Source organism: Enterobacter sp. SST3, assembly GCF_000286655.1.
In the GTDB taxonomy this organism is placed as follows: Bacteria; Pseudomonadota; Gammaproteobacteria; order Enterobacterales; family Enterobacteriaceae; genus Enterobacter; species Enterobacter roggenkampii.
Window position 1 is genome coordinate 56,807 of the sequence record NZ_ALNS01000027.1, and the last position, 57,671, is coordinate 114,477.

The window sequence follows — 57,671 nt, forward strand, 5'->3', positions numbered from 1 at the left end:
TCCTCACGTGATGAGAACAGTGGTGCACGTTTACTTCCCGCACTGGCACGCGCCATGAAATTGCTCAACAAAACACTGATCGTCCAGTATGTCGATAACGCCATCGAACATGCTTCTTCGGTGGATGAACTACAGCGACAATGCGCTGCCGTTGTGGTGTTTGGCCCTATTCCGCCGGGAAGTGCCGATAACGTTATCTCGTTTGATCGGCCAGTCGTAGACGCGAAAAGTCAGGGCTACGATTTCGCTTTTGCTGCTGAGAGCGCCTGCCGCTATATGATCGGTAAAGGCCACCGCAATATCGCGCTGGTTATCGATAATGATACGGACGACACCAGCAAGCGGATGGTGGAAGGTTATCGAAACGTACTGCAAAATTACTCATTTCCGTTTAATCGCCAACTGGTGTTAACAGCCAATGAGGACGTTGAACGCGCACTGCTGACGCTGATAAACAGTCTGAGTAAGTTCACCGCAATCGTAGTAAAACGCGATGCTTACGCAGCAGAAGCAATGCGATTGTTCCGTGAATTCAATATATCCGTGCCGCAGGAAGTGTCACTGCTCAGCCTTGAAGACTCTCCGCTGGCCACACAGTTATACCCACAACTGACATGTATTTCCTGGCCGATGGAGCCCCTGCTGAACCAATGTGTACAACGCATTAAGAGTCTGGTTGAAGGCCGTCCACTTCGCGAAACGGAACTACCACCGATCATTGGTAAGCTCACTCCCCGCCAGTCGGTGATGGAAGTGAGTTAACCATATTCTACATGGGAGTAATGTCATGAATGCAGTCCGACCGTTAAGTATCCTTACGCTGTTCTTCATTGTTTCCAACCCCGTTGTGGCCCAAGAGGCGAGCCTGCCTTTGAAAGAACAAGTCCATACAGATGAAGGTACGATTTGTGTTTATGAACTTGCGGAGCATCGCGAAAAGATTGTGCTTCCTAATGGGCAAGACTGTCCTCGAACTATACAAAATACCCACTGATTGCGGACAACAGTTTGTTCATTATGAATCGCCACGGGTTTAACAGACATCTCAGAGCCATTTTAGCTCGCTTAAAGAACAGATGATTAATCCTGTGAGATATATGCGCTCTACAAATATAAATGAAGTTTTAAGCAGTCTATAAAATGGGAAAGGGGCGCAAGGCCCTTTCCCATTAAAATTACAATCTAAAACCTGATAGTTACCGGTTGTTTTTGTCATAAAACAAACTATTTCGATAGCGCCCCCTAATAAACACCCCCTTAAATACCCCCATCCTCAATAATCGTAAAAACAATAATTCATTTAAACCATAAATAGCACTTTTTGCTAAATGTTATTTTTATTATACAAAACATCAAATTAATTTAATTAAATAAAAAGAAAACGCTTGCGTAATTTTTTAACATTAAAAATAAATTTGATTTATATTTATTTAGTAATATATATTCATTTCACCAAAACAATAAAGGAGAATAAAAATGAAAAAACACAATTACCCAACACTGACAAACTATCTTGCCAAAACCAAAAAGAATGTAGATCTCTATAGATTATATAACCCACAATTTTCTGTATTCGGAAAACCAGTAAGTGAAGAGCAGGATTTTTATTTTTGTTACTTCTCCAGACATATGATTACTCAGAGAAATATCTTAACCCTCTTTTCTATTCATACTTTTCTCTCTTACAACATAAGCAAGAAAGAGACAATTAAATCATTTGTTCATTTTCTCAGAAACGCAAACCATGACGCCTTCAACAATGCATTCCAGTTTCGCGGGTGCAATATCATTTATCAAAACAAAAAAAGAGAAGTTAAAGAGATCTCATGGTTTTCATTCTCACGGATCTATGACGATATCGTCAAAATCAAAGAGTATAGTGCTAACAATGAAATTTATAACAAATTCGCAGCTTAATAAAGGAGAATAGCCATGACAATGTATACAATAGATAATTTGTTTTGCAGTTGGACCAGAGAGAACGTCCATGATTGTATCAAAGCAGGAATCGACATTAATTCATTAAATGAAGATGGTCGTAATGCTCTTTTCTTTTGTAATCATGTGGACGCTGTAAAAGCAATGATTAAAGCAGGCATAGAAATAAGCCTCACAGACCGTTATGGTAATAACGCATTGTTCTGTAACACTAACCCAAAAATTCTGGAATTGTTAATCCATTCAGGCATTAATATTCAGCATAAGAATAATAAAGGTCAATCCTGCCTTCACCCGAAGAGCAATGATATAAAGTGCGCGGAGATCCTTTTTAACTCAGGAGTAGATATTCACAGTATCGATAATAAAGGCCAGACCGTTCTGTATAATCTCTACTCCGAGGATACTTTTGATTACTGGATAGAAAAAGGCTGTAATATTAATCACACTGATCATAATGGTAAATCAGTACTCGATTTGTCTGTAGACAATGGAAAGTGGCATTACAAATCAAACGTCAGTGCTCTTATCCGTCATATAGAAAAAATCGATAGCATACCTGTTTTAATCAGACATATCACCTATAACTCTTTAGAGCTTATTAAATCCCTCAAACAAAATGGTGTTAATTTCATGCTTGCAGAGCATAGTACAGTTGAATTATATGTTAAAGACATGAGATCAATCTTTAATGAAATAAAACAACATATCGAAATCAAGCACACACAGTTTTATAATTGTCGCAATGAGCATATTGGTATCTACACCGGCATAGAGAGAGTGAAATGGTTTATTCGAAATGGTATCCGAATGGACGACGATATACTCAGACAGCGTTTTGACTCCGATAAGATTTTTTCTTATATCGCAGGAAGAGAGAAAAAAGATCTGTTAAAAGAAATGAAGCCAGAGATCCCTCGTGCGCCTGTGCGAAAAAGACTTTAAAATTCTGAAGTGAACACCCCTCTTCTAAGTCTGAAAGGTTTTATTTCATGATAACTCAGCTAATAAGTCCTCTTGGGTATACTATTTGTTAAATGGTATACCTTTTTTAACCCAGCTAATTAAAATATTTACCCTACAACAACTTGACTTATTCACCTCATCGGTTATCTGTAGTAATAAACATGCAATAAAAGGATAACTATGAACAGTGACATGAGTAATGATGATGATATAACCAGAGTATCAAAACGCGGTAAATTCCATACTGACAAACTTCCTGATAATGAAATACGAAGTCACTGCATCAGTGTCAGATTAAATGAGGAAGAGTTAATTATTCTCGACAGTAAGAGAGGCCAGTATAAAAAAGGAGAATGGCTTAGAATAGCATCTCTGAATAAACTCCCACCGGTTCTGCCTGAAATTAATCGTGAAGCATGGGTTAAACTCGGCAACCTTTCGCAGGATTTAAACCACCTGCTGAACCATCTCGACAGCAAAAGCCCTGACAGCGAACTGACCCGTACAGAACTCTTTGCCCTGCGCAGACAAATAAAAACTCTTCGCGATCACCTTATTCCTACAACCTTTCTGGAGTCAGAACGATGAAAGGCATGCAGAAAATAAAAAGGGGTAAACAATTCGCTGGTGTGATTCTCTACAGCCTGAAATCAGGTTCTCACCACAAAATCTCGCCTTATGTTATCGGTGGCAACATGACGGGCAGCACTGCTGCAGAGCTTATAAATGAATTTGAAGGTATCCGACTGCTGCGTCCCGATGTCGCCAAACCTGTCTGGCATAATTCGCTTCGCCTGCCAAAAGGTGAGAGTCTGTCAACCAAACAGTGGGCAGCATTCGCTGACGATTATATGGCCCGAATGGGGTTCACTGACACTCATCTTCGCTGCTATATCATGCACGATGATTCGGATGGGCAGCATATCCATATAATAGCTAACAGAATTAATATGGTTGGTGGGAAGCTGTACCTGGGAAAAAATGAAAATCTTGTCAGTACACGGATTATCAGTGAGCTGGAGAGAGTACACGGTCTCACCGAAACTACGGGTGTAACCGGTAGTCGCCGCCAGGATAAAAGAAAGCCTTCCCGTAATGAACTGATGATGGCAGAACGCACAGCAGCTCCCTGCCCTAAGTCACAGTTGCAGGCCCTTATCGACAATGCATTAACCCCCCGTCCCGATTTACTAACCTTTGTTCGCTTACTGGAACAGGAAGGAGTGAGCTGCAAACCCAATATCGCCACAACGGGTAAAATGAATGGATTTTCATTTCAGTACCAGGGTATTGCCTTTAAAGCCTCTCAATTGGGTAAAAAATATGGCTGGTCTTCCCTGCAAGCACTGATTGATTTTACGCCGGAGCATCTGACTTTACTAAAAGATGCGCAGAAGCCCACAGAACCTACAACTGCGCCAGTGCCAGTGCCAGTGCCAGTGCCAGTGCCAGTGCCAGTGCCAGTGCCAGTGCCAGTGCCAGTGCCATCATGCGAGCCTGAAGAACAGGTTGCAAACCGGGAAACGATTCTGGAGAAAATCCTTCAGCTTGAAGAAAAAATTCGCCTGGAAAGACAACAGGAAATAGTGAGAGTCATTCAACTCAGGAGCAAACTGCACAATACAGCTCGTCAGACACCCCACCAGCGTCGGCTGTATTCGTGGCTTGCATTGCTTGGCCATATTGCGGCACTTCTCAGGCGCAGGGGTATGTCTCTGTTACATGCCACTGCACATCCTTTCCACCAAATCCTGCACCTGCATCTTCTGACACCGTGTCATTCCATGACAACAAATCCCATTAAAGAACAATTAGTTAAAAATAACTCCCATCCTGCACTATAAGTTACTTAGTCCATACTTTAGTGATAGTCAACAAAATATTGATCGTTTATACAGATCGATAATTTGGTTATGATAGTCATAACCTATTAACAGAGATCCATCGATCGGTACAAGCAATTTTACTAAAGCGGAGCATTCATCGAAAATGTTCAAAAATACATCACCTTAAATCAGGCCACGGAGTCATGATGGAAAATAAAACGATTAGCTGCCCCTTCTGCTTTACACAAAGCCCGCACGGCGTGCGGATTTGCAAAGGCTGCCATGCAAAAGTGGCCTATGGTGAAAGTCCTCTCAGTGTTGCATTCCTTTTTCAATTCGTGGCATTAGCTCTCGCCTGGTTAGTATTTTCATTGACCGGCAGCACTCCTGTCTCAGTCATCACGTTTTTTGCCAGTGTTATTATTCTTATCTGCATAATTAAAAAGACCTATGCAGACAGAGTTATCTTTATACGGTGATATTAATTTCACACCATAGCAAACATAAATAATTAATATGAGTGACCTATGAACAAATCCATTACTTCTGCGTTTTTTATTTCCGCTTTATTTATTTCTGGCTGTTCGACATCAGGCAATCAACATCTCAAAAACGAAACATCACAAAGTCTGCAGTCAAAAATCATCAAAAATAAAACAACGAAATCAGAAATAATTACCGCATTAGGTGAGCCCGAAACCAGAACCACACTTGATAGTGGCAATGAGGAATGGATTTATTCGATGGATAACAATCAGTTTGATGCCACCACATTTATTCCCCTTGTTGGGCTGCTGACGGGGGGCTCACAGACGCAGGCCAAAACGCTTGAAATCGAATTTAAAGGAGAAACTGTCAACAAATGGTCGTTCTCTGAAAATAAAAGCAGAATGAATACCGGTCTGATTCAATAACTCATCTTACAGCCAAGGAATTATTTATGAAAACTTATGCCGTTATCACACTCGTTACCGCTGTCTTTTTGCTGAGCGGCTGTAACAGCGAACCCTCCGAACAGGATATTTACACGGCCATGAATAAGGTCGTGGAACAGACGAATGCTTTCGTGAAATCTATAGCAGGCAAGGATGTCCCTAAAGACGCACTGCGCGAATTAAAATCAGTCAAAAAGCATGACTGCGTAGAAGTATCTGATAAAAGCTATAAATGCAATGTGACGGCTATTGTCGATAACGAAAAGCGTACTGCTGCTGTAACCCTTGTCAATACGGAAGATGGCTGGCAGGTCGTTGATAAGTAGAGCCACTATAAAGCCATCGCGACAGGTGGGACACCGAATGGGTGGCCCTCCTTTTCTATTGCATCTGGTGTCCTGCCGGATACGCCTGCTCCATTTATCTCCAGTACCCTCTGCGACAGGGTCGCCCGCTTTCACGGCACCGCCTTTCGTGCCTGGCTGGCCTTCCTCACCCACGACATGGACGCCAGCACCACACTGGCAAGAGAGTTACTTCGCTGCTAGACGAAGCTAAAATGCACATGCTCAATGTCTTTACCTTCAGCTGCTACATAGCTTTGGACATGACGATTTACGGAAAGGCTCATAAAGGTTCAAATCATTACATAATAACTATTATTGTTTTTTATCAATAAATTATGAAAAAACATACCTTGACCGAGGCATCCATAGTGCTATGTTTACGGTAATCGACACAGCGCTTGGGCTGCACTCCTGAGGGACCATGACATTCGAGGATGATGCCTGTCTGCTATGTCAGGTTGATCAAACTCTTCGCCCCGCAAGCGAGACAATCAGCACGGAAGATTAATATTATTGGCAATCTGTAGCGAAGAGTTGCAGTACTGCCCCTTCCATCATCCACAATGATAGCTATCAGTAAGTTAACGAAAATGAGAGGGCATCGGAAATGCTCGAAGTTGAATTTCAGGAATGGTTGAAGAGCAAAGGCGCCAAAACGCAAGCAGGCCTCAATTCCCGTATTTATGCTGTCAAAACTATAGAAAAAAATCTCGCAGCACTTGGTTCTCCTCATGCAGATCTGGATGCAGCCTACAAGGCGGATGGATTTGCGCAATTGCGACAGCGGATCAAAGAGATTCGCCGTGATGCCAAAGATAACGGCGATGACTATCGGTTGCTAATGCCTGAATCAGAGCAACCGCTTAACCGATTGTCCAACTGGAATAGCTGGCTCGGACAATATGGACGCTTCCTGAGCGGTGATGACTCTCAGGCCGACGAAATTCGGGATTATGTCCTTGAAAACTACATCACCCCAGCCAGAGAGCGAGGTGACGCAAGTGTCACCCTGGTAGTTGGTCCTCTGAATACTGAAATGGGTCTCGACAAGGGATGGCCGAACATCTGTCAGGCTCTTGATGGTCAAAAATTTCAGGAACTAGCGGATGTTCCCCCTCCGGTGACGGAAGGACCTAAAAAGAGCACAACCCGGAAATATACGTTCATCCTTACGGAAGGAAGCGAACTGGTGGCCCAGACTAAACCAACTCCGACTAACCTTATTTTTTACGGTCCTCCAGGTACCGGAAAGACCTATCACACGGCGAGGGAAGCCGTAGCGCTCTGCGATGGCAAAGATGCCTATCCGAACTCAAAAGATGGGCGTGTGGCCCTGATGGCGCGCTATAACGAACTGATGGCAGAAAAGAGAATCTCTTTCGTCACATTCCACCAGAGCTATGACTACGAAACCTTCGTTGAGGGTCTTCGTCCAGAAATCGGTGAAGATGAGTCTTCGTCTGCTGGATTCAGACTCATGCCTACGCCGGGGCTCTTCAGAGAAATTTGTGCCCTTGCCGATCAGGCCAGAACACAACCCCGTGCACAGACAGATGCCTCGGCACTGCAACTATCCCAGAAACGCTTCTGGAAAATGGGGCAAGGGACAATTGGCACCGAAGACGATGTGTATGAAGATGCCCGCGACAATGGGTATATCGCTCTGGGGTGGGGTGGGACCATAGACTGGAGCGCGGATAGATTCTCATCGTTCAACGCGATTCATGATGAATGGATCAAGCAAAATCCAGGGAATCTGACGCCTAGTAACTGGACGCAAACCTATCCCTTCCGTTGCGAAATGAAGCCTGGTGATATCGTGATTGTCCCTTACGGGAACACTGCGTTTCGCGCTATCGCTGAAATAACTGGTGATTACTATTTCGTTCCTGAAGCCGAAGGTTACTATGCCCACCGCCGCCCAGTTCGCTGGCTACTGACCCTTGATGAACCACTGCCACTCGATACAATTATCGATGGTAACTTCACCATGCGGACGCTCTATTCCATTGCCACCAGTCGTGTGAATATCCCGGCGCTAGGCAGACTGCTCTCGAGTACAGAGAACCTGGATAATAGTTCCGATGTTAAAGGACAACCAGAACAATTCGTCCTCATTATTGATGAGATCAACCGGGCAAATATCTCGAAAGTGTTCGGTGAACTGATTACGTTAATTGAGCCGGATAAACGTCTTGGAATGCCTGATGCACTCACCGTAACTCTGCCTTATTCGAAAAAGAAAGATTTTGGCATCCCCGCCAACCTTCATATCATAGGCACCATGAATACCGCCGATCGATCCATCGCATTGCTCGACACAGCATTAAGGCGGCGATTCAACTTCCGGGAAATGGCTCCCGACGCAACCCTGCTAAGTGAAGTAGAGGGGATCGATCTCAAAGCCGTTCTTACCACCATCAACCAGCGTATTGAATATCTTATAGGTCGGGAATATCGCATTGGACACGCCTTCTTTATCAATTGTGAATCCAGGGCACAAGTTGAAGATGCAGTGCGCAATAAGGTCATACCGCTGTTACAAGAGTATTTCTTCGAGGACTGGAGCCGAATCGCGGCAGTGCTGGGCGATGGTTTTATGCAGGAAGCGCAGATTTTACCGCCACCCGGAATAGAGGGGGAACCATTATCAAGCTGGTCGGTACGTGCACCGTTCAGAAATGACGCCTTTGATCGACTGATAGGCAAAACCAGAACGTTAAATGTCACCGATCTTGAGGTGGCTGGTGAATCGAAAGAATGACGCACCTCACGGTTCGCGAATGGGGTGGTGTTTGTGTGAACACTGAAAGCAGCATAAACGCTCCTCATGCTTTTACCCGCCCTCAGGCTAACGCGCTGCTTACGGCGGCGCGCGAGCATCCGCTGGCAAATCAGCACGGTACTAATATCTTAATCGATCGCCATAACAAAATTATTTCCGGGCAAATGGTTGGGGTCATTGCCGCTCCGGGATGTAGCCTTGAGATCCTGCCCAAATTCGACGACGAGACGATAGAACCGGACGCCACAATACGCAATCGCCTGATACGTATGCTTGATGTCGCCCTCGGCCTTAAACTCGGCAATGGACAGGCTGCAACAATGGCGAGACAAGCTGAAAGCTTACTTGAGATACTCATCCGCTTGTTCGCCGAGCGACTCTTATCTGAAGTACATCGGGGATTACCGCGCACCTATTTGGCACAGGAAGACGATTTGCCTTCATTGCGCGGAAGGCTCAATATCAAACGACAATTCACTACGCTTGCCGTCCGCCCCGACCGTCTCGCCTGTCGTTACGACGAACTGTCGGCTGATACCGCCCTGCTTCGAATTATGAAGGCGTGTGTAGTTCTGCTTCACCATTATGCCCGCGCTGCTGATACGCTCCGTCGTCTGAATGAATTGCGCATCCTGTTAGCGGGTGTTAGCGACGTCCCTTTCAGTCATCTGCCGTGGTCACAGGTACGGATCGACCGAACCAATCATCGCTGGGAAGCCCTCTACAATCTGGCACGTCTTCTCCTGCGACGCGACTGGCAAGCTACACACCACGATAAACGAGCGCAGAACGGGATTACACTGCTTTTCCCAATGAACGACCTGTTCGAGGCATATATAGCGGCGCTGGCGAAGCGTGCTGTACGCGGTACGGAATGGACGGTTCGTGCACAGGCAGGCAGATTATACTGTCTGATCGAGGACGTAAAAGAAGGCAAACCACGCTTCCAGACCCGACCGGATCTGCTTATCGAGCGGGACCATCAGATTGTTATGATCATAGACACTAAATGGAAGCGTATTGGGCGTCATCCCGAAGATGCCAGGCATGGCATATCGCAGGCTGATGTTTACCAAATGATGGCCTATGCACGGATTTATCAATGCCCACAAGTTATGCTTCTCTATCCACATCATGCAGGTCTGGGAACGCAACCTCTGAATGCAGGCTATAGGATTCTAGCAGGCAAGGAACAATTACAGGTGGCTAGTGTGAATCTGGCTCTCGATGAGGACAAGATTGTCGAGCAGTTAATTAACCTACTCGGCATCAACACGCAGTGAGGTGAAAAGGCGAGACCGTTACACCTTGAGGCTCGGCTCTCTCAATAACCTCAACCACGATTAAGGCTCAAACTTACATGATCATTTAATGCACTTAATATACTGGGCTTATACTCTTGGTACGTAGAGAATAACAGTAGGACATGTCCACTATGAGCGAGAAGCGGACGTAGTAATTAGCTTGGTTAATTAACATCATAATAACTGCCCCATTTGCATGAATCGGTTATAAATAGGAAAGTCTCTTCTCATTTGCATATGAACTATTGATGTTTGATGTTGCAAATACTCGCATTACACTGGTATTATCTTCTTTCAAAGGATAAATATTGGATAGTGGTTGTTTAAGTTAATTTTCCCGAACCTTAATGAGTATTTAGATAAAGGATTTTTTATGATTGACGAAAACAGCATGATGCGAGCAAGTTTGCTATCCTATCGCAATAGAAAATTGCTTAATGAGAATGCCGATATAATATCGATTGTTGAATTTATCATTTATTCTGATAGTAGATTTACCGGTCAAGTCTCAGATGAAGAAGCATATTCTTTTTTAAATATGCTTCCATTATCCCATGATGATGTGGTTCCTTCTATTACAATACGAGCTAATTGGTCTGTAGATATAAACAAGATGGTATTTTTAGGTGCGGAGCCTTATACTTCTGATTTTCATGGAGGATGGTATACTGATGAAATTGCGGCACTCATCAGTTTAAAACTTGGTGTTAGAGCCCACGCTGGCACAGTCACAAGAGAATATAATTACTACGCCCCAGAGTATGGGCAGCCAAGAGCAGAACAAAACCCACCGCCACCCTTTTTCAGTAAAAATAAAAAATTAATCATTCCATTCTGCAAAAAAAATATAAGTATCGAGGGGTTAAAAGAAGTAAACAACATACATCATCTGAATGAAACGGATTTCAATCATTTGATAAGAGCAGCAAGAAGTTTTCAGGACAGTCTTTGGATTTGTGAATCTTCACCTAATCTTGCATGGCTACTCATGGTTTCAGCCTTGGAGACCGCGGCTCAACAATGGGATCAGAGTAAGGGAAGCAATATTGAAAAATTTAAAGAGTCAAAACCTAATTTATTCAATGAATTAAATAACGAACAACACAGAAATCTTATACCAATTATATCCGATGAGTTTTCCAGTACATTCGGGGCAGGAAAAAAATTCCGAGATTTTTGTGTTGCATTCCTACCTGATGAACCACAGGAACGCCCTAATTTTGGTCGAATAAAATGGAAGAAACAACCACTGAAAGATATCTTTATTAAGATTTATAATTTGCGTTCTATTGCACTACATACTGGCCAACCGTTCCCAGCCCCTATGTGCTCGGCACCAGATAGCCACTTTGGTATTTCCGAAATGGGTGTGACTGCATTGGCCTCATCGACCTTAGGAGGGACATGGACTCCAAAGGAGGCACCAATCAATCTTAACATATTTTTCCATATGACTCATTCTATATTAAATAAATGGTGGGATAGCTTATATCTACCAAATTAAAATAATATGTCTAACTATTAACTCTAAGAACAATTAGCCAAAATTTTTATAGGTGCTCTAGCGTCCGTTATCTGGCACACAGCGGACCAACCAGCTCGTTGTCGGGTCCGCTGTGTGTGAGCAGCGGAGGTCTACTCATTTAGCCCGTATCCACTATTGGTGGGTAAGATCAGATGCAGTATGCATACTTTGCACCTGATCATTTCGCAGAGGCTGTATTACTACCCCCCTAAAATCAAGTAGGATCATTTTATATTCTAATTTTCAATCACTTAGCGTAGAAGGTGGTTTAGCTTCGGTTTTATAAAGCTAAAGCTCTTGACCACTGGCTTCAAACGCATGAAAATGTAATTATTATAAAAATCGATTGATTTTCAAAGGAATAAAACATGTGCTTACCTAATTATGAGTGTAAAAGTGATCACAGAATTCCTGGCTGGAATAAAATTGAAAAGAGTAAATGGGTGATCACTTCTCAAGAAGAGAAACAAGTATTCATGGATGGTTTTAATGCTCATTGGTTTCAGGATAAAATAATCTGGTCTTTAAAAGCTGTAGGTAATACTTTGGAAACCTTAGGTGAAGATCATCGCCCTCGCTATGTGCCTAAAGGTAAACAATATACAGAGCTTGTCATAGCTAAATTCGTTGAACATAGAGAAAACCATTGGCACGGATACCCTGTGAATGTTCTTACTGACTTTCCATGTAGTGAAGTTTTTAAAGTTTGGAGCCAAACACCCGGCATCCCTAAAAGATCAATCATGAAACTGAATAAACCTAGATAGCGGGGAAATATAATGGCTGAAATCAATATAAATATCGCTGGCGATTTTATTGACTCATTTATATACTCTGGAGTTCTATTCACAGTCGATACAAATGGAATTCTTTGTTCTTATAGCTGGAGAAATTTGGTAGATAGTTATTTTAGATTATATTCAAACCATTCTAATTTTCACAAAAAAATTCTTGACTGCAGAAATGATAATAATTTAAAAATTGAAGAGAACATAACAATTTTTTTTGATAAAGAATTTCTAGAAAAGAATCAAAAAGGAACTTGTTGCGATTTAGATGTATGGAATACTGATTTAGATGTAAAGGATAATATACTCTATATTTCCTCAGAACGTGGCCTTGTCTCTTTGCCATTTTTGGAAGAATGGGATAATGGTAAGGTCATGAAATTTAACCAACTTATCCCTCTATGGAAAGAAGCAAAAGTTTTTGGTCTCAGTACAGGTTCTTGGGGAAGAACTATTCTTGCCGCAGGTGATAATGGTGCGCTCGAAATAATGAATGATGGCGTAGAGCAGTTACAAAAGATTGGCTTCCATAAGAATAAAGAAAAAATTATCGATAATAATATTTGCTTAGACTGCGAATGGAGTTCCAACTCCACCTTGGCAATTCTAGACGGGTTAGATAGTAAAGCAATGTATATGTTCGACTCAATAGACAGTGACTCTAGGTTTAAAAGAAATAACAATAGCAATCAGAATAGAATAACAGAAGATGATATAAAAAAAATAGCAAATATTCTAAATAAAGAGACAGCAAAAGATATATCCAAAAAAGAAATACAACACTCATGGTTCGAAGGCAGTAGGCTATATGCTGTAGATTCAAATAATAAAAGATTTTATTTCAAAGCTGGTAGTTGGGTAGAGGTTAAAGGCTGGGAGTTAGACGAAAGTGATGCAGTGTTAAAACTAAAAAATATCACTGCCGGGAAATTTATTGAGACTGATAGCGATGCATTGTTTAGAGTCGTAAATGGAAAGAAAGAACTTTTGTCAGAAGATTTTACATCTTGGCGAGTTTTTCCTAGATCAAAAAGTTATCAAGATAGAATTCATGTAGTAAACGATGAATATCTTCAAATAAAGATATTTAATATTTAAATTATCTTTGACGCGAGGTAGGCAACTATGCCCGCGTCAAATTGTAATCATCCCAGCAAAACTAACCATCAGCGTTTAGGGAGTATCTGGCACTTCAACGTCCGCTTATGGCACGAAGCGGACATTGGCAGCCTCAACAACATGAAAAGCATTAAGGTGTATTAACCAATGGATGGAAAGCAAGTCGGTTTATTGTGCCAGCCCAACTTTTACGAAAGGACTACCGTGACTGCGCGATTTTTTGATTAGCTTGCCTACGTATAATTCTCTGACTTCTGGTGATGCAATTCGCCCAACAAACTCTGAACGGTTGGTTTCGGGGGGGATAATCAGTTCCCGAGTAAAGTACTGTTGAGAGCCTGCCTTTAGCCAGCACTGTATCTCGTAGACTTCCATCACCAAACCGCCATAGGTTGCGTATGCAAACTGCAGGTTTTCATCTTTTGGTACTTTTGCCCAGACGCCACGCGTAGCTTCATATAATGCAAGTGCACTCATGCCAGACTTGTAGGTGCTGTTTAGCAAAAAAGCGAGCCCTGCATGTTCAGGTGCAATTTCCATCTCTTGCTTAAGAAGGAGATGGTTGAGCTCATCCAGCGTGATTCGCCCCATAAGTGAGCTGCTTCCTCGTACTTTGTTGGTCAGTTCTCCAACACCTAAGAGATCAATACATGTTGCTTCAACAAGCTTCGCGGTTGCCTCATCCATGCCATGGCGTAGTATGTCGATTCCCAGATTTCCTGTTTTTAACAGATGATTAATTCGTTCTGATTTCGGAGAGCCATCATTACACTTTATATGATCAAGACAGCGTTCTGACTTGCCTTTGCCTATATAAAACGGTTTTTTTGATACATCTTCAGTGTCATAAAATGCATAAACATAGAACTTAGCCATCCCTAACGCTTTCGAGTATTTTGAAAAATCTTTCACAACCTTGCTTCCTTAGGACAAAAGTACTTAATTTCCCTATCGGCACTATAGTTCAGAACTTAAGAGCAAAACAAATAGCATATAGATTGACTGATCTGCCCCCATTGATAAATAAGGGCCAAAGTTAGCAACGTTCGCGTGTGGCATTCAACGGACGGCTAGCAAGATCATGAAGAGCGTTATAAGCAAGGAGCGAACATAGTTTTCATCTCTACTGTTTATAGCGACGCTGACTGGATGCAGGGTGTCGCAGGAGGGATGCTTCGGGGCGTATTGGACGTCGCACCAGCTCCCCTCCGCAGTTCGGACACCGGCCATTAAGTCGTTGAGACACGCAATCGACGCAGAATGTGCATTCAAATGAACAGATGAATGCCTCTTTTGATTCAGGTGGCAGATCTTTATCACAGCATTCGCAATTAGGACGGAGTTCAAGCATGGTGCTCTCTTATTGTTAAAGGGGCATCATTAGATATATCAAAGGCAAACTACCTGTATCGCCTTCGGTTGTTAGTGTGTATTAGGTGAGCATGGTCTACAGTCTGGAAAATTCAAGAGAGTGAATTATCCGACAGAAACGCTCACTTTCGGAAACGAACGACAAGCCTATAGCGTCCACCAGAGCCTAAACTAGCACGGAAAATCCCGCACCCAACAATCAACTTAAAAATCAAGAAGATACAAAAACCCTTCCATATCAACATCATCGCCGCTCTTTTTGCGCCTTCCCCTTCACGCAAAAAATCAAAATCCCTAACAAACTCAACCACCTCGTCCACCAATTACAAGGACGCCAGCCCATCGGTGATTACCAGAGTCATCCGATGAAGTCCTAAGAGCCCGCACGGTGCAAGCCCTGCTGGCTTTTTATTGCCCTCAACATGTCACGCCATTAAACATAATTTCTCTCATGCTCAATAAGCCATTCTTTGCGTGAAATCCCCCCTCCGTAACCTGTCATCGTCCCATCTTTTCCAATTATCCTGTGACAGGGGATCACAATCGCAATCCGGTTGGCACCGTTAGCGGCAGCGACGGCGCGCACAGCATTGGGCTTATTAAGCCGTAGTGAAATGGCCTGATAGTGTGAGGTCTGTCCATAGGGAACCGCACGCAACGCATGCCAGATGGATTGTTGAAAATCACTGCCCGGAGCATCTAAAGCGAGATCGAACTGTCGGCGCGTTCCGGCAAAATACTCGCCGATCTCTTTTACTGTCTGCCGGGTATGGCTGTTTTCGCCGGTGACGATTCTGGCGTTAAATAAACGCTGGATATCGCGGAATTCTGTTTCTAACATCCGGCGATCGGTAAACTCCAGCAGACAGACTCCTCGGTCTGTTGCGCAGACAAACATCGGTCCAAGCGTCGTGGTAAACCGGTGAATGACAATCACCTGGGTTGCCTGAGTCGGCGCTGCGCCAGTAAGCCGCTTGTAGGTATAACCAAAGCCGCTCAGCGATTCATAGCCATTGTCCAGCGCAACGTCAGTCGCCGCTCGTCCACTTTTCAGCTCCTGCAGGGCAACGTTGACCCGCTGCATTCGCTGGAAAGCCTGAAAAGTGATGCCGTGATGTTGCAGGAACCAGCGCCTTACCCGCTCCGGGCTGATGCCATGCTGACGAAGCTCCGCGTCTGCTACACGGGATTTGATATCGCGCCTGACAAGCGCAAGCGCCTGCTCAACGAATAATGGCGCGCTGTGCGCATTTTCCGCAGGTCTGCAGACCTTACAGGGACGAAAGCCGTTCGCCAGGGCAGATTTGGCATCTTTATAAAATTCGACATTTTCGCGCTTGGGCTTTCGCGCCCGGCATACCGAAATGCAGAAAACGCCCGTGGTTTTGACGCCAACAAAAAACACGCCAGTGTAGTCTGAAGCACGTTCAAGTAATGCCTGATACCAGATATCACACAGATTTTTATCGGTTATTTTCATCACCAAAAAGTCCTTCAAACGTCTGACGAGATCGGATCGCATGCATGACATCAGTCAGCGTTGACTGCATCGCTGAATGAACAAAATTGCCCATTGAAATGCGGCTTACCCCTGCCCGTTTCAGCCTGTCGAATGACGGAAGATCGGGCATACACATGACATTCAAAGGCAATCCCGTTGCCTCTGCAATGAGGCTGATGTCTTTCTCTGACGTGAGGCAGGGAACAAAAAGGCCGTCAGCACCTGCAGCTTTATAGCGTTGACCCCGTAATATTGTCTCCTGCAACGCGTCTTCATGCCCGAGCAGGTACGTATCAGTCCGGATGTTCACGAACAGGCTATAATTTTCGCTTCTCAGCGTATCGCACACTGTTCTCAAGTTACGGGAAAAATCAGAGGCATCGTCAAGCTGACGAACCCCGTTTATGACTCGGCTGTCTTCAAGGTTAACGCCTGCGACGCCTGTCTGAGCAAGGCGCCGCAAATTGTCTGCTATCTGTTTGGCTGAATCACCATACCCTGCTTCCATGTCAACGCTCACTGGCAGGTTGCTCACAGCCTGGATCCGGGTGACCATATAAAATAGCTCATCAAACGGTACTCCCTGCCCGTCGTCATATCCCAGTGTGGACGCGATTGCCGCGCTGGACGTTCCCAGTACCTGATAGCCTGCTTTTTGCGCAGCGACAGCACTGGCGGCATCCCAGACGTTGGCGATAAGAAGAGGCACATGCTGATAGTGGCGTTCTGCAAAGTTCATATTCACACCCTCTCGATAGATTGAAAATGAATCTAAGCACTCAGGAAGAACCTCACAACCGAAATTCAGACGACCATTTTTTAGCAAACGTCGTCTGAACATGGGGGCGGAACAGACCAAAACCTTTCAGACCCGGGCTCCGGCTTTCAGCATGGCTAAGCAGACGAGGCTCTCCCACATGTTCCCCGGTGAAAGCATGGAGCAGGTGACCCAGTGTTCCGGCGAACACAATACGCTGAGCCGTGATTTCGTCATAGTAGAGAGGGTCTACCACAACGACATAATCGAGAACGGAGTATTTATCAAACCCGCCATGAACAAGCGAGCCGCCAGCGAGAAGGGAGTGAATCTGCGATCATTCCACCACAATCACTACGTCCAGCCCTGCAGAGCTCATTCATCTTCTCGCTTGAGAAGCTATCCTCTCCCTTTGACCAACATCAACGACACCGCCCCTCCCCCTATGGAGAATAAAAAAACACCCCCACCCAGCGCTACGGAATAGCCGCTCAACCCGGAAGGAACCCCATCATGTACAGACCCATAACCGTCATAATATTCATTCTCCTGACGCTCGCCGCCCTCGCGGAAATAGGCGTATTATCCTTTGGATAATCCTCAGGCTAAATACCTCTCATCAGGGCATGTTGATCTCATTACAGTTTTTTCCTAAAGCCATCCCGTTTCGCCTGTGCCATGCTGAATCACGCTCATAACCGATAACGTTAAATGAGGATATTATGAAAAAAACAATTATAGCATTATCTGCCGTTCTGCTGGCTTCCCCAGTATTTGCTGCGACCACACATGCAACTGACGATACCGTCGCGGCGGCGAACGCAAACGCCAACGAGGCGAAGCAAAAACTGCACGAAGAGCAGAACAAAGGTGAAGAGCTGAAGCTGAAACAGAAGCATGCTGCGGAAGGTAAAAGCGAAAGCTTTGGCAGCAAGGTTAGCGAAGATTCCCAGAAAGCCTGGCATAAAACCAAAGAAGGCACCGAGAAAGGGTGGGATGCCACCAAAGAAGGCGCGGAGAAAGGCTGGAACAAAACCAAAGAAGGTGCCAGCGAGCTGGAAAAGAAAGTCACTGAGTAATTAGTTATCCTCACGAAAAGGTCGCGCTTGCGGCCTTTTTTATTTCTTCGAATATAATGAGCACCTCAGGCGTTTACGCAGTGCGCACTTATCGGAGAAACCACTATGTATCGCCTTTTGGCCTTTGTGACCGTTCTGCTGTTATGCCCTTCCCTGCATGCTGCCCCAAAAAGCTACCTTATCGACACCGAAAACACCGCCATTCGGCTCTCGTGGCACGCCTTCGGCGGCATCCTCTCCTGGGCGACGTTCAGCGGCGTGACGGGTGCCGTAACGCTCAATCCGGATAACGACGTTGACGACCACATCCACGTCACCATTCCCGTAGCAACCCTGGTGGCCTCAAACACGCTGCTCACCTGGCAATTAAAAAGCAACATGTTTTTTGATGCGGAGCACTACCCGACCATCGAGTTCATCAGCTCTCGCGTGGTCGACCAGGGCGCCGGACGGTTCAGGGTCTTCGGCACGCTGACCGTTCGAAACATTGCCCGGCCGGTGATCCTGGAGGCCGGGGTGAAAGACCCGCATGCGCAGGCCCTCACCCTGGATGCCACCACCGCGATATCACGCGCGTCCTACGGGATGGATAAGTTTGCCCTGGTCGTTGACGATCGTATTGCCATCGCCATTGCGATACAGACTAACAAGGTGCCGTCATCCTGAGATCACGCGCTGCAGCCGCTCAGCGTTTCCCCGCAGGTGAGACGGCGGGTTGCGGCCAATCAGGACAAACTGATAGCCCGCCTCCTGCCACCACGCCAGGTTCATGCTGTGCCGCTGCTCCTGTTGGAGCGAGGCCGTCGTCTTCTTATCAACAGGCGAAATGCAGAGGGCCATCGGGCCGTAGTCGGCGTTGATCCAGGCTATCTGCGCGATAGACGTCGTTTCATAGCGCAGTATGCGCACCATTTTAAGCTCAGCCCCCTGCAGGGTAAGCTGCGACAGGTTTAGCGTCATGCCGATGTCCTGCGCGGCCCGTTCCAGCCCGCGCTGCAGAACCGGCGTTGCGCTGTCCATATCCAGCAGCGTCTCGACGCTGTACAGGGACATATATTGCGCTTCGAGGTCGCGGATATGGGCGTTCTCATCCGCAGGCGCAGCTGAGGGATGCAGCAGATACCCCAGCCCGGAACCCACCAGCAAAAAGCTGGCCGAGGCGGCGATCAGCGCCCGTCGGCTGACGCCAGCCGCCGTCGAGACCTGCGGGTCGGGAAGTGCCGCGAGACGCGCCTGCATCCTCTCAAGAGGCGCATCATCCAGCAGGGAGGCAAACGCCCCGGCGTAATCCTGGCTGCTTTTCATCAGTTCGTCGGTTCGCCCGGCGAGGCGTTCGTCACATTTTAACTGTTCTTCAAATAACTGCGCGTCGGCGCGGCACATCTCGCCATCTATCCAGGCCACGATGGCGTCGTCGTTATAGGGCGGTGCAAAACGGTGCGCGTTCAAGAGCGTTTCTCCTTTACCGGAGGCAGTGCGTCAGCGGATTTGGCAAGCCGAGCCCGCGCCGTCGCCAGTCGGCTCATCACGGTACCGATCGGCACCGCCAGAGTCTCCGCCGCCTCCTGGTAGGTAAAGCCTTCGACATAAACCAAAAATACCGCGTTGCGCTGGGCTTCGGGCAGCGCATTAACGCGCTGCATCACCTTCAGGTAATGCAGGCGCGTCTCATTCTGTTCGCGGGTGTCGGGCGCCAGCAGCTCGTCGCTGGGGACAAATCCCTGCCCCTGGCGAACGTGTCGTGCCCGAAGCTCAGAGATCCAGATGGAGTGCAGGATCGCGAACAGCCATCTGTCGATGCGCGTGCCAGGCGTATACTGGCTGCTTCTTTCAAGCGCACGCACGCAGGTGGACTGAACCAGCTCTTCGGCGATATCCCTGTTTCGCGACAGCACCAGCCCATAGCGCCAGAGGCGCGGCAGGTGTGCGGCAAGCTGTTGACGAACCTCACGGGTTGCGATGGGTTTTCCCTCCACGAGAAGATCAGGATTCCGGATGTCCATTAATGGCAGCCTGCAGGTCACGGTACTCCTCGCAGGACTGGCCACAGATTCCGGCAATGACCTTCAGCTGTTCTTTCGCGAGGTCGGGACGTCCTTTCACCATCCACGCTTCACCGAGATACTCCCGGGCTTTGGCGTAATCCGGGGCGATAGCCAGCGCACGCTGGTAATAACCAATCCCTTCGTCCGTTCGGCCCAGTTTGCGCGTGGCGAACCCGCGATAGTTCCACGCTTCAGCCGTGTTGCCATTCTTCAGCGAATCCAGCAGGTTCAGCGCCGCCTGGTACTCGCCTTTCTTCGCGAGATGGTAAGCATAGTTGGTTTTGTCCTGGTCGCTGAGGCTGCTGCTCTTGTCCGGCACGCATTTCTGCGTGGCGCTGTCATACACCTGTCCGGAAGGACAATCAGGCGTTTTGCTCTCGGTACTATTATTGCCCATGGCCAGCGCCAGCGGGGACAGCAAAGAAAAAATCAGCACCGGGATCAAACGAAACGAGGTTGTGCGCATATAAAACTCCAGGGTGAGTGGGGAGTGACGTCAGTAAACGTCCGGGTGAGGATTTTTATTCATTCTTCGGTGAATTTTTTTCTGTCCTAAAACCCTGCCTGCACTTCAGTTGTAAAGGTAATAAACCAGGTTATTTTTTTTCTTCTCGTTATTATTCCTTGCGCCCATTAGCAGAGTTTTAACCCTATACAAGAATATATTTCATTACCTAAGTGACATAATATATCTTACATCAAAAACGTTACCCTAACTTAAACACACATTAAGCGCACTTAAATAATAACGTTTGACATGATATTTAAAATGCTCCCTACCAATTATCATACTGGGTCGTAAACGTTAAATAACAGCACCACAAAAGAAAACAAAAAGACACTAAAAACAACGATATAAAAAACAACAATTATAAAAAAGAGCAATCCATTAATGCCCCACTCATTGTTTCCATCTTTATTTACCAAAGCTTAATTTGCACAACCCTCATTTTCTGTCTATATCATTTTTATATTCCAGAAACCAATTCTTCTATTAATTACAGGGTTTTATAAAATACAAAACACCCATTAAACGGTTTTTTCATAAGTCATTAGATTCGCTCTGATGTTGCCACTCTGACGCATGGCGGGCATCGTGCGCGCTGAAATCTACGGTGAGCGCTGTTTTATAACAGCAGCTGCGCCGGGGGCGCCCTTTACCTTCAGCAGAGATGGCTCGTCTTGCTCGCCGTTCATGACACTTCTGCTGGAGTAATAACAAAATGAGCCAAATCTCTGTTATTTCAAAACTTACTGGTGTAGAAACGACCCTGGAAGGTACACAGGTTACGCTGAACCATTCCTCTGTCGTTGAACTTCACGTCGAGCGAGCGAGCGTCTCCCACTTCGCGCGAAGCGGTAACGACCTGCTGGTGACACTGCACTCCGGCGAGGTGATCACCCTTAAAAACTTCTATGTGGCGGACGCGCAGGGCGTGAGCCAGCTGGTTCTGCAGGACAGCAACGGCGCATTATGGTGGATTGAAGATCCGACCGGGGCCGCCACGTACGAATCTATCGCGTCCACGGACGTGCTGCTTGCGGCGTCAGGAAGTGACGCTGGTGGTGCCGCCATCTGGCCATGGGCCCTGGGTGGTATTGCCGCTGCAGGGGGCATCGCGGCCGCGGCAAGTAGCGGCGGCGGTGGCGGCGGTGGTGGCAGCAGTAACAATTCGGCCGATCCGGATACGACTGCACCAAATGCACCTTCCGGCCTTAAGTTCTCCTCAGACGGTAAAACCGTCACCGGTTCCGCCGAACCCGGCAGTACCATCACGCTGAAAGACGCGAACGGCAACGTCATTGGCACAGGAAAAACGGGCAGCGATGGCAACTTTAGCGTCTCCCTCGGGACACCGTTGACCAACGGCGAGCAGGTAACCGCCACCGCAACGGATAGCGCCGGGAATACCAGCCAGGGTTCAAGCGTCATCGCACCGGATCTCACCGCACCCGATGCACCCACGATTGGCAGCGTAATCGACGATATCGCCCCTCAGACGGGGACGGTGACCAACGGCGGCAGCACCAACGATCGGCGGCCGCAGCTCTCCGGCACTGCCGAAGCGGGCTCCACCGTGACGATTTATGACGGCGGAATAGCCATTGGCACCGCGGTCGTCGCCAGCAATGGCACATGGACATTCACCCCGTCCGTCGACCTGAATGAAAGCATCCACCAGATTACCGTACGGGCAACCGACGCCGCCGGCAACACCGGGCCAGCCTCACCGGTATTCACCCTCACCGTCGATCTTACCCCTCCGACAGCGCCCACCGCGATTGTGCTGCTCGACGATACGGGCCTTATCCGAGGAACAATCACGTCGGGCGTGCCTACCGATGCCTCGCAGCCGATCCTGGCGGGAACGGGCGAACCCGGTGGAACCATCACCATTTACGATAACGGCGTGGCGATTGGCACAACGACGGTGCTGCCTAACGGTACATGGAGCGTTACCCCAGGGGGCCCGCTCCCGGACGGAACGCACTCGATCACCGTCACTGAAACCGATGCCGCCGGAAACCAGAGTACGGCCTCTGAGCCTATCATCTTTACCGTGGACACCACGCCGCCGTCAGCCCCAGGAAACCTCGTGGTGTCGAATGATGGCGGTACCATCAGCGGCATTGGAGAAGCAGGCAGCACGGTGACCATTCGTGAAGGCGATTTCACCCTTGGCACAGTGGTTGTTGATAGCCAGGGGAACTTCAGCCTGACGCTGAGCCCGCCGAGGATCAACGGCGAAATCCTGACCGCTGACGCCACCGACACGGCGGGCAACACCAGTCCGACCACCTCCGCGGCGGCACCGGACATTACCCCGCCGCAGACCCCGGTCATCCTGTCGGTGATTGATGACGTGCAGGCCACCACCGGCCCGGTGGCCCAGAATGGGCTGACCAACGACCGGGCACCGACCGTGAACGGCACGGGCGAGGCAGGTTCGACCATCACGATTTATAACGGCAGCGATGCCCTCGGTACGGTGGTTGTTCCCTCCTCCGGCCAGTGGAGCTTTACGCCGCCCACACCGCTGACCGACGGCACCTGGGTGCTGACCGCGAAGGCGACGGATCCCGCCGGTAACCCGAGCGGGATATCAAACACGTGGACAATTAACGTTGACGGGACGGCACCTGGCGCCCCGGTGATTTTACAGGTTGTAAATGATATCCCAGGGCAGACCGGCGCGATCGACGTGAACGGGACCACCAACGACGCCACCCCGACGCTCAGCGGTACCGCTGAAGCAAACGCGACGATCAGCCTGCGCGTGGACGGTGTTGAAATCGGTACAACCGTTGCCAATGGCCTCGGCGTATGGAGCTTTACCCCTTCCTCCCCAATCGGTGAAGGCCCCCACGCTCTGACCGCCGTCGCGACCGATGTGGCAGGCAACCCCGGCCCCGTCTCCAACACCTGGACTCTGACGGTTGACAGCGTCGCGCCTGCGGCGCCGGTCATTACCCAGGTGCTGGATGATGTGCCGGAGCGCCTCGGCGCGCTCAATTCTGGCGACTGCACCAACGACACCACGCCAACGCTCAGCGGCACGGCTGAACCGGGCTCAACCGTTACCATTCGCCTGGATGGTACCAATCTTATTACGATCCCGATCGACGGCAGCGGCACCTGGACCTATACCCTTCCCACGCCGCTTGACGAAGGTCCTCATACCTTTAGCGTCGTCGCCACCGACGCGGCGGGTAACACCAGCCAGCCGTCAGACGACTTCACCCTGAACGTCGATATCACTGCGCCAGCGGCGGCCACCATCGCCACCGTGATCGACGACGTCGGCGGCGTACAGGGTTCGCTCAACAGCGGCGATACCACGGATGACACTCGCCCCCTGCTGCAGGGCACTGCCCCTGCAGACACGGTGATCACCGTCTATGACGGCACGACTCTGCTTGGCACCGCCATCCTCAACGGCAGCGGCGGCTGGAGCTTCACGCCCGTGACCCCGCTCACCGACGGTCCGCATTCCCTGACGGTGCACGCCACGGACGCCGCGGGCAATACCATCATCTCAACGCCATTTGAACTGACGGTGGATACCGTTGCGCCTGCCACGCCGGATATCCCGGCCATTACCGTCAATCCTGACGGCACAACAACGCCGCTGAATCCGGGCGAAACCACCCGCGACACCACGCCAACCCTGAGCGGTACCGGCAATCCAGGTGATACCGTGACGATCTACAACGGCGGCGTCAAACTTGATGATGTGCTCGTGGACGGTAACGGTAACTGGACATGGACACCAGCCACCCCGCTACCTAACGGAACCTATGACATCACTCTGACCGTCACCAACATGGACGGCACGGGCAACGAAAGCGCCCCGTCGCAGCCGGTCACTATTACCATTGATACCGAGGCGCCGGCTACGCCTGCGGCACCGATCGTCACCGACAGCGTCACCCAGATCACCGGCCCCGTCCCCAATGGCGGCACCACCAACGATCCGCGCCCGGTGCTGAGCGGCACCGGTACGCCAAACGACGTTATCAACATCACTGACACCGTTAACGGTACACCGACCGTTGTGGGCACCGTCACGGTAGACAGCAACGGCAACTGGAGCTGGCGTCCCGGCAGCGACATTGCCGAGGGCAGCCACGCCTATACCGCCACCGCCACGGATGAAGCGGGCAACGTCTCTGACCCGTCGTCAGCGATTACGATCATCGTGGATACCCTGGCGCCGGATACACCGGTGATTAGTGCAGTGGGCGGTGCGCCTGATGGTGGCTTTATCAAAGATACCACGCCGACAGTGGGCGGAACCGGGGTTAACGGTGAGACGGTAATCGTCTACAACAACGGCGTCGAATTGGGCCGTGTCGTGGTGGTGAACGGAGAATGGAGCCTGACGCTGCCAGCGCAAACGGACGGCCCGCTGAACATTACCGTGGCGGGCGTGGACGCAGCGGGCAACCTCAGCGCGCCGAGTTCAGTCTTTACCGTCACGCTCGATACCGTTGCGCCCGGGATACCGCAAATTAATGCCGTCTCAGACAGCCAGCTCACCAACAACGTGCTCTACACCCGCGACGGTACGCCGACCCTAACCGGGACCGGCGAGCCCGGCACTACCGTTATCGTCTCCGTCGACGGTACCGCGTCAGGTGTGCCGATCACGATCCAGCCGGACGGCAGCTGGAGCTGGACCGCAGGCACAACGCTCTCAGAGGGTCCGCATACCTTCACTGTCTCCGCTACCGATCCTGCGGGTAACGCTTCAGGAAGTTCAGCCCCGCTGAACGTGACGGTGGACACCCTCACCCCAGACGCCCCTGACAATCTGAACCTGGCACCAGAAGGTACACCACTAACCGGTAGTGCCGAAGCGGGAAGCCTCATCACGGTGAAAGACAGTAATGGCAACGTCATTGGTACCGGGGTTGCCACCGGCGGTAACTTCTCCATCGCTGTCAGCCCCGCTCAGCAGGATGGCGCGACCCTGACCGTGACCGCGACAGATGCTGCCGGGCATGAAAGTCCCGTTGCGAATTACACCGTCACCGGTACGGAGCCGAATCTTCCTGATGTACCCGTCATTACGGCGATCAACGATGACGTCGACCCAATCATTGGCGACGTGAAAGGCAAAACGACCAACGACACCACCCCAACCCTCACCGGTACGGCTCAGGCGGGGAGCCAGATCGCTATCTACCTGGACGGTGGCGTGACGCCCGTCTCGACGATCACTGCCGACGGCAGCGGCAACTGGAGCTATACCCCAGCCGCGCTTGGCGAGGGGCTGCACACCTTTGAGGTGACCGCGACCCTCAACGGCCAGACCAGCGGCCGCTCTCCGGCGGCCAGCGTCACCGTTGACCTTACCGCGCCGGGCACGCCGACCATCGGCGCCGTGATTGACGACGTTGGTCCGGGCACCGGCCCGCTGACCAGCGGCCAGACCACCAACGACAACCAGCCGACCCTCACCGGCACCGGCGCGGTGGGCGATACCATCTCGATCTACAACAACGGCGTGCTGCTGGACAGTGTGGTAATCGGCAATACCGGCACCTGGAGCTACACCACGCCTGTCCTGGCAGAGGGCAATCACGTCCTGACCATCCGCGAGACCGATCCGGCGGGGAACCAGAGCGGTCCTTCGGCGGGCTTCACCGTCGTGGTGGATTCCGTTTCCGCCACGCCGGTCATCACCAACGTCACGGATAATGTGGGCAATGCCGCCACCACGGTGGTCAGCGGTGGTCTCAGCAACGACGCCACGCCAACCCTTTCGGGGACAGCGGATGCAAACAGCGTGGTGACCATTTTCGACGGCGGCACGCAGATTGCCGTAGTGACGGCTGACAGTACCGGCGCATGGACGTTTACCCCTGATACCGCCCTCGGCGAAGGCTCGCACAGCTTTAGCGTCCGGGCGACCGACCCGCAGGGTAACCTCAGCGCGGTCTCCGCGCCCTGGAGCGTGGTGATTGACCTGACTGCACCGACGGTTCCGACGCTGGATAATGTGAGCGACGACGTCCCTGGCGGCATCCAGGGTAACCTCACCAGCGGCCAGGTGACCAACGACAGCACCCCAACCATCAGCGGCACCGGGCTGGCGGGCAGCACTATCCACATCATGAATAACGGCACGCAGATTGGTACAACGACCGTTGACGGAAGCGGGAACTGGTCCTTTACGCCGACCGCGCCGCTGGGCGACGGCAGCTACGCCCTGCGCGCGTATGCAACGGATACTGCAGGCAACGCCTCGGCCAACTCATCGGTCTTCACCTTTACCGTGGATACCGCAGCCCCTGGTGTACCGGTAGTCACCAGCGTGGTTGACGATATCGGTCCGGTCACCGGGACGCTCACGTCGGGTAACAGCACCAACGACGCGCGTCCGACCTTCAGCGGCACGGGCGAAGTGGGTTCTACCGTGCACGTGCTCGTTGATGGCAACGAAATTGGCACGGCGGTGGTCAATGCCCAGGGCAACTGGAGCTTCACTCCGGGCAGCGATCTGGCCGAAGGTCCACACGCCATCACCTTTAACGCGACCGATGCGGCAGGCAACACCGGCGCCACAACGGCACCGTTTAACCTGACGGTCGATACGGGCGTGCCGTTAGCGCCGGTCATCTCGACCGCGGGTGACAACGTGGGCAGTATTCAAACCCCGCTCTCTTCCGGGCAGAGCACCGACGACACCACGCCGACGCTGAACGGCACCGCGACCGCCAACGCCACGGTTACCGTGTATGAAAACGGACAGCCGGTCGGCACCGTGCAGGCGGACGGCACCGGCGCATGGAGCTTTACGCCATCAGCGCCGCTGGGCAACGGCAGCCATACCTGGACCGCCACGGTCACCGATGCAGCGGGCAACGTCAGCCCGACCTCGCCGGGCTTTACCCTGATTGTTGATACCGCGGCACCGAACGCGCCGGTTATCAGCCAGGCAATCGACGTCGTGGGCAGCATCACCGGCCCGCTCACGTCCGGACTGACGACCGACGACACCCAGCCGCAGCTTGTTGGGACCAGCGAACCGTTTGCCACCGTGAAGATCTATGAGGGCACCACCCTGGTCGGCACGGGCACCGCGGACGGCAGCGGCAGCTGGAGCATCGTGCTCACCCCTCCGCTGACCGCGGGCGCGCACAGCTTTACCGCGCAGGCCACGGATGCGGCAGGCAATACCAGCGTGTCGTCCACCAGCTTCAGCCTCACCGTCGACACCACGCCGCCTGCGCTGCCGGTGCTGACCAGCATTCTGGATGACGTGGGCAATGCGGCGACGCCAGTTGCCAACGGTGGGTTCACCAACGACGCGCAGCCGACCCTCAGCGGTACGGCGGAAGCGGGAGCCACGGTGAAAATCTTTGATAACGGGGTCCAGATCGGCAGCGTGACGGCGACCGGCGGCGCGTGGAGCTTTACGCCTTCTCCGGCGCTGAGCAACGGCGCGCACACGTTGACCTTCACCGCCACCGATGCGGTGGGCAACGCCAGCGCCCCCACCGCCGGATATGTCATTAACGTCGATACCCTTCCGCCAGCCGCGCCGGTCATCAGTTCGGTCATTGATGATGTCGGCAGCGTCACCGGGCCCGTGACCGGTACGAACCCGACTAACGACACCCGTCCAACGCTGAACGGGACTGCCGAAGCGAATGCCACGGTTCGGATCTACGACGGCATCACGCTGGTGGGCACGGTCACCGCCGATGGCAGCGGCAACTGGACCCTGCCACAAACCACCACCACGTTGACGCAGGGCACGCATAACTTTACCGCGACGGCCACCGATGCGGCGGGCAACACCAGCGTGGCGTCAGCCGTGACGACGATTATCGTCGATACGACCGCGCCAACGGCGCCGACCGGCACCTTCAACGCCGACGGTAGCATCCTGACCGGGAGCGCGGAGGCGGGCAGCACCGTCACTATCCGCCTTGCGGACGGTTCAACGGTGACCGCCATTGCGGGCAGCAACGGCACCTAGAGCTACACCTTCATTAACAAACAGATCGAAGGCCAGACGCTGCAGATCACCGCGACCGACGTCGCAGGCAACACCTCCCTGCCGGGCTCTGCCCTTGCGCCGGTGGTGCCGCTCTCCGCCAGCAATAACGTTGAGGAGCTGAACCTCAGCACCACGGCGACCGTGACCAACAGCCAGTACAGCGACTACGGCTTCCTGCTGGTCGGCGCCGTGGGCAACGTCCTGACGCTGATCGGTAATGACACCGCGCAGGTGAACTTCACGGTGGGCAACGGCGGCAGCGCGGACATCGTGGTAAACGCCAACGCTACGGGGGCGGTGCTCTCTCTGCTCAATACCCTTGAGCTGGTGGTGCAGCACTACGTCAACGGTGTCTGGACAACCGTGGTGGATACCGGCCAGCCGCAGTTTGCCGATCTCCTGACCTTCGGCGCCACCGGCGTCTCGCTGAATCTGACCGGGCTGGCCGACGGCAACTACCGCGTGCTGAGCTACAACACCAACCTTCTGGCGACAGGTTCCTACACCAGCCTCGACGTGGCGGTGAAAGAGACCGGTCCGGGTACGGTCACGGGCGATACCAGCCTCAACGGCAACGTGATCCTCGATACGGACCCGACCGCCGGCAGCGACAACGCGCCGGCCGGCACCACTATCTCCACGGTCACTAACGCGCAGGGCGTGACCACCAGCGTGAACGCCGACGGCACGGTGATCCAGGGCAAATACGGTACGTTGACCATCAACCGCGACGGCAGCTATACCTACAACCTGACTGATACCAGCGCCGCGGTCGTTGGCCGGACGGAGAGCTTCACCTACACCATCACCCATAACGGCGTCAGCGCGTCGGCAAACCTGGTGCTGTCTCTGGGTGCCGGTACGGTCATCAACGGCATTGTGGCAGTGGACGACACGGCCTCGCTGACCTTTGACACCACCGTGAGTGAGGTGAATAACGGCGCCTCGTCTCAGAACGGTTTTACCCTGGTGGGCATTAATCTCGGCAGCACGCTGGGGCTTAACCTGCTGGACGACCTGACCAACCCGATTATTTACAACGTGGAGGAAGGGACGACCCGCACCATGACCATCCAGGCCTCCGTGGGGGGCGTGGCGCTGGCATCGGTGTTCGATCTGTACGTCTATAAGTTCAACAATGCGACCCAGACCTTCGAGCAGGTTCGCGTCGAGTCGGGCTGGCTGCGCGCGCCGCTGCTGGGGGGCACGTCACCGCAGCTGACGCTGAACCTGCCTGCCGGGGAGTACCTGTTCCTGCTGAATACCGCGTCCGGGATCACCGCCCTGACGGCCTACACGCTGAGCGTCCTGCAGGACCATGTCTACAGCGTGGCGAGTATTAGCGAAACGACCACCGGCGACGTGCTGGCGAATGACCCGGTTCCAGCGGGCACGCTGGTTACCGAAGTGAACGGCGTGACGGTCAACAGCAGCGGCACCACCACCATTCAGGGGGAATACGGCACGCTGACCATCAATGCGTCCGGTCAGTACACCTATACCCTGAGGAGCGGCGTAGGCGCGGACCATATCAGCACGCCGGATACGTTCGTCTACACCGTTACCGCGCCTGACGGCTCGAAGGATACGGCATCGCTCAACATCACCCCAACCGCGCAGGCAATGAATGCGGTCAACGATGTCAGCGCCACGATGGACCTTACCTCGGTGCACCACACGTCGGTCTACTCGGATACCACCGTGGGCGTCGCCAGCTGGACGACGGCCCTGTTCTCATCAACCCAGGGCAGCGGCAGCGGAACCTTCGTGGTCGACCCGAACACCGCGCTGCACAACGCGTCGCTGCATTTTAGCGTGGCCTCGCTGCTGGCGCTGGGCGGGCTGACGGTGAACTGGACGATTAGCGATGCCAACGGCGCGATCCGCAGCGGCTCCTTCAGCGGCGCCTCGCTGCTGGGCGGCAGTATCGACGTCCCGCTGACCGGGCTGGATCTCAACGCCGGGACCTATACGCTGAGCTTTACCGGTAGCGTACCGGGGCTCAGCGTCGGGACCATCACCATCACGCCAAGCGTAAACGGCACCACCTACTCGCTGAGTAATTTCGACGTCACCGGCAGCCACACCGTCAACGGCAATATCTTTGACGGCACCGACTCTGGCGGCGTGCTGGATCAGCTCCACTCGGTGGATACCCGTCTGAGCGTGACCGGCTACAACGGCGTAACCACCACGCTGGATCCGTATACCGGCAGCGCAACGGTGAACATTGTCGGCCACTACGGCACGCTGGCGATCGGCGCTGACGGCCATTACACCTATACCCTCAACAGCGGGGTATCGCTCTCAACCATGACCTCGAAGGAGACCTTCAACTACACCCTGACCGACTCTGCCGGAAGAACGGATACCGCTACGCTGACCATCAATATGGCGCCGCAGTTCATCAGCTCGGAACATAACGACGCCATCACCGGTACGGCCTACGGCGATACGCTGATTTACCAGGTGCTGAACAGTACGGTGGGGAATGCCACGGCGGGTAACGTCAGCAGCGCCGGAGGCGATCACTGGACCGGGTTCTCGCTGGCGCAGGGAGACAAGATCGACATTGGCGATCTGCTGGTGGGCTGGGACGGTAATACCGCCTCGTTGGGGAATTATATCCATGTCACACAAAGCGGTAGCAACACTGTGATCTCCATCGACCGTGATGGTGCAGGGTCCACCTACACTAATACTGCACTCGTTACGCTTGATAACGTTCAGACCACGTACGACGAGCTCGTTAACCAGCAACACATCATTACCTGATAGCACCTGCAACAGATGACCCGGGCGCACAGCGCCCGGGCATTAATAATAAAGCTGTACTTTTTTATTAGGGACATGACATGGGAATGAAGATGCCTTACTGGTGGCTCTCGTGCTGCCTGATATCTGTGCCCGCTTTCTGCGCAAATCCGGCGGCAACCATCAATACCGGACAGCTTCGCGAAACGCAGGAACTCCCCTCGCTCAACGGTCGCGTGGCCCCGGTGGCGGGCAACGCCGCGCCCGGTTCATTACAGCTTGGCGAGGCCGTCAACCGTGCCGTCACCTGGCATCCGGCCATCAGCGAAGCCGTGGGCAAACTCTACCAGCAGAGCGAAGAGGTGGACGTCGCGAAGTCAAAATACTATCCGCAGATTAATGCCGGCGTGGACAACGGGTATTCCCACGACGGCGACCAGAACGGCTTTACGCCGTCGCTGGTGCTTTCCCTCTCACAAATGCTCTACGACTTCGGCAAGGTGGCCAGCCAGGTGCGCGCCGAAAGCGCCGGCGTGGCCCAGCAGCAGGCTAACGTGCTGGTGAGTATCGACACCATCGCCCACGATACCGCCGTCGCCATGGTACAGGTGCAAACCTGGCAGCAGATGGTCGACACCGCCAAAGAGCAGCTTGAGGCCCTCTCCTCCATTGGCACGCTGACCCGCCAGCGTAACGACGAGGGGGCTACGTCGCTCTCTGACGTGGTACAGACCGATGCCCGTATCGAAGGCGCGCGCGCCCAGCTGATGCAGTACCAGGCCAGCCTGGACAGCGCCCGCGCGACGCTGATGAGCTTTCTCGGCTGGAACAGCCTGAACGCGATCAGCAATGATTTTCCGCAAAAGCTGGCCCGCAGCTGCGATGTCGCCGAGCCGGACGACCGACTGGTTCCCGCGGTACTCGCCGCCTGGGCGCAGGCTAACGTCGCCCAGGCTAACCTCGACTACGCCGACGCGCAGATGACGCCCACCGTCTCGCTGGAGCCGGAGGTGCGCCACTACCTGAACGATCGCTACGCGGGCAGCGACACGCGGGATCGCACCCAGTATTCCGCCTGGGTGAAAGTGCAGATGCCGCTCTATCAGGGCGGCGGCCTCACCGCCCGGCGTAACGCCGCCGGACATGCGGTGGAGGCGGCACAGTCCACCATTCAGCGCACGCGCCTGGATGTCCGCCAGAAACTGCTGGAAGCCCGCAGCCAGGTGATGAGCCTGCAAAGCACGCTGCAAATTCAGGGTCGCCAGGAGGCGCTCAGCGCCCGCACCCGCGAACTGTACCAGCAGCAGTATCTGGACCTCGGCTCGCGCCCCCTGCTCGACGTGCTCAACGCCGAACAGGAGGTTTATCAGGCGCGCTTCACCCAGCAGCAGACCGTTGGTCAGCTGCACCAGCTACAGCTCAACTGCCTGTATAACACCGGGCAATTGCGTCATGCGTTCGACCTTGATAACCGCACCATCCAGACCGTGGAGATCCAGCCATGAAGCAGCGTGATATCCCGCAAGGTGAAAACATGACGGATGCGGCCCTGGCCCAGTGGGCGCAGGCCTTTGGCTTTATCGCCACCCGCTACCGCGTCGCCTGCTCGCCCGGCGCGCTGATCGCAGGCGCACCGTGGCTCAAAGGCAAACCGATGGTGCCCGCCCTCACCCAACTGGCGCGTGAGGCGGGGCTGTCGTTTCAGCTGCTCACCGCTGACCAGCAGTCAATCAACAGCTGGCGTCTGCCGGTGGTGGTGGCGCTGAATGACGGCCGGGTCGGGGCGATCGAGCACTTCGACGGCGACGATACGCTGGAAGTCAGCTTCTTCGACGATCAGACCTACACCAACCGGCTGTCGATGACGGCCATGCTGCCCGCTATCCGCCACGTCATTGCCCTGCGTCCCCTTGCCGCGCTGAAGGACAGCCGCGTGGATGCCTATATCTCAAAATATCGCCCGGACTGGCTCTACCGGCTGGTGATGCGCGATCTCCGCCCCTACAGCTGGGTGATGCTCGCCGCGCTGTTTATCAACGTGCTGTCGCTTTCCGGGATCGTCTTTTCCATGCAGGTCTATGACCGGGTGATCCCCGCCCAGTCCTACCCGACGCTGTACGTCCTGACCATCGGGGTGCTGATCGCCACCCTGTTTGGCTTCGTGCTGCGCGTGGCGCGCGGCCACATTATGGATCTGCTCGGCAAGCGCTCGGATATGCGCGTCTCGGATCGCGTCTTCGGCCACGCGCTGCGGCTGCGCAACAGCGCGATTCCCCGATCCACCGGGAGCTTTATCTCACAGCTGCGCGAGCTGGAGCAGATCCGCGAGATGGTCACCTCGTCCACCATCTCGACGATTGTCGACCTGCCCTTCTTTTTACTGTTCGTGGTGGTGCTGGCGATCATCGCCCCGCAGCTGGCGTGGATCGCCCCGGTCGCGGCGGTGATCATGGTTCTGCCCGGCCTGCTGCTGCAGAAGAAGCTGGCGGAGCTGGCAAAGCAGTCGGCCCATGAATCAACCCTGCGCAACGCGGTGCTGGTGGAAAGCGTGCAGGGGCTGGAGGACATCAAGCTGATGCAGGCGGAAAACCGCTTTTTGCAGCAGTGGAACAGCTATATCCAGATCACAGCGGAATCCGGCCTGCGCACCCGCGAGCTGACGCAGAACCTCATCAGCTGGGGGATGACCATCCAGAGCCTGGTTTACGCCGCCGTGATTGTGGTCGGCGCGCCGATGGTGATCGACGGCACCCTGACCACCGGCTCGGTGGTCGCCGCCTCGATGCTGGCCTCCCGCATGATCGCCCCGATGGCGACGCTGTGCGGCGTGCTGGCCCGCTGGCAGCAGGTCAAAGCGGCAAAAGAGGGGCTGGACAGCATCATGCAGCTCCCCACCGAAAACCAGCGCGAGGAGACGCCGATCCGCCAGGACGTGCTGCGCGGTCACTACCTCTTTGAGCAGGCGCAGTTCCGCTATCAGCCGGACGATCCGCGCATGGCGCTGCGCATTAACCGCCTGGAGATCGTGCCGGGTGAGAAAGTAGCGATCCTCGGGCGCAACGGCGCGGGCAAATCGACCCTGCTGCAGGCGATGGCGGGCGGGATGGATCTGGCGGCGGGCGAGCTGCGGCTCGACGGCTTCAGCCTGCCGCATCTCGACGTGGCGGACGTGCGGCGCAACGTCGGCTTTATGACCCAGAACGCGCGGCTGTTTTACGGCACCCTGCGCGAGAACATCACCCTCGGCATGCCGCGCGCCACCGACGAAGAGATCTTCGAGGCGCTGGAGCTGACCGGCGCGGCGGGCTTCGTGCAGAAGCTGCCCAAGGGGCTGGACTACCCGATCATGGAAAACGGCGTGGGGCTCTCCGGCGGGCAGCGTCAGTCGATTTTGCTGGCGCGGATGCTGCTGCGCGATCCGAATATCGTGCTGATGGATGAACCCACCGCCTCGCTGGACGAGCACACCGAGCGGGAATTTATCCAGCGGCTGGGCGACTGGCTCGGGCACCGCACCCTGATCGTCGCCACCCATCGCGTACCGGTGCTGGAGCTGGTGGAGCGCGTGGTGGTGTTGAAAGAGGGCATGCTGGTGATGGATGCGCCAAAAGCCCAGGCGCTGAGCAACAGCCGCATGCAGCAGCAACAGCAGCAACAGGCAGCAACCGGACGGGAGTGGAAAAATGAAAATCAGTCAGCGTGACGTGGCGGCAATGGACGATCTGGATAACGCCCTCGACTCCGAAAGCGGCTACACCGGCGCGCGTCGGATCGTGATCTTCTCGCTGCTGATGTTTGTGGTGCTGGGGGTCTGGGCGTGGTTTGGCGTGCTGGATGAGGTGTCAACCGGATCGGGGAAAGTGATCCCCAGCTCGCGCGAGCAGGTCTTACAGTCTCTCGACGGCGGGATCCTCACCGAGCTGAACGTCCACGAGGGCGATCAGGTGCAGGCCGGGCAGGTGCTGGCGCGGCTTGATCCGACCCGTTCCGAGTCAAACGTCGGCGAAAGCGCGGCGCGCTACCGCGCCTCGCTGGCCTCCAGCGCCCGCCTCTACGCCGAGGTAAACGATCTGCCGCTGAAATTCCCGCCGTCCCTGGCGAAATGGCCGGATCTGATTGCCGACGAAACCCGGCTGTACAACTCGCGCCGCGCGCAGCTGGAGGATACCCAGCGGGAGCTTCGCGCCGCGTTAGATCTGGCGAATAAAGAGCTGGCCATTACCCAGCGGCTGGTGAAAACCGGGGCCGCCAGCCACGTGGAGGTGCTGCGCCTGCAGCGGCAGAAAAGCGATCTGGAGCTGAAGCTCACCGACGTGCGTTCGCAGTATTACGTCCAGGCCCGCGAGGCGCTCTCCAAGGCCAATGCGGAAGTGGATATGGTTTCGGCGATCCTCAAGGGCCGCCAGGATTCCGTCACCCGTCTGACGGTTAAATCGCCGGTGCGCGGGATCGTCAAAAACATCAAGGTCACCACCATCGGCGGGGTAATCCCGCCCAACGGCGAGCTGATGGAGATTGTGCCAGTGGACGATCACCTGCTGATCGAAACCCGACTCTCGCCGCGTGATATCGCTTTTATCCATCCGAACCAGGAAGCGCTGGTCAAAATCACCGCCTACGACTACGCCATTTACGGCGGGCTGCACGGCGTGGTCGAGACCATTTCCCCGGACACCATTCAGGACGAGGCCAAGCCGGAGGTGTTTTACTACCGGGTGTTTATCCGCACCAGCCAGGATTACCTGGTCAATAAGGCGGGCAGGCATTTCTCGATTGTGCCGGGGATGATTGCGACGGTGGATATTAAAACCGGCGAGAAAACGGTGCTGGATTACATGATTAAACCGTTCAACCGGGCGAAAGAGGCGCTGAGGGAGCGGTAGTCAATCGCCGGGTAGCGGCTGCGCCTTACCCGGCCTACATGGTTTTCTCCCTCTCCCTGCGGGAGAGGGTTGGGGTGAGGGCATCAGACCGGAACCCGGGCGACATACACTCCAACATAGCGCGCAAATTTCCCGATAAAGACGCCGGCAAACACGCCGCCGGAGACGATCGCCAGCGCGCTCATGGCGGGCTGCTGCATCGTCTGGGGAGAGATCGCGCTCATCACGCCCAGCACATACTTCACCCCGAACGCCAGCATCATAAACGGCAGCGCGGTGTAGTCGGCCTGCCGGTAAAGGCTGCGCGGCGCCTCTGCGCGGGTAATCACAGCCAGCTTGATCAGGACATACCCCAGCGCGGCACCGGCAAGGATCCCCGCCGTCCACAATGCAACAGTCCCGGGAGTCAGCGTGCGATAGACTATCAGATCGTAAATATCCCAGATAAGAAAGATGCCCGGAATAATGGCAAGCCGCTCCAGCGTCACGGTGGCGGGCCGTCGGGCTTTAATGCCACGGGAGATAAGGAAGATAAACAGCACCCACACCCAGACGGGCGTGTGCGTCACAACACCGATCAGAAATTCAAACATGGAGATCTCCATGGACGATTGCGGCCCGTGCCGCCCTGAACGCGTATTGCGCATAACGGCAAAACCACCGTTATGCGCAGGTCTTTTACAGCGATTTTTTCAGGCGTCGAACCGCTTCTATCAGCTGCTCATCCGTTGGGGTGACGAATGACATGCGCAGCGTTGTCTGGTCCGGCTCGTTGCAGTAGAAAAATTCGCCCGGTACAAAGACTACGCCGTTACTTAAGGTTTTTTCCAGCCAGCGGGTAGTGTTCATGCCGTTGTTCATTTTCGCCCACAGGAACATGCCCCCCTTCGGCTTGTGGAACGACATCACGTCGCCCAGCTCGGCTTCCAGCTCCGTGGCGAACGTCCGGTATTTCTGGCGATAGGCCTCGCGGATCGTTTTAATCTGATCGGCCAGACGGCCGGTCTTCAGGTACTCGTACGTCATCAGCTGCGACAGCGTGCTGGTGTGCAGATCGGTGGTTTGCTTAAGGTTCACCACCGCGCGCTTCAGCCACTCCGGTACCACCACCCAGCCCACGCGGGTACCCGGCGCGAGGATTTTAGAGAAGGTGGAGGTATACACCACGTTCTCTTCGTTGCCGATATCTTTGGCATGGGCAATTAACGGGCGGAAGACGTCATCGGTATAGTTAATTTCGCTGTACGGATCGTCTTCGATAATCACGAAGTCATAGCGCTTCGAGAGTGCCACCAGCTGTTTACGGCGCGCCTCAGACAGCGTAACGCCACCTGGGTTACCAAAGGTTGGAACGATATAGACCGCTTTGATGGTTTTCTTTGCCACCAACGCCTCAAGTTCATCGACCTTCATACCGTCACCGTCGGTGCCGACGGATTCAAAGTTGGCCTGCGCCAGGCCAAAGACCTGCAGCGCAGCAAGATAGGTTGGACGCTCAACGACAACCGTATCGCCCGGATTCATTAACGCGCGCGCCAGCACGTCCAGAGATTGTTGAGAGCCAGAGGTAATGACGACATCATCGGCCTTACAGGTGATGCCGCGCCCCTCGCAGATGCGTTTAATTTCCTCGCGCAGCCCCGGCACGCCTTCCGTCAGGCCATACTGGAATGCTTCCCCAAAATGCTGCGATAAGACGGCATCAGAGGCAATTTTCAGCCCTTCGCGATCGAACAGGTCCGGGTTTGGGATACCCCCACCCAGCGAAATCACGCCCGCCATTTTGCTATGTTTTAATAATTCACGGATGGCAGAGGATTGCAGGCCCTGCGCGCTGCGGGCGAGTTTGTTTGCAGACATTCTTTGATTACCTTCTTTTTTTATATTGTGCCCAATCTTAGCAGAATATGGGCAATAAATTCCGTCAGCTTAGGCAGCGGCCGCAAATCCTGACGCCACAGTAAATGCACCGGCCTCGGCGCGGGCGTGAACGGTTCCATTACCCGAACCAGCCTGCCGCTTGCCAGCTCTTCCGCCACCAGCACCTCCGGCTGCAGCAACAGCCCCGCCCCCGCGCGCGCCGCCATGCGTAAGCCATAGCCGTCATTGCATCGTAAAACGGCATCGCGCTTCCAGCGCACCTCCCCTTCCACGCCCGGCAGCCGCCACTCGTTGCGCGCGGTCCACACCGTGTGCGAAAGACAGAGGTGATCCACCAGATCGTCTGGCGTTTGCGGCGTGCCGTGTTGCGCTAAATAGTCCGGCGCGGCACAGATCACCATGTTGTAGGGGCACAGGTATTTCGCCACCAGATCGTCATTACGAATGTCGCCAATGCGAATGGCCAGATCGACGCCCTCTTCCACCAGATCGACCATCCGGTTAGTCAGATCCAGCTCGATGCGTACCTCCGGGTAGCGCTGCAAAAAGGATGCCGTCAGCGGGGCGATCGCGCAGCCGCCAAACGACGTAGGCGCCGTGATGCGCAGGGTGCCTGACGGCGTGGCACGCAGCCGTTCAACCGCGCTTTCGGCAATCGACACCTGCTCCAGAACCCGTCGGGCTTCTTCAAAATAGACGCGTCCGGCATCCGTCAGGCTCTGGCGGCGCGTGTTACGCTCCAGCAGTCGGGTGCCCAGCTGTGCTTCCAGCAGCGCAACGTATTTGCCCACCATCACCGCCGACATCTCCAGCCGCGCCGCCGCGCCGGTGAAGCTGCCGCTTTCCACCACGGCAATAAACGTCTCCATGCTGCGAAGCTTATCCATATTCCAAACCTCTGGTTAGCAATCTTCTAACTTTAGCCCAGTTTATCCGACTTTTAATTTATTAAAGAATGAAGGCTCACAACATAAGGAGTCGGCTATGAAAATCGTCATTATTGGTGCCAGCGGTACGGTCGGTCGTGCGGTAACGGATGAGCTGAGTCGTCGCCACGAGGTCATCCGCGTGGGCCGCACGCAGGGCGACGAGCAGGTGGATATCACCTCGCAGGCGAGCGTTCAGGCGCTGTTTGAGAAAATCGGCCCGGTGGATGCCATTGTGTCCGCCAGCGGCGGCCTCTACTTCGGCCCGCTCGCGACCATGAAGGACAGTGACTTCAACCAGGGCCTGCAGGATAAGCTGCTCGGGCAGGTGCGTCTGGCGCTGACCGGCCAGCACTACCTGAACGAAGGCGGCTCGATTACGCTGATAAGCGGGATCGTGGCGCACGAGCCGATTGCGCAGGGGGTAAATGCCACCACGGTGAACGCGGCGCTGGAAGGGTTTGTTCGCGCCGCAGCCTGCGAACTGCCGCGCGGGATCCGCATCAACCTGATTAGCCCAACGGTGCTCACCGAATCGGTCGACACGTACGATGGCTTCTTCCCGGGCTTCGAAAGCGTGCCTGCCGCCACGGTGGCGCAAGCCTATCGTCGCAGCGTGGAAGGCGTGCAGACCGGGCGGGTGTACAAGGTCGGCTACTGAGCCTTGCGGGCGGCGATCAGCACCAGCATCGGGCGCTCCGCCTCTTCGGCCAGCGCGGGCCAGGCGTCAATCTGCGCCTGCGTTGGCCCCCATTCGTTGACGTTGCTTATCGTTAATCCGGCTTTAATCAGCGCGTTAAGCGTGGTGCCCAGCGTACGATGGTATTTGATCACCCCGTCCGCCAGCCAGTTGCTGACGCGCTGGCCTTCGTCCTGATAATGATTCACGCCCCAGAACCGCTCGCCGTTATCATCGGTCAGCCAGCCCTGACGCGAGGCGCAGGTGTAAATCGGGTGCTCCATGGAAAAGACCAGCCTCCCGCCGGGCTTGAGCGCGCGCTGAACCCTGGCAAATAACGTGTCCAGTTCCGGAAGGTAATGCAGCGCCAGCGAGCTGTAGACGAGGTCGAGGCTGCTTTCGTCGAGCTTGAGAGCGTCCAGATCGCTCCGCTGATAGTGAATCTGTGGGTCCACCGTAAGCTCCGCTGCGCGGGCGAGCATCTTTTCGGAGATATCAACGCCCGTGACCTCAGAGGCGCCCAGTTCGCGCGCGGCGCGGCAGAACCAGCCGTAGCCGCAGCCGAGATCGACAACCGCTTTGCCGGTTAAATCGGGCAGCATGGCCTTAAGCGCGGGCCACTCCGGCGCACCGTCCAGCCCCTGCACCGAGCGCGGAAGCTGGGCGTAGCCTTCGAAAAACGCCGGGTTGTCGTAGATGTTTTGTGCCATGGCAGATCCCTCTTTAATAATGTGACGCCCAGTATAAAACATTGCCGGGTGGCGCTGCGCTTACCCGGCCTACGATTTGAGGGTTTCAGTAGGCCGGGTAAGGCGAAGCCGCCACCCGGCTCGCTTTTAGCCCACCGTACCCCAGACCAGATTGCCCTTATGGAACGTCGCGGTGCGCGGGGAGATGCGCGCCACGGCTTCGGCGGAACAGGAGGCGTTCACCAGCACAAAGCTGGCGTCGTCCTGCGCTTTCGGCCAGACGCGTTCGCCTTTGTCGTTCAGCGGCAGCACGTCGCCGGTCGCAATTCCCAGCGCGCGGGAGAGCGTCTGCTCGTTCGGGCGGATATAGAGCTGGGCGTAGAGATTCGCTTTTTCCAGCATGTCCCCTAAACCGTACGGTGACCAGTGGTCGATCACGCTGTCGGTGCCGGTCATCACAAACACGCCTTTATCGCGCAGCTGCTTCAGCGGCATATGCAGGGTGCCAATCGGCACGGTGGAGGCGATAGTCACCTGCTGCGCCGCCATGCGGGTAGCAATCTCATCCACCTGCTGCTCGTTCAGCGTGGCCAGCGCGAAGGCGTGGCTGATGGTCAGCTTGCCCTTCAGCGCCGGCGTTTTCTCCACCGTTTCGACCATGTAGTTCACCGCCGCCACGCCCGCCGGGCTGCTTTCGTGCAGGTGAATGTCCACCCCTTTGTCGTAGTCCAGCGCAATCTGGAACATCAGATCGAGGGATTTCTCCATCGCCCCGTCGACGTTGGTCGGGTCCAGCCCGCCCACGTAGTGTGCCCCGGCCTGCATCGCCTCGCGCATCAGCTTTTCGGAATTCGACAGCAGCAGGCCGTGCTGCGGAAACGCCACGATCTCGCAGTCAAATCCGGGCTTGCGGCGCGCCAGCACCGCCTGCAGGTTTTCGAGATTTTTCAGGCCGGAGGTCGGCTCGATATTGCAATGGCTGCGGGCGAGGGTGGAGCCTTTCGACTGGATCAGGTCGATCAGCTTTTCCGCACGCTCCTGGGTGTAGGGCTGGAGCTCAGGCAGCAGCTTCTGTTCCAGGCGGATCATATCCTGAATGGTGGTGCCCGCCGGGCGGTTAAGGGAACGCCACGGGCCGCCGTAAAAGGTTTTATCCAGGTGAATGTGCATGTCGCGCATCGCCGGAAGCATCAGCTTTTTACCCGCGTCGTAGTGCGGCAGGGTCGCGTCGGCGTGGCTGCCGTTATCGCGCAGGGCGACAATTTTCCCGTCTTTGATCTCCAGCGTTTTCAGCTCGGTGCGGGTGCTCGTCGCCACGTTGCCGTCGAAGTTAAACCCGGCTTCGAGCAGCACGTTGTCCAGATAGTAATGTTTCGCGGTGATGGTCATCGGTTTACCCGTCTCGCAGGTTGGTTTTGCGGAGTCGGCAGCATACGCGACGGAACCGGTCGCGCCAAACAGCGCGCAGGCGGTCACCATTTTGCCGCTCTGGCTGATGAATTCACGGCGGCTTTTATTTTCACTCATCTTATCTTCCTTCATTAATAATATGGGTACCGGTTTCCCCGCGCAGCGCGGCGGGCAGGCAGTCCGGCGAGGTGATAATCACGCGCTTGCCGCCGTGGTGTAAAAACGCCAGCGAGGCGACGATTTTGGGCAGCATGCTGCCCGCCGGGAAATGGCCCTCGTCTTTGTAACGCGTCATCTGCGCCACGCTCACCGCGTCCAGCGCCTGCTGGTTTGGCTTGCCGAAGTTGATGCACACCTTCTCCACGCCGGTGGTGATCACCAGCACGTCGGCGCGGATCTCGCGCGCCAGCAGCGCGGTGGAGAGATCTTTATCAATCACCGCGTCGACGCTCTGGTAATCGCCCTGCTCAGTGCGCACCACCGGAATACCGCCGCCGCCCGCGCCAATCACCACAAAGCCTTTTTGCGTCAATGTCTTGATCGCATCGGCCTCGACAATGCGCAGCGGCTGTGGGGAGGCCACCACGCGACGATAGCCCCGGCCAGAATCCTCAACAAAGTGCCAGTCCGGGTGCGCGCGCTGCAGCTCGTCGCGCTGCGCCTCGTTGAAGAACGCGCCGATCGGCTTCGTGGGGTGCGTGAAACCCGGATCGTTTTTATCCACCTCCACCTGCGTGACGACCGTGACCGCTTTTTGCTCCCCGCGTGCGGCCAGACGGTTGTTCAGCGCCTGCTGAATGAGGTAGCCGATGCCGCCCTGGGTGTCCGCCACGCAGTTTGCCAGCGGGGTCAGCGGGAGCCCTTCCCGCTCGTGGGCGATTTCGGCGCGGCGCAGATCCAGCCCCACCTGCGGACCGTTGCCGTGGGTGAGCACGATGTCATAGTCGGAGGCCAGCATTTCGAGCACCGACTCTGCCACCGCTTTAACCGCCTGCGCCTGATGTTCAATCGACTGGCTGGCGTTGTCTTTGATAATGCTGTTGCCGCCGATGGCAACGACCATAAGCTCTTTCATACGTGCTCCTTCGCAACAGTACCCGACGCAGCGCTCGTCACTTCCCGGCTGTCGAGAAAATGCTTCACCACAAACATGCCGCCCATCATCAGATACGCGGTGACGAACATCAGCGAACTGCCTTCGGCAAAGCCCACCACCGGCGCGTGGATCACCCCGAACAGCGCCAGCAGTGCCCCGCCCGCGGCAGCCACGGCGCCGCGCAGCGGTTTATTGATGATGGCGAAAATGGCGATACAGCCCCAGAGCATACTGGCGAGCGGTGCCCCGTTCCCCAGATGGACGAGTCCTTCGTAGTAGATCCCTTTGCTGTGCAGCACGTCGGTGCCGATTTTGGCGGCATTCGTGCCCGCCGCCCCCATCACGCTGTTCATCATGGTCAGCGCCCAGTTGGCGATCCACGGGAACAGGCAGATGAAGATCACCGGCACTTCCACCTTCGGCGTCTCCCTCACCACCTGGTTGGCGGTGACCACGCCGATAAACACCAGAATCGGTACGATGGCGGTCATCGGGATGATGGCGAGCATAAAGGCTCCCAGCCCGAACAGCGGCACGATGAACATGGTCACGCCGGATGCTAGGGTGTAGCCGATGCTGGCCCCCATCGCTTTCCAGCCGGGATGGCCGACGTAGACCGTCACCGGGAACGGGTTGCCCATCAGGCAGCCGAGCATCGACGCCAGACCGTTCGCCAGCATCACCTTGCGCGTCGGGTATTCATCCCCCGCCGCGTGAGCGCTTTCGATGTTCTCCAGGTCAAAGATGTAGTTCGCCAGACCCAGCGGCACGGCAGAGGCCAGATACGGCAGCGCGTGCGGCAAGCCCTGCAGGAAACCTTCCACGTGCACCTGCGGCGGGTTAAAGCCGAACGATGACATGGACGCTTTGATCGCTTCCGGGCTCTGCAGGCCGGAGATCCACGCCAGGGCCGTACCGGCAATCAGCAACAGCAGACCGGTCGGGATTTTGGCGAAAATCGGCTTTTTACCGAACCAGTTAATAAAGATCAGCAGCAGCACGATAAACGACACGGTGGGCGCTTCGAACGCCTGCAGCATCGGGTTCATCGCCAGCAGCAGCAGGCCCAGGCCGGAGAGGCACGACAGCAGCACGGTGCGCGGGATCATCTTGCGGATGGTTTCCCCTAAAAACGAACCGCCCGCCAGGATCATCGCCTCCACGAAGCACCACACCAGGCCAATCTGAATCGCGAACTCCGCATCGCCCGTTTGCTGATAGACCGGCATCAGCACCAGGAAGGTCACGGTAAAAATGGACGGCGCGCTGGGGCCGGACGGCAGCGCAGTGACGTCCGTGCGCCCGGTCTGGCGCGCCATCTGCATGCCGAACCACGCATAGCAAATACTCGCGGCCAATACCGCCAGCCCGAAGGCTGGCGCAATGCGTCCATAAACAATCTCCTTCGGGATGCCGACGACAAAAATGAGCAACCCCATCATGGTCAGCAGATTGGTCAGGTTGTTGGTCATCAACCCGAAATACGCCGCCCAGTCACCTCTTTTCCACTCCAGTTTCATGTTTTTCATGGATGCATGCCTTATAAAAAGTAGCGATCGCGGAAGGTCAACAGCGCCTTTTCAAAACAGCTAAACGGCGGGTGAACGATGCCCGCCCCTATCATGCCGATGCCCGCATCTTTATGGGCAATGGCGGTGTTAATCACCGGCAGAATGCCGCTGCCCGCGACCTTCGTGATGTCGATGGCCGTCGGGATCCCCATAAAGGAGAGCAGCGGAATGGTGACGTTCGGGTTTTCACCGAGGGTGATTTCTCGCATCTGACGGGAGAAGTCGATGGCTTCCTCCACCGTGCCGCCCACCAGCGCCACGATTGCCGGGGCCGTCGCCATCGCAAAGCCGCCGATGCCGTAGGTTTCGGTGATCGCGCTGTCGCCGATGTCCAGCCCGGAATCCTCCGGCTTATAGCCCGCGAACATCGGGCCAATCACCTGCTGCGCCGGGCCGGTGAACCACTGCCCCGGCAGGCCGGAAACGCGTAGGCCGAACTCGTAGCCGTTACGCGCCATGGTGGTAACCACGGTGCTGTATTCAATGCCGTGGGCGGCGTCCAGCGCGGCTTTACACATCGCCATCCACGTCGGGCCGGAGAAGTAGTCGCTGCTGGCGACAAACTCGAACACCTCGCGCTGCTGCTCAACCGGATAGCCCGCCTGGATCAACCCCGGGGTCAGCGCCTGGATCAGCAGCGTGGTGCCCGCATTGTTGCGGTTGTGGCACTCGTCGCCCATGTGCAGCGCCTGGGCCAGCATCAGGCGCAGGTCGATTTCGCCGATAATCTTCATCGCGTCGCGCAGCATCGGGCCGAGCACGTCGCGCATCCAGTTCAGACGATCGATCACGCTCTGGTCGTTGGCCCCCATGCGCAGGATCTTCGCCATCTGCTCGCTGAGGTTGGTGAAGGCGCGGTTGCCGTAGGTTTTGTTCTCAACAATGTGCATAAACATCGACGCAGAGGTGACGCCCGCCATCGAGCCCACGCAGTCGTGCTCGTGGCACGGCGAGAAGGCGATCTCCCCTGAGGCGGCAAGCCGTGCCGCGTCGTCCAGGTCCGTCGCCAGACCTTCAAACACCAGCGCCCCGGTGACCGCGCCCTTCATCGCGCCGCACATGTTTTCCCAGGAGACTGGCGGACCAGCGTGCAGAATGGTGGTGCGGGTCATCCCCGGCACAACGTTAATCGCCTGGTCATAGCCCACCAGCACCGGATGGGACTGGATAATGCGCTCGAGGGCGATTTGGTTGGCGGCGGCGATCTTCTCCGCCAGCGGTTTTTCCGCCAGCTGATCCAGCGCTTCCACCACCTGCATATTGCCCTGCCCCGGCGGCGTCCAGTCGAGCGGGGTCACGGGTACGTGCTGCTTTTTAAGATCGTCGCTGAACATCGCAATGCCGACGTTAATGACGTTCAGCGGCTGGTTAAATAAGGTGGTCATTATGCGTTCTCCCCTTTGCAGACAAATTCGCGTGCGAGTAATCCGGTATTGGTGCTGCTGCTGGCCCAGATGACGCCTGCGTCGGTCAGCATCTGGCACTGCTGCGCCAGCGACTGCGGATCCTGATCGGTGCCGAGCACGTAGCCGAGGATCTCAAGCGGACGGTTATCGGCCTTCGCGATAGCCTGCGCCTCTTTGATCGCGTCGATCATCACCCCTACCGGATCCTCATGCGCGCCGAAGCCCAGCACGAAGTCCATCACGATGACGCCCACTTCCGGATCGCGCGCCTCCTGCAGCAGGCGGCTGATGCGGTTGGTCGGGTCGATCATCGGGTGCGGCTTGCCGTTGGTGAACTCATCGTCGCCAAAGTCGAGGAAGGTATGGGCTTTACTGACGCTTATGTCGCTCAGGCGCATAGCCGGATCCGGCTGGATGTTGCTGTAAACGTCGTCGAATTTCGCAAGCGCCGCAAACATCGCCTCGTCGCACAGGGTGCCGCCGCAGAACAGGCCGCGAATGTACTTCTGCTGCGGGGTCAGGCGGGCGCGCACCTCTTCGATCAATGGCCAGTTGAGCGGGTGCAGATCGAGGGACTCTTTTTTGATGCCGGTAAGCAGAACGGCCTTCAGCGCCGCCTCTTTGGTGCCGCGCGCAAACTGCAGTCCGTCCTCATCGGCGGGCGGTTCATTGCGCCCGAGGAAACAAACAATGACGGGCTTGCGGCAGGCGCGCGCGCGGGCCAGCACTTTTTCGGCAACCGCGGGCGCAGGCGGCTTGGAGATCAGCGCAATCACCTCTGTGCCCTCGTCGGCTTCCAGCATGTCGATGGCGTCGAGCATCATCAGGCCGCCGATCTTCTCGCTAAGATCGCGCCCGCCGGTGCCAATCAGCTGCGACACGCCACCGCCGAATTCATGGATGCGCACGCTCAGCTCCTGGCTGCCGGTGCCGGACGCGCCGACGATGCCAATCGGCCCGCGACGCACCGCGTTGGCGAAGCACAATCCCGCGCCGTTGATGATGGCGGTGCCGCAGTCCGGCCCCATCATCAGCAGCCCTTTCTTATGCGCCAGCTGTTTCAGCGCCAGCTCGTCGTCGAGCGACACGTTATCGGAGAAGAGCATCACGTTGAGATCGTGTTCCAGCGCCTGGCGCGCTTCGCGGGCAGCGAAGGTGCCGTTGACGGAAATCACCGCGAGGTTGCTCTCCGGGCGATGTTTTTTGGCGCTGGCAATCGTCGCGTAGCGCGCTTCATGGGAGCCCGCGCTCTCTTTACGCGTAAACAGCGCTTCGATGGCCGCCAGGGTTTCATCATTTGCCGCGTCGCCTTTAATGACGATCATCAGGTCGCCGTTTTTCGCCTCATTTAATTCCGGCGTTAACAGCCCGAGGTTTTTTAATACGCCCTTATTCATTTCCGTCGCCATGGCGACAAAGGCCTGCTCGACGCCCGGCAATTTATTGGCTTTGGTGGAAACGGACATTAATGACACGGAGTCAAAATACGTATTCTTTTTAATCACGATTTTCGTTGGCATTATTTGCACCTGTTTGCGGATAAAAGGGGGCCGCCGTCGCGCAAAATGCACGTCGGTAAAAATGCTTTTTTAAATTAGCGGCCAGCCGGAACGGGCTGACCGGTCGTCTTACGCGCCCGCCGCCAGCAGCAGGTCGGCAATCTCAGTGAAGCCTTTCTCCCGCGCCAGTTCGAGCGGGGTTTTGCCGTATTTGTCGGTCATGTGCGGATTCGCGCCGTGATCCAGCAGCAGCTTCACAATCTCTTGCTGTTTCGCACCGCCGTCGTTTAACACAATGGCTTCCAGCAGCGGCGTCCAGCCGACAAAGTTGGTGTGGTTAACGTTAATGTCGGTTTTTTCCAGCAGCTCGCGCACGATCTCCACGTGCCCTTTTTCACTGGCAGGGGTAATGCCCACGCCGCCGAAGCGGGTAAGGCGGTCGAGATCCGGATTCGCGGGTAATACCAGCCGCAGGAGGGTTAAATCGTTCGTCAGGCAGCTGATCAGGAAGGGGTTAAAACAGGTCTGGTCCTGTTTATCAATATCTGCCCCGGCGGCAATTAATAACGCCACGCAGGAATAGTGTTTTTTCAGGCTGGCAATCGTAACGGCGGTTCTTTTCTGGCGGTTAGTGGCGTTAATATCCACGCCTTTTTCCAGACAGGCTTTTAGCGCATCGCTATTTCCCTCTTCTGCCGCCAGCAGAAATTCCGTAACCAGTTCAGTTGCAGACATATTCAGACTCCCGATGTTTTATTGCTCTTGACCCGAGAATAGCAACAGCCTGGTCATAAAAGAATCCGCTTAAAAATGATTCATCGACAGTGAATTCATTGTTGAGATAAATTCAACAGTCGGGATAAAACGTGCGTCCGTGCAACCTTTTTCTTATGTTTAACCGCTTTTTAGCGCCTCAGGCTGAATTATCCTTATGGTTGAAAAAGCCTTGCATGACGCGGCTCTGCGTAAAGAGTCAGAACTGTGATCGGCTTCAAATGTGTTGTAAAGGCGTTGTTAAAATATGTTCAAAACTGATGACTGAGGAAGCTGTGATATGAATTCCATCTTTACCGAAGAGAACCTGCTGGCCTTCACCACCGCCGCCCGCTTCGGCAGCTTCAGCAAGGCGGCTGCCGAGCTGGGGGTCACCACCTCCGCCATCAGTTACACCATCAAGCGGATGGAAACCGGGCTGGACGTGGTGCTGTTTGTGCGTAACACGCGCAGCATTGAGCTGACCGAGTCCGGGTTCTACTTTTACCGCAAAGCCACCGACCTGCTTAACGATTTCCACGCCATCAAGCGCGGGATTGATACCATTTCACAGGGCATCGAGGCGCGGGTGCGCATCTGTATCAACCAGCTGTTATATACGCCGCGCCATACCGCGCGGCTGCTCCAGGTGCTGAAAAAGCAGTTTCCGACCTGCCAGATCACCGTCACCACGGAGGTCTATAACGGCGTGTGGGATTCGATCATCAACAACCAGGCCAATATCGCCATTGGCGCGCCGGACACGCTGCTCGACGGCGGCGGAATTGACTACACCGAGATCGGCGCCATCCGCTGGGTGTTTGCCATTGCGCCGGCGCATCCGCTGGCGTTCGTTCCGGAACCGATAGCGGAGAGCCAGCTGCGCCTGTATCCCAACATCATGGTGGAAGATACCGCACACACCATTAACAAGAAGGTGGGCTGGCTGCTGCACGGCCAGGAGGCGATTCTGGTGCCGGACTTTAATACCAAATGCCAGTGTCAGATCCTGGGCGAAGGGATAGGTTTTTTACCGGAGTATATGGCGCGGGACGCGGTGGAAGACGGGCTGCTGGTGACGCGACGTATCAATAACCCGCGTCAGGACTCGCGCATGCTGCTCGCCACGCAGCATGCCGCGACAGGCCAGGTCACGCGCTGGATCAAACAGCAGTTTGGTCCAGCGGGGGTGCTGACCGATATCTATAGCGATTTACTGTGGCGCGCTTAGCTTTTGCTCTGTACCCAAAATGCGTGAATGAGGCCGGGGAAGTAGCCCAGCAGCGTCAGAAGAATGTTGATGATAAACGCCCAGCCAAGCCCTTTGCCCAACAGCACGCCCAGCGGCGGCAGCAGGATGGTAAAAACAATACGCCAAAAACCCATATTAACACTCCGTTCAAGCTAATCCATTGAAAATAATAGAGAGAACCCTTTCTAAGCATAGCCAGTTTACCTGTCTGCGCCAGTTCCCTGCTCCGCGTTTACCCTCTTTTACGCTTTTGACGCTGGCGTAATGCGCGCAAGTACTTTAGCATTACCTTAATTAAGTAAATGCTAAAGTACTATGACTGAACTTGAACAGCTTCAGGCCAGCGCAGAGCAGGCCGCAACGCTTTTAAAAGCAATGAGCAACCCGCGTCGGCTTCTGATCCTCTGCACGCTGTGCGGCGCCCCCGGCACCAGCGCGGGGGAGCTGGCCCGCGCGACGGGCCTGAGTCCTTCCGCCACGTCGCAGCATCTGGCGCGCATGCGTGAGGAAGGCCTGATCGCCAGCACCCGCGAGGCGCAGCGCATTCTCTATTTCATTAAAAACGACGCGGTGCATCAGCTTATCAGCACCCTGAAAACCCTTTATTGCCCGTAAGGAGCCGCCATGTCACTTCCCCTTCTTTCGCCGCGCGAGGCCAATGCCCGCATCGCCGATGGCGCAAAACTGATTGATATTCGTGATGCCGACGAGTACGCCCGCGAGCATATTCCCGCCGCGCAGTCCGTGCCGCTGGATACCTTACCCGGCGGACTTAAAACGCAGGCGGGCGAAACGGTGATTTTTCACTGCCAGTCTGGCGCACGCACCTCAGGCAATGCCGATCGCCTTGCGCAGGCTGCCGCCCCCGCTCAGGCATTTGTGGTCGAAGGAGGCATTCAGGGCTGGAAGCAGGCGGGTCTGCAGACAATCGAAGACAAAACCCAGCCGCTGCCGCTGATGCGTCAGGTGCAAATCGCTGCCGGGCTGCTCATTCTCTGCGGCGTAGTGCTGGGCTATAGCGTCTCAGACGGCTTTTTCCTGCTCAGCGGCTTCGTGGGGGCCGGGCTGCTGTTCGCCGGTGTGACCGGTTTTTGCGGCATGGCGCGGCTGCTGAAGGTGATGCCCTGGAACCGGCGTACCTCATAAGCAGTAATCGGTGAAATAAGCTGTACCCGGTGTCATACGTGGGCTAAGGTGAAGATCGCTAAAACGATGAGGAGGTAATATGTTTTCTGTCGGTGATTATGTACAACCGCGTAAAGGCGGCCCGAAGCTGAAAGTGCTCGAAGTGAACGGTGAAAGCGTGGTGGCGGTACAGGCCAGCAATGAACAAGGCGAGAAATATACCCTGAAAGCCGCCGAGCTGGCGCCGTATACCGAAGACGGTGATTTCGGCGTCTGCTGAAAAGAGTGCCGGGCGGTATGTTCCGCCCGGTTAACGCATTAGATCAGAAAATCATCCAGTGATTTCCCCTCTGCCAGCGCGCTGGCAATAGGCTTCGGCGTACGGCCCTGGCCGGTCCACGTTTTCTCTTCACCGTTCTGGTCAATAAAGCGGTATTTCGCTTCACGCGGCTTACGCTTTTTCGTGGATTTACCCGTCTGCGCCAGTTCAGAGCCCAGCAGATCGGTCGGTGAAATACCATCGGCTTTCATCCGCTCCAGCAGGGCATTAATTTTCTCCTGCTGCTCGGCTCTCTGCTGCTCTAATTCCGCCAGCTCACTACGTTTCTCTTCAGCAACGACCCTGACTTTTTCCAGCATTTCCTCAAGAACGTCCAGGGATAATTCGCGTGCCATGGCGCGCAGAGTTCGGATATTATTAAGATTCTGTAACGTCAAAGACATATTATTTGAAAACCTTTTGTTTAGGGTAAATAGATAAATCACCGACAGAATAATTCATTTCCGCTGAAATATCTACCCGCGGGCTGCCCTGCCAATAGCGTAAATATGTTTAACTGTCGCCGTTAATATTATCTTATAACGTCTGAGCGATACGCAGGGATTCAATCATCACTGCAATATAAAGGGTCAACCTTAATCAAAATTTCAGCATTCTGCGCTACCCACAAAAGCACTGAATCTCCTTTCAACATCAAGATAGTTAAGCTCATGATTTAAAACCAAAAACCATCGCACGAGACAGATTATAACGAAGCGAACAAAAAACCATCAATTTTAGAGAATTTTGTGGACAAAACGCGATTAAATAAAAATTAATCACTAGTTGTTACTTCAAACGCAGAGATATACGCTATACACGTCAAACAAAACAACCTAAAGCACTAACCGCTTCGGGAAAATCGTTTCTTTTGTGTTCTTCTCAAGGAGTTCAGACATGTTCTCACCGCAATCACGCCTTCGCCATGCTGTGGCGGATACTTTCGCGATGGTTGTCTACTGTTCCGTTGTGAACATGTTGATCGAAATATTCCTCTCCGGAATGTCCTTCGAGCAGTCACTTTCTTCTCGTCTGGTGGCGATTCCGGTCAATATTATTATTGCCTGGCCTTACGGTTTATACCGCGATGCCGTCATGCGCTTCGCGCGGCGTATCAGCCCCGCAGGCTGGGTGAAAAACCTGGCAGACGTTCTGGCCTATGTGACGTTCCAGTCGCCGGTTTACGTGGCCATTCTGTTGACGGTGGGCGCGGACTGGCACCAGATCGCGGCGGCGGTCAGTTCGAATATTGTGATTTCAATGCTGATGGGGGCGGTGTATGGCTATTTCCTCGACTACTGTCGCCGCCTGTTTAAGGTCAGCCAGTACAGCCAGGCTAAAGCGTGATGTGAAGCGACTGGCGCAGGCCAGTCGCAAATTTACTGTACGTCGCCAAACAGTCCCTTCAAAAACCGTTCCAGCGCCATACGCGAGCTGAAACCATGCGGAATACCATAATGCTCATGCGTCTCTCCGCCTAAATAGAGCGGAAATTGCTGATAATGATCGCAGGTTTTAATATCCGAGGCAGGCTCAGCAAATGACAGACTTCTGTCTTTCAGCGTCGGGTGAATAATGAGAGCGGTACGTCCCATTCTTGCTTCACGATTAACGTAAACATAATTCTCGCCACGGCGATATCCATACGCTTTTGGCGTCACCTCATCCATGGTGAATCCCTCTTTTTCAAGAACGCGTGCCACCTCGTCAGGTCGTAAATACATATCTTTTCCTCGTTATCTTTTCCTGCCCGGCAACCTTACAGTATTCAGCATTAGCAGGGCTTTCAGAATAGTCCATAAACTGGCGGATATCGCGTGATGCGCTTCAGATATTAAATTTCTGAACTAAACTGAACGGGAACACAAAATTACGGAGGATCGTATGTTTAACAGACCGAACCGAAACGATATTAACGACGACGCTCAGGATATTCGTAATGATGTCAGCCAATTAGCAGACACGCTGGAAGAGGTGCTGAAATCCTGGGGAAGTGACGCGAAGGACGAAGCGGATGCCGCAAAACGTAAGGCTCAGTCTCTGCTCCGTGAAACCCGCGCACGCCTAAATGGCCGCACGCGTACCACACAGGCTGCCTGCGATGCGGTCAGCTGCGCAACGACCTTCGTACGCGAAAAACCGCTCTGCACGCTCGGCACGGTAGCGGCAGTCGGGATCTTCGTCGGCGCTCTGCTTAGCCTGCGTAAGTAAGCGCGAGCCATCAGCCCCGGTCGCCGCTGGCGCCGGGGCTTTTTAATGCCCGCAAGCCTGAAAAACCCGTACAACCCCCCCTGCCCCGCTGTGCTCATCATCAGGGCATCATCAATCTAAATTTCCCATATCTTGTATGGTTGAAACTTAAGACAACTACATCTAGTATTCCTTTTAGCAAGATACACACAACCTGACGCGATGATTCGCGCCGCTCTCTCATTTTAAATGGAAATACGAATCATGAGCATTATTATTTACACTCGTAACGATTGTGTTCAGTGCCACGCGACCAAACGGGCGATGGAAAGCCGCGGCGTGGCGTTTGAGATGGTGAATATTGACCAGCAGCCCGAGGCCGCCGATACCCTTCGCGCGCAGGGTTTCCGTCAGCTTCCGGTGGTGGTGGCCGGGGAGACCAGCTGGTCTGGCTTCCGTCCGGACATGATCAACCGCATCGCCGCGCAGGCCGCACGGGCATGATTCGGCTGGTCTTCTTCTCCAGCAGCTCGGAAAACACGCTCCGTTTTATGGAGCGCGTCGGGCTGCCTGCGGTGCGCATTCCCCTTAACGAGCGGGAGCGCATCCGGGTAGAAGAACCGTACATTCTGGTGGTGCCCAGCTACGGCGGCGGCGGTACGGCGGGCGCAGTGCCTCGCCAGGTGATCCGCTTTCTGAACGATCCGCATAACCGCGGGCTAATCCGAGGCGTGATCGCGGCGGGGAATCGCAATTTCGGCGACGCCTTTGGCCGCGCCGGAGATGTCATCTCTCAAAAATGCGGCGTGCCGTATCTCTATCGCTTTGAGCTGATGGGGACGCAGCAGGACGTCGAAAACGTGCGTAAAGGAGTGAACGAATTTTGGCAACGACAACCGCAGAACGGGTAATACAGGCGACGCCGGATTACCACGCATTAAACGCGATGCTTAACCTCTATGACCGGGAGGGACGCATTCAGTTTGATAAAGACCGTGAGGCGGTGGACGCCTTTTTTGCCGCCCACGTGCGGCCCAACAGCGTGACCTTCGCGAGCCAGGATGAACGTCTCGACCACCTGGTTAACGAAGGTTACTACGACGCCCGCGTCCTCACCCGCTACGCACGCGCCTTCGTCGTGAAGCTGTTTGAACGCGCCCACGCCAGCGGCTTTCGTTTCCAGACGTTCCTTGGCGCGTGGAAGTTCTACACCAGCTACACCCTGAAGACCTTCGACGGTAAGCGCTACTTAGAAAGCTTTGAAGATCGCGTGGTGATGGTCGCGCTGACCCTGGCGCAGGGCGATGAAGCGCTGGCGCAACAGCTCACCGACGAGATCCTCTCCGGCCGCTTCCAGCCCGCCACGCCGACCTTTCTCAACTGCGGCAAAGCCCAGCGCGGTGAACTGGTCTCCTGCTTCCTGCTGCGTATCGAAGATAATATGGAGTCGATAGGCCGCGCGGTGAACTCGGCGCTGCAGCTCTCCAAACGCGGCGGCGGCGTGGCGTTTCTGCTCTCGAACCTGCGTGAAGCGGGCGCGCCGATTAAGCGCATCGAAAACCAGTCCTCCGGCGTGATCCCGGTCATGAAGATGCTGGAAGATGCCTTCTCCTACGCCAACCAGCTTGGCGCGCGTCAGGGCGCGGGCGCGGTTTATCTGCACGCGCACCACCCCGACATTCTGCGTTTCCTCGATACCAAGCGCGAAAACGCCGACGAAAAAATCCGTATCAAAACCCTGTCGCTCGGCGTGGTGATCCCGGATATCACCTTTAAGCTCGCCAAAGAGAATGCCGACATGGCGCTCTTCTCGCCGTATGACGTTGAGCGGATTTACGGCAAAGCCTTTGGCGACGTGGCGATAAGCGAGCTGTACGACGAGCTGCTGGCCGACGATCGCATCCGCAAAAAAACCATCAACGCCCGCGATTTCTTCCAGACGCTTGCCGAAATTCAGTTTGAGTCCGGCTATCCGTACATCATGTACGAGGACACGGTGAACCGCGCAAACCCAATTGCCGGGCGCATCAACATGAGCAACCTGTGCTCGGAGATTTTGCAGGTCAACAGCGCCTCCCGCTATGACGAGAATCTGGACTACGCGGAGATCGGCAAAGACATCTCCTGCAACCTCGGGTCGCTGAATATCGCCCACACCATGGATTCCCCCGACTTTGGCCGCACGATAGAAACCGCCATTCGCGGGCTGACGGCGGTGTCCGACATGAGCCACATCCGCAGCGTGCCGTCCATCGTGGCGGGCAACGCCGCGTCGCACGCCATTGGCCTCGGGCAGATGAACCTGCACGGCTACCTGGCGCGGGAAGGCATCGCCTACGGCAGCCCGGAAGGGCTGGACTTCACCAACCTCTATTTTTACACCATCACCTGGCACGCGCTGCATACTTCGATGATGCTGGCGCGCGAGCGCAACCAGCGTTTCGCGGGCTTTGAACAGTCGCGCTACGCCAGCGGAGAGTATTTCAGCCAGTATCTGGAAGGCGACTGGCAGCCGAAAACGGCGCGAGTAAGGGAGCTGTTTGCCCGCGCCGGGATCGTCCTGCCGACGCGCGAGATGTGGCAGCGGCTGCGTGATGACGTGATGCGCTACGGCATTTACAACCAGAACCTGCAGGCGGTGCCGCCAACCGGCTCTATCTCCTACATCAACCACGCCACGTCGAGCATTCACCCGATCGTGTCGAAGATTGAAATTCGCAAAGAAGGCAAAACCGGACGCGTTTACTACCCTGCCCCGTTTATGACCAATGAGAACCTGGCTTTGTACCAGGACGCATACGAGATTGGCCCGGAAAAAATCATCGATACCTACGCCGAGGCGACGAAACACGTGGATCAGGGACTGTCGCTGACGCTGTTCTTCCCGGATACCGCCACCACGCGAGACATCAACAAAGCGCAAATTTACGCCTGGAAGAAAGGTATCAAGACGCTCTACTACATTCGCCTGCGCCAGCTTGCGCTGGAAGGCACCGAAATCGAAGGCTGCGTGTCCTGCGCGCTGTAAGGAGAAAGGATGAAACTGTCACGCGTGAGCGCCGTTAACTGGAACAAGATCCAGGACGAGAAAGATCTGGAAGTGTGGAACCGCCTGACCAGCAACTTCTGGCTGCCGGAAAAGGTCCCGCTCTCCAACGATATTCCGGCCTGGCAAACCCTGAGCCACACCGAGCAGCAGCTAACGATCCGCGTCTTTACCGGCCTGACACTGCTGGACACCATTCAGAATACCGTTGGCGCACCGGCTCTGATGGGTGACGCGCTGACGCCGCACGAAGAGGCGGTGATGTCGAACATCAGCTTTATGGAGGCGGTGCACGCCCGCTCCTACAGCTCGATTTTCTCCACGCTGTGCCAGACCAAAGACGTGGACGCGGCCTACGCCTGGAGCGAAGCGAGCGAGTCGTTACAAAGAAAGGCGGAGCTGGTACTGGCGTATTATCGGGCCGACGAGCCGCTGAAGAAGAAGATCGCCAGCGTGTTTCTGGAATCATTCCTCTTCTATTCTGGCTTCTGGCTGCCCATGTACTGGTCGAGCCGCGGCAAGCTCACCAACACCGCCGATTTGATTCGCCTCATCATCCGGGATGAAGCGGTGCACGGGTATTACATCGGCTATAAGTATCAGAAAGGGCTGGAAAAGGTCAGCGACGCGGAGCGCGAGGAGCTCAAAGGGTTTGCGCTCGATTTGCTGATGGATCTGTACGACAACGAGCTGAGCTATACCGAGGAACTCTACGCCGGCACCGGCTGGGAGGAAGACGTCAACGCTTTCCTTTGCTACAACGCCAACAAGGCGCTGATGAACCTGGGTTACGAGGCGCTGTTCCCGCCGGAGATGGCGGAGGTTAACCCGGCGATTCTCTCCGCGCTGTCGCCCAACGCCGACGAAAACCACGATTTCTTCTCCGGATCGGGTTCGTCGTACGTGATGGGCAAAGCGGTGGAAACCGAGGATGAGGACTGGGATTTTTAATGAACGTTAACGTTCGTTAATTTAATATAAACCCAACAATTTCCTCTCCAATATTTACAAAACAACTACACTGTCATTTCCGCGCCCTATTCGCCTGAATCACCCGATTCAGGCGAAATTCCCCGATGCCGCAGCAAAAAATTGAGAAAAATTCAAATCCCGCTCAGCCCTTTACTCATGGGAAATTCAGCCGTTTCGCCTCCCTGAAAATTTACGTCATAAGCAAACCCAGGGTTGTCTCAGATTCTCAGTATGTTAGGGTTATGCCCGTTAACAATTTACCATGGTAATCATATCGACATAAACAAATAACAGGACACTCTCTATTGCATGGCAATTAAATTAGAAGTGAAAAATCTTTATAAAGTATTTGGCGAGCATCCTCAGCGCGCATTCAAATATATTGAGAAAGGCCTTTCGAAAGAGCAAATTCTGGAAAAAA

The 57,671-nt window shown here is 54.6% G+C and carries 50 protein-coding genes and 3 pseudogenes (2 of these 53 running past the window's edge); 32 read left to right on the forward strand and 21 right to left on the reverse strand.

What is annotated here, in order from left to right; translation table 11 throughout:
* From B498_RS05290 to B498_RS05240, 14 genes and pseudogenes are all read left to right on the forward strand, one after another.
* Positions 1-762: the 3' portion of a LacI family DNA-binding transcriptional regulator gene (locus B498_RS05290; RefSeq protein WP_032623027.1), read on the forward strand. It extends 198 nt beyond the left edge of the window; only the last 762 of its 960 coding nucleotides appear in the window; the start codon falls outside the window, past its left edge; it ends in the stop codon at positions 760-762.
* A 714-nt stretch (positions 763-1,476) separates the two neighbouring features.
* Positions 1,477-1,917, forward strand: a complete 441-nt coding sequence (locus B498_RS05285) for a hypothetical protein (protein WP_008502523.1) — start codon at positions 1,477-1,479, stop codon at positions 1,915-1,917.
* Between the two features lie 15 nt (positions 1,918-1,932).
* Complete coding sequence (locus B498_RS05280) at positions 1,933-2,883, forward strand: ankyrin repeat domain-containing protein (RefSeq protein ID WP_008502524.1); 951 nt, start codon at positions 1,933-1,935, stop codon at positions 2,881-2,883.
* Positions 2,884-3,084: 201 nt separating this feature from the next.
* Positions 3,085-3,492, forward strand: a complete 408-nt coding sequence (locus B498_RS05275) for a hypothetical protein (protein WP_008502525.1) — start codon at positions 3,085-3,087, stop codon at positions 3,490-3,492.
* Positions 3,489-4,748 carry a relaxase/mobilization nuclease domain-containing protein gene (locus B498_RS05270; protein WP_008502526.1) on the forward strand — a complete coding sequence of 420 codons (1,260 nt, stop codon included), beginning with the start codon at positions 3,489-3,491 and terminating at the stop codon, positions 4,746-4,748. Before B498_RS05275 ends, B498_RS05270 begins: the two co-directional genes overlap by 4 nt.
* Before the next feature lie 188 nt (positions 4,749-4,936).
* Positions 4,937-5,209, forward strand: a complete 273-nt coding sequence (locus tag B498_RS22510) for a hypothetical protein (protein WP_008502527.1) — start codon at positions 4,937-4,939, stop codon at positions 5,207-5,209.
* Between the two features lie 48 nt (positions 5,210-5,257).
* The gene (locus B498_RS05265; protein ID WP_008502528.1) at positions 5,258-5,644 is read left to right on the forward strand and encodes a hypothetical protein; all 387 of its coding nucleotides are present in this window, start codon (positions 5,258-5,260) and stop codon (positions 5,642-5,644) included.
* Positions 5,645-5,670: 26 nt separating this feature from the next.
* Positions 5,671-5,991 carry a hypothetical protein gene (locus B498_RS05260; protein WP_008502529.1) on the forward strand — a complete coding sequence of 107 codons (321 nt, stop codon included), beginning with the start codon at positions 5,671-5,673 and terminating at the stop codon, positions 5,989-5,991.
* A 99-nt stretch (positions 5,992-6,090) separates the two neighbouring features.
* A pseudogene (locus B498_RS23190) lies at positions 6,091-6,207 on the forward strand (DNA primase); the annotation flags it as partial.
* 412 nt (positions 6,208-6,619) lie between these two features.
* Positions 6,620-8,776: an AAA family ATPase gene (locus tag B498_RS05255; protein ID WP_008502530.1), complete on the forward strand. Its 2,157-nt coding sequence runs from the start codon at positions 6,620-6,622 to the stop codon at positions 8,774-8,776.
* Positions 8,773-10,080 (forward strand): McrC family protein, encoded by a 1,308-nt coding sequence (locus B498_RS05250; protein ID WP_008502531.1) that lies wholly within the window; start codon positions 8,773-8,775, stop codon positions 10,078-10,080. The genes B498_RS05255 and B498_RS05250 overlap by 4 nt, the downstream gene beginning before the upstream one ends.
* Positions 10,081-10,474: 394 nt before the next feature.
* Positions 10,475-11,605: a hypothetical protein gene (locus tag B498_RS05245; protein ID WP_008502532.1), complete on the forward strand. Its 1,131-nt coding sequence runs from the start codon at positions 10,475-10,477 to the stop codon at positions 11,603-11,605.
* A 389-nt stretch (positions 11,606-11,994) separates the two neighbouring features.
* On the forward strand, positions 11,995-12,393 hold the full coding sequence (locus B498_RS23195) for a hypothetical protein (protein ID WP_008502533.1): 399 nt from the start codon (positions 11,995-11,997) through the stop codon (positions 12,391-12,393).
* A gap of 12 nt (positions 12,394-12,405) precedes the next feature.
* Positions 12,406-13,512, forward strand: coding sequence for a hypothetical protein (locus B498_RS05240; RefSeq protein WP_008502534.1), 1,107 nt, complete (start codon positions 12,406-12,408; stop codon positions 13,510-13,512).
* A gap of 189 nt (positions 13,513-13,701) precedes the next feature.
* Here B498_RS05240 and B498_RS05235 read toward each other — a convergent pair whose 3' ends face one another.
* From B498_RS05235 to B498_RS22520, 5 genes and pseudogenes are all read right to left on the reverse strand, one after another.
* The gene (locus tag B498_RS05235) at positions 13,702-14,445 is read right to left on the reverse strand and encodes an LEM-3-like GIY-YIG domain-containing protein (protein ID WP_008502536.1); all 744 of its coding nucleotides are present in this window, start codon (positions 14,443-14,445) and stop codon (positions 13,702-13,704) included.
* A gap of 211 nt (positions 14,446-14,656) precedes the next feature.
* Positions 14,657-14,884, reverse strand: coding sequence for a DUF1272 domain-containing protein (locus tag B498_RS22515; RefSeq protein WP_071530982.1), 228 nt, complete (start codon positions 14,882-14,884; stop codon positions 14,657-14,659).
* Between the two features lie 453 nt (positions 14,885-15,337).
* A complete protein-coding gene (locus B498_RS05230) occupies positions 15,338-16,384 on the reverse strand; it encodes a bifunctional transcriptional activator/DNA repair enzyme AdaA (protein ID WP_008502537.1) in 1,047 nt (348 codons plus the stop codon).
* Positions 16,368-17,144 (reverse strand): isocitrate lyase/PEP mutase family protein, encoded by a 777-nt coding sequence (locus tag B498_RS05225; protein WP_008502538.1) that lies wholly within the window; start codon positions 17,142-17,144, stop codon positions 16,368-16,370. Before B498_RS05225 ends, B498_RS05230 begins: the two co-directional genes overlap by 17 nt.
* A gap of 157 nt (positions 17,145-17,301) precedes the next feature.
* Positions 17,302-17,499 (reverse strand): annotated as a pseudogene (locus tag B498_RS22520) (nucleotidyltransferase domain-containing protein); the annotation flags it as partial.
* Between the two features lie 385 nt (positions 17,500-17,884).
* Here B498_RS22520 and B498_RS05220 point away from each other — a divergent pair.
* Positions 17,885-18,241 carry a hypothetical protein gene (locus tag B498_RS05220; protein ID WP_008502540.1) on the forward strand — a complete coding sequence of 119 codons (357 nt, stop codon included), beginning with the start codon at positions 17,885-17,887 and terminating at the stop codon, positions 18,239-18,241.
* A 105-nt stretch (positions 18,242-18,346) separates the two neighbouring features.
* Positions 18,347-18,907 carry a YceI family protein gene (locus B498_RS05215; protein WP_008502541.1) on the forward strand — a complete coding sequence of 187 codons (561 nt, stop codon included), beginning with the start codon at positions 18,347-18,349 and terminating at the stop codon, positions 18,905-18,907.
* Here B498_RS05215 and B498_RS05210 read toward each other — a convergent pair.
* The 3 genes from B498_RS05210 to B498_RS05200 are packed head-to-tail and all read right to left on the reverse strand — an operon-like array spanning position 18,899 to position 20,752.
* Positions 18,899-19,690 (reverse strand): anti-sigma factor family protein, encoded by a 792-nt coding sequence (locus tag B498_RS05210; protein ID WP_008502542.1) that lies wholly within the window; start codon positions 19,688-19,690, stop codon positions 18,899-18,901. The two genes, B498_RS05215 and B498_RS05210, sit on opposite strands and share 9 nt — an antisense overlap.
* The gene (locus tag B498_RS05205; protein ID WP_008502543.1) at positions 19,687-20,244 is read right to left on the reverse strand and encodes an RNA polymerase sigma factor; all 558 of its coding nucleotides are present in this window, start codon (positions 20,242-20,244) and stop codon (positions 19,687-19,689) included. Before B498_RS05205 ends, B498_RS05210 begins: the two co-directional genes overlap by 4 nt.
* On the reverse strand, positions 20,225-20,752 hold the full coding sequence (locus B498_RS05200) for a tetratricopeptide repeat protein (protein WP_008502544.1): 528 nt from the start codon (positions 20,750-20,752) through the stop codon (positions 20,225-20,227). The genes B498_RS05205 and B498_RS05200 overlap by 20 nt, the downstream gene beginning before the upstream one ends.
* A 757-nt stretch (positions 20,753-21,509) precedes the next feature.
* Between B498_RS05200 and B498_RS0121625 the strand changes: the two are divergent.
* The 4 genes and pseudogenes from B498_RS0121625 (at position 21,510) to B498_RS05185 (ending at position 36,436) form a co-directional block, all read left to right on the forward strand.
* Positions 21,510-31,574 (forward strand): annotated as a pseudogene (locus B498_RS0121625) (BapA/Bap/LapF family large adhesin).
* A gap of 80 nt (positions 31,575-31,654) precedes the next feature.
* Positions 31,655-33,058, forward strand: coding sequence for a TolC family outer membrane protein (locus tag B498_RS05195; RefSeq protein ID WP_008502547.1), 1,404 nt, complete (start codon positions 31,655-31,657; stop codon positions 33,056-33,058).
* Positions 33,055-35,256 (forward strand): type I secretion system permease/ATPase, encoded by a 2,202-nt coding sequence (locus B498_RS05190; RefSeq protein WP_008502548.1) that lies wholly within the window; start codon positions 33,055-33,057, stop codon positions 35,254-35,256. The genes B498_RS05195 and B498_RS05190 overlap by 4 nt, the downstream gene beginning before the upstream one ends.
* A gap of 10 nt (positions 35,257-35,266) precedes the next feature.
* Positions 35,267-36,436 carry an HlyD family efflux transporter periplasmic adaptor subunit gene (locus B498_RS05185; protein ID WP_085930317.1) on the forward strand — a complete coding sequence of 390 codons (1,170 nt, stop codon included), beginning with the start codon at positions 35,267-35,269 and terminating at the stop codon, positions 36,434-36,436.
* An 83-nt stretch (positions 36,437-36,519) separates the two neighbouring features.
* Here B498_RS05185 and B498_RS05180 read toward each other — a convergent pair whose 3' ends face one another.
* From B498_RS05180 to B498_RS05170, 3 genes are all read right to left on the reverse strand, one after another.
* On the reverse strand, positions 36,520-37,029 hold the full coding sequence (locus B498_RS05180; RefSeq protein ID WP_008502550.1) for a DUF6622 family protein: 510 nt from the start codon (positions 37,027-37,029) through the stop codon (positions 36,520-36,522).
* Between the two features lie 85 nt (positions 37,030-37,114).
* Entirely contained in the window at positions 37,115-38,296 is a 1,182-nt protein-coding gene (locus B498_RS05175; protein WP_008502551.1) for a PLP-dependent aminotransferase family protein, read from the reverse strand.
* A 20-nt stretch (positions 38,297-38,316) separates the two neighbouring features.
* A complete protein-coding gene (locus B498_RS05170; protein WP_008502552.1) occupies positions 38,317-39,204 on the reverse strand; it encodes a LysR family transcriptional regulator in 888 nt (295 codons plus the stop codon).
* A gap of 97 nt (positions 39,205-39,301) precedes the next feature.
* Here B498_RS05170 and B498_RS05165 point away from each other — a divergent pair, with 97 nt between their 5' ends.
* Positions 39,302-39,904, forward strand: coding sequence for a short chain dehydrogenase (locus B498_RS05165; protein ID WP_008502553.1), 603 nt, complete (start codon positions 39,302-39,304; stop codon positions 39,902-39,904).
* On the opposite strand, the gene B498_RS05160 is transcribed toward B498_RS05165, so the two are convergent.
* From B498_RS05160 to B498_RS05130, 7 genes are all read right to left on the reverse strand, one after another.
* A complete protein-coding gene (locus B498_RS05160; RefSeq protein ID WP_008502554.1) occupies positions 39,898-40,632 on the reverse strand; it encodes a class I SAM-dependent methyltransferase in 735 nt (244 codons plus the stop codon). The two genes, B498_RS05165 and B498_RS05160, sit on opposite strands and share 7 nt — an antisense overlap.
* Before the next feature lie 126 nt (positions 40,633-40,758).
* Complete coding sequence (locus tag B498_RS05155) at positions 40,759-42,138, reverse strand: amidohydrolase family protein (protein ID WP_008502555.1); 1,380 nt, start codon at positions 42,136-42,138, stop codon at positions 40,759-40,761.
* A gap of 1 nt (position 42,139) precedes the next feature.
* A complete protein-coding gene (locus B498_RS05150; protein WP_008502556.1) occupies positions 42,140-43,096 on the reverse strand; it encodes a carbamate kinase family protein in 957 nt (318 codons plus the stop codon).
* Entirely contained in the window at positions 43,093-44,646 is a 1,554-nt protein-coding gene (locus tag B498_RS05145) for a hypothetical protein (RefSeq protein WP_008502557.1), read from the reverse strand. Before B498_RS05145 ends, B498_RS05150 begins: the two co-directional genes overlap by 4 nt.
* Before the next feature lie 11 nt (positions 44,647-44,657).
* On the reverse strand, positions 44,658-46,073 hold the full coding sequence (locus B498_RS05140) for a DUF1116 domain-containing protein (RefSeq protein WP_008502558.1): 1,416 nt from the start codon (positions 46,071-46,073) through the stop codon (positions 44,658-44,660).
* Positions 46,073-47,614 (reverse strand): acyl-CoA synthetase FdrA, encoded by a 1,542-nt coding sequence (fdrA, locus tag B498_RS05135; RefSeq protein WP_008502559.1) that lies wholly within the window; start codon positions 47,612-47,614, stop codon positions 46,073-46,075. Before fdrA ends, B498_RS05140 begins: the two co-directional genes overlap by 1 nt.
* A gap of 108 nt (positions 47,615-47,722) precedes the next feature.
* Complete coding sequence (locus tag B498_RS05130; protein ID WP_008502560.1) at positions 47,723-48,328, reverse strand: ankyrin repeat domain-containing protein; 606 nt, start codon at positions 48,326-48,328, stop codon at positions 47,723-47,725.
* A gap of 319 nt (positions 48,329-48,647) precedes the next feature.
* Here B498_RS05130 and B498_RS05125 point away from each other — a divergent pair, with 319 nt between their 5' ends.
* Complete coding sequence (locus B498_RS05125; RefSeq protein WP_008502561.1) at positions 48,648-49,577, forward strand: LysR substrate-binding domain-containing protein; 930 nt, start codon at positions 48,648-48,650, stop codon at positions 49,575-49,577.
* Here the strand turns inward: B498_RS05125 and B498_RS05120 are convergent.
* Positions 49,574-49,732, reverse strand: a complete 159-nt coding sequence (locus tag B498_RS05120; RefSeq protein ID WP_008502562.1) for a YqaE/Pmp3 family membrane protein — start codon at positions 49,730-49,732, stop codon at positions 49,574-49,576. The two genes, B498_RS05125 and B498_RS05120, sit on opposite strands and share 4 nt — an antisense overlap.
* A 181-nt stretch (positions 49,733-49,913) precedes the next feature.
* Here B498_RS05120 and B498_RS05115 point away from each other — a divergent pair, with 181 nt between their 5' ends.
* The 3 genes from B498_RS05115 (at position 49,914) to B498_RS05105 (ending at position 51,003) form a co-directional block, all read left to right on the forward strand.
* Complete coding sequence (locus B498_RS05115) at positions 49,914-50,213, forward strand: ArsR/SmtB family transcription factor (RefSeq protein ID WP_008502563.1); 300 nt, start codon at positions 49,914-49,916, stop codon at positions 50,211-50,213.
* Positions 50,214-50,222: 9 nt separating this feature from the next.
* Positions 50,223-50,744: a rhodanese family protein gene (locus B498_RS05110; protein ID WP_008502564.1), complete on the forward strand. Its 522-nt coding sequence runs from the start codon at positions 50,223-50,225 to the stop codon at positions 50,742-50,744.
* Positions 50,745-50,823: 79 nt separating this feature from the next.
* Positions 50,824-51,003, forward strand: a complete 180-nt coding sequence (locus B498_RS05105) for a hypothetical protein (protein ID WP_008502565.1) — start codon at positions 50,824-50,826, stop codon at positions 51,001-51,003.
* 38 nt (positions 51,004-51,041) lie between these two features.
* Here the strand turns inward: B498_RS05105 and stpA are convergent, their stop codons facing one another.
* Positions 51,042-51,446, reverse strand: a complete 405-nt coding sequence (gene stpA, locus B498_RS05100; protein ID WP_008502566.1) for a DNA-binding protein StpA — start codon at positions 51,444-51,446, stop codon at positions 51,042-51,044.
* A 493-nt stretch (positions 51,447-51,939) separates the two neighbouring features.
* Between stpA and alaE the strand changes: the two genes are divergently transcribed.
* Positions 51,940-52,389 carry an L-alanine exporter AlaE gene (alaE, locus tag B498_RS05095; protein ID WP_008502567.1) on the forward strand — a complete coding sequence of 150 codons (450 nt, stop codon included), beginning with the start codon at positions 51,940-51,942 and terminating at the stop codon, positions 52,387-52,389.
* A gap of 32 nt (positions 52,390-52,421) precedes the next feature.
* On the opposite strand, the gene B498_RS05090 is transcribed toward alaE, so the two are convergent.
* Positions 52,422-52,766, reverse strand: coding sequence for a DUF2002 family protein (locus B498_RS05090; protein ID WP_008502568.1), 345 nt, complete (start codon positions 52,764-52,766; stop codon positions 52,422-52,424).
* A gap of 160 nt (positions 52,767-52,926) precedes the next feature.
* Here B498_RS05090 and B498_RS05085 point away from each other — a divergent pair, with 160 nt between their 5' ends.
* The 6 genes from B498_RS05085 to proV form a co-directional block, all read left to right on the forward strand.
* Positions 52,927-53,253, forward strand: a complete 327-nt coding sequence (locus B498_RS05085; RefSeq protein ID WP_008502569.1) for a DUF883 domain-containing protein — start codon at positions 52,927-52,929, stop codon at positions 53,251-53,253.
* A 243-nt stretch (positions 53,254-53,496) separates the two neighbouring features.
* Positions 53,497-53,736 carry a glutaredoxin-like protein NrdH gene (gene nrdH / locus B498_RS05080; RefSeq protein WP_008502570.1) on the forward strand — a complete coding sequence of 80 codons (240 nt, stop codon included), beginning with the start codon at positions 53,497-53,499 and terminating at the stop codon, positions 53,734-53,736.
* Positions 53,733-54,143 (forward strand): class Ib ribonucleoside-diphosphate reductase assembly flavoprotein NrdI, encoded by a 411-nt coding sequence (nrdI, locus tag B498_RS05075; protein ID WP_008502571.1) that lies wholly within the window; start codon positions 53,733-53,735, stop codon positions 54,141-54,143. The genes nrdH and nrdI overlap by 4 nt, the downstream gene beginning before the upstream one ends.
* Complete coding sequence (nrdE, locus tag B498_RS05070; RefSeq protein ID WP_008502572.1) at positions 54,116-56,260, forward strand: class 1b ribonucleoside-diphosphate reductase subunit alpha; 2,145 nt, start codon at positions 54,116-54,118, stop codon at positions 56,258-56,260. The genes nrdI and nrdE overlap by 28 nt, the downstream gene beginning before the upstream one ends.
* A gap of 9 nt (positions 56,261-56,269) precedes the next feature.
* Positions 56,270-57,229 (forward strand): class 1b ribonucleoside-diphosphate reductase subunit beta, encoded by a 960-nt coding sequence (nrdF, locus tag B498_RS05065; protein WP_008502573.1) that lies wholly within the window; start codon positions 56,270-56,272, stop codon positions 57,227-57,229.
* A 330-nt stretch (positions 57,230-57,559) separates the two neighbouring features.
* Positions 57,560-57,671, forward strand: partial view of a glycine betaine/L-proline ABC transporter ATP-binding protein ProV gene (gene proV / locus B498_RS05060; protein WP_008502574.1) — the 5' end (the start) only. It continues 1,091 nt past the right edge of the window; the window shows 112 of its 1,203 coding nt (coding positions 1-112); it begins with the start codon at positions 57,560-57,562; its stop codon lies off the right edge, out of view.

What these genes read in the sequence shown, in the direction of transcription:
- B498_RS05150 (WP_008502556.1), bottom strand. Translation starts at nt 43,096, where the DNA reads ATGAAAGAGCTTATGGTCGTTGCCATCGGCGGCAACAGCATTATCAAA.
- B498_RS05275 (WP_008502525.1), top strand. Translation starts at nt 3,085, where the DNA reads ATGAACAGTGACATGAGTAATGATGATGATATAACCAGAGTATCAAAA.
- B498_RS05280 (WP_008502524.1), top strand. Translation starts at nt 1,933, where the DNA reads ATGACAATGTATACAATAGATAATTTGTTTTGCAGTTGGACCAGAGAG.
- fdrA (WP_008502559.1), bottom strand. Translation starts at nt 47,614, where the DNA reads ATGCCAACGAAAATCGTGATTAAAAAGAATACGTATTTTGACTCCGTG.
- nrdH (WP_008502570.1), top strand. Translation starts at nt 53,497, where the DNA reads ATGAGCATTATTATTTACACTCGTAACGATTGTGTTCAGTGCCACGCG.
- B498_RS05120 (WP_008502562.1), bottom strand. Translation starts at nt 49,732, where the DNA reads ATGGGTTTTTGGCGTATTGTTTTTACCATCCTGCTGCCGCCGCTGGGC.
- B498_RS05215 (WP_008502541.1), top strand. Translation starts at nt 18,347, where the DNA reads ATGTATCGCCTTTTGGCCTTTGTGACCGTTCTGCTGTTATGCCCTTCC.
- B498_RS05175 (WP_008502551.1), bottom strand. Translation starts at nt 38,296, where the DNA reads ATGTCTGCAAACAAACTCGCCCGCAGCGCGCAGGGCCTGCAATCCTCT.
- B498_RS05260 (WP_008502529.1), top strand. Translation starts at nt 5,671, where the DNA reads ATGAAAACTTATGCCGTTATCACACTCGTTACCGCTGTCTTTTTGCTG.
- B498_RS22510 (WP_008502527.1), top strand. Translation starts at nt 4,937, where the DNA reads ATGGAAAATAAAACGATTAGCTGCCCCTTCTGCTTTACACAAAGCCCG.
- B498_RS23195 (WP_008502533.1), top strand. Translation starts at nt 11,995, where the DNA reads ATGTGCTTACCTAATTATGAGTGTAAAAGTGATCACAGAATTCCTGGC.
- B498_RS05170 (WP_008502552.1), bottom strand. Translation starts at nt 39,204, where the DNA reads ATGGATAAGCTTCGCAGCATGGAGACGTTTATTGCCGTGGTGGAAAGC.
- B498_RS05140 (WP_008502558.1), bottom strand. Translation starts at nt 46,073, where the DNA reads ATGACCACCTTATTTAACCAGCCGCTGAACGTCATTAACGTCGGCATT.
- B498_RS05240 (WP_008502534.1), top strand. Translation starts at nt 12,406, where the DNA reads ATGGCTGAAATCAATATAAATATCGCTGGCGATTTTATTGACTCATTT.
- B498_RS05145 (WP_008502557.1), bottom strand. Translation starts at nt 44,646, where the DNA reads ATGAAAAACATGAAACTGGAGTGGAAAAGAGGTGACTGGGCGGCGTAT.
- B498_RS05085 (WP_008502569.1), top strand. Translation starts at nt 52,927, where the DNA reads ATGTTTAACAGACCGAACCGAAACGATATTAACGACGACGCTCAGGAT.
- B498_RS05155 (WP_008502555.1), bottom strand. Translation starts at nt 42,138, where the DNA reads ATGAGTGAAAATAAAAGCCGCCGTGAATTCATCAGCCAGAGCGGCAAA.
- B498_RS05165 (WP_008502553.1), top strand. Translation starts at nt 39,302, where the DNA reads ATGAAAATCGTCATTATTGGTGCCAGCGGTACGGTCGGTCGTGCGGTA.
- B498_RS05090 (WP_008502568.1), bottom strand. Translation starts at nt 52,766, where the DNA reads ATGTATTTACGACCTGACGAGGTGGCACGCGTTCTTGAAAAAGAGGGA.
- B498_RS05205 (WP_008502543.1), bottom strand. Translation starts at nt 20,244, where the DNA reads ATGGACATCCGGAATCCTGATCTTCTCGTGGAGGGAAAACCCATCGCA.
- B498_RS05105 (WP_008502565.1), top strand. Translation starts at nt 50,824, where the DNA reads ATGTTTTCTGTCGGTGATTATGTACAACCGCGTAAAGGCGGCCCGAAG.
- B498_RS22515 (WP_071530982.1), bottom strand. Translation starts at nt 14,884, where the DNA reads ATGCTTGAACTCCGTCCTAATTGCGAATGCTGTGATAAAGATCTGCCA.
- B498_RS05130 (WP_008502560.1), bottom strand. Translation starts at nt 48,328, where the DNA reads ATGTCTGCAACTGAACTGGTTACGGAATTTCTGCTGGCGGCAGAAGAG.
- B498_RS05190 (WP_008502548.1), top strand. Translation starts at nt 33,055, where the DNA reads ATGAAGCAGCGTGATATCCCGCAAGGTGAAAACATGACGGATGCGGCC.
- B498_RS05255 (WP_008502530.1), top strand. Translation starts at nt 6,620, where the DNA reads ATGCTCGAAGTTGAATTTCAGGAATGGTTGAAGAGCAAAGGCGCCAAA.
- B498_RS05180 (WP_008502550.1), bottom strand. Translation starts at nt 37,029, where the DNA reads ATGTTTGAATTTCTGATCGGTGTTGTGACGCACACGCCCGTCTGGGTG.
- B498_RS05245 (WP_008502532.1), top strand. Translation starts at nt 10,475, where the DNA reads ATGATTGACGAAAACAGCATGATGCGAGCAAGTTTGCTATCCTATCGC.
- B498_RS05110 (WP_008502564.1), top strand. Translation starts at nt 50,223, where the DNA reads ATGTCACTTCCCCTTCTTTCGCCGCGCGAGGCCAATGCCCGCATCGCC.
- B498_RS05125 (WP_008502561.1), top strand. Translation starts at nt 48,648, where the DNA reads ATGAATTCCATCTTTACCGAAGAGAACCTGCTGGCCTTCACCACCGCC.
- B498_RS05230 (WP_008502537.1), bottom strand. Translation starts at nt 16,384, where the DNA reads ATGAAAATAACCGATAAAAATCTGTGTGATATCTGGTATCAGGCATTA.
- alaE (WP_008502567.1), top strand. Translation starts at nt 51,940, where the DNA reads ATGTTCTCACCGCAATCACGCCTTCGCCATGCTGTGGCGGATACTTTC.
- B498_RS05195 (WP_008502547.1), top strand. Translation starts at nt 31,655, where the DNA reads ATGGGAATGAAGATGCCTTACTGGTGGCTCTCGTGCTGCCTGATATCT.
- B498_RS05265 (WP_008502528.1), top strand. Translation starts at nt 5,258, where the DNA reads ATGAACAAATCCATTACTTCTGCGTTTTTTATTTCCGCTTTATTTATT.
- B498_RS05160 (WP_008502554.1), bottom strand. Translation starts at nt 40,632, where the DNA reads ATGGCACAAAACATCTACGACAACCCGGCGTTTTTCGAAGGCTACGCC.
- nrdF (WP_008502573.1), top strand. Translation starts at nt 56,270, where the DNA reads ATGAAACTGTCACGCGTGAGCGCCGTTAACTGGAACAAGATCCAGGAC.
- nrdI (WP_008502571.1), top strand. Translation starts at nt 53,733, where the DNA reads ATGATTCGGCTGGTCTTCTTCTCCAGCAGCTCGGAAAACACGCTCCGT.
- B498_RS05285 (WP_008502523.1), top strand. Translation starts at nt 1,477, where the DNA reads ATGAAAAAACACAATTACCCAACACTGACAAACTATCTTGCCAAAACC.
- B498_RS05200 (WP_008502544.1), bottom strand. Translation starts at nt 20,752, where the DNA reads ATGCGCACAACCTCGTTTCGTTTGATCCCGGTGCTGATTTTTTCTTTG.
- B498_RS05250 (WP_008502531.1), top strand. Translation starts at nt 8,773, where the DNA reads ATGACGCACCTCACGGTTCGCGAATGGGGTGGTGTTTGTGTGAACACT.
- B498_RS05225 (WP_008502538.1), bottom strand. Translation starts at nt 17,144, where the DNA reads ATGAACTTTGCAGAACGCCACTATCAGCATGTGCCTCTTCTTATCGCC.
- B498_RS05115 (WP_008502563.1), top strand. Translation starts at nt 49,914, where the DNA reads ATGACTGAACTTGAACAGCTTCAGGCCAGCGCAGAGCAGGCCGCAACG.
- stpA (WP_008502566.1), bottom strand. Translation starts at nt 51,446, where the DNA reads ATGTCTTTGACGTTACAGAATCTTAATAATATCCGAACTCTGCGCGCC.
- B498_RS05220 (WP_008502540.1), top strand. Translation starts at nt 17,885, where the DNA reads ATGAAAAAAACAATTATAGCATTATCTGCCGTTCTGCTGGCTTCCCCA.
- B498_RS05270 (WP_008502526.1), top strand. Translation starts at nt 3,489, where the DNA reads ATGAAAGGCATGCAGAAAATAAAAAGGGGTAAACAATTCGCTGGTGTG.
- B498_RS05185 (WP_085930317.1), top strand. Translation starts at nt 35,267, where the DNA reads ATGGACGATCTGGATAACGCCCTCGACTCCGAAAGCGGCTACACCGGC.